The 57671-nt window shown below is 47.6% G+C and carries 54 protein-coding genes and 1 pseudogene (2 of these 55 cut by a window edge); 38 read left to right on the top strand and 17 right to left on the bottom strand.

Annotated features, from left to right (window positions below):
- Positions 1 to 225: the 5' end (the start) of an iron-containing alcohol dehydrogenase gene (locus tag DW642_RS00495; RefSeq protein ID WP_117508955.1), read on the bottom strand. Its footprint begins 978 nt before the window's first position; only the first 225 of its 1203 coding nucleotides appear in the window; the start codon lies at positions 223 to 225; its stop codon lies beyond the left edge, outside the window.
- A 216-nt stretch (positions 226 to 441) separates the two neighbouring features.
- Between DW642_RS00495 and DW642_RS00490 the strand changes: the two genes are divergently transcribed.
- Together DW642_RS00490 and DW642_RS00485 are read left to right on the top strand one after the other, a co-directional pair.
- Positions 442 to 1443: a DnaJ C-terminal domain-containing protein gene (locus DW642_RS00490; RefSeq protein WP_117509153.1), complete on the top strand. Its 1002-nt coding sequence runs from the start codon at positions 442 to 444 to the stop codon at positions 1441 to 1443.
- Positions 1444 to 1673: 230 nt separating this feature from the next.
- Positions 1674 to 2261: a 50S ribosomal protein L25 gene (locus DW642_RS00485; protein WP_117508954.1), complete on the top strand. Its 588-nt coding sequence runs from the start codon at positions 1674 to 1676 to the stop codon at positions 2259 to 2261.
- Positions 2262 to 2341: 80 nt separating this feature from the next.
- Here DW642_RS00485 and DW642_RS00480 read toward each other — a convergent pair whose 3' ends face one another.
- Complete coding sequence (locus DW642_RS00480; RefSeq protein ID WP_117508953.1) at positions 2342 to 3217, bottom strand: YitT family protein; 876 nt, start codon at positions 3215 to 3217, stop codon at positions 2342 to 2344.
- A gap of 294 nt (positions 3218 to 3511) precedes the next feature.
- Between DW642_RS00480 and DW642_RS00475 the strand changes: the two genes are divergently transcribed.
- The 25 genes from DW642_RS00475 to DW642_RS00360 all read left to right on the top strand — a co-directional run bounded on the left by DW642_RS00475 (position 3512) and on the right by DW642_RS00360 (position 31495).
- Entirely contained in the window at positions 3512 to 4558 is a 1047-nt protein-coding gene (locus DW642_RS00475; RefSeq protein ID WP_117509152.1) for a M42 family metallopeptidase, read from the top strand.
- A gap of 25 nt (positions 4559 to 4583) precedes the next feature.
- A complete protein-coding gene (locus DW642_RS00470; RefSeq protein ID WP_117508952.1) occupies positions 4584 to 6449 on the top strand; it encodes a TIGR03960 family B12-binding radical SAM protein in 1866 nt (621 codons plus the stop codon).
- Positions 6433 to 7140 (top strand): TIGR03936 family radical SAM-associated protein, encoded by a 708-nt coding sequence (locus tag DW642_RS00465; RefSeq protein WP_117508951.1) that lies wholly within the window; start codon positions 6433 to 6435, stop codon positions 7138 to 7140. The genes DW642_RS00470 and DW642_RS00465 overlap by 17 nt, the downstream gene beginning before the upstream one ends.
- Positions 7133 to 8332 carry a ribonuclease E/G gene (locus tag DW642_RS00460; RefSeq protein ID WP_117508950.1) on the top strand — a complete coding sequence of 400 codons (1200 nt, stop codon included), beginning with the start codon at positions 7133 to 7135 and terminating at the stop codon, positions 8330 to 8332. Before DW642_RS00465 ends, DW642_RS00460 begins: the two co-directional genes overlap by 8 nt.
- Positions 8333 to 8359: 27 nt before the next feature.
- A complete protein-coding gene (locus DW642_RS00455; RefSeq protein ID WP_158554948.1) occupies positions 8360 to 9370 on the top strand; it encodes a type II CAAX endopeptidase family protein in 1011 nt (336 codons plus the stop codon).
- A 156-nt stretch (positions 9371 to 9526) separates the two neighbouring features.
- Entirely contained in the window at positions 9527 to 10402 is an 876-nt protein-coding gene (locus DW642_RS00450) for a DegV family protein (RefSeq protein WP_055267903.1), read from the top strand.
- 116 nt (positions 10403 to 10518) lie between these two features.
- Positions 10519 to 10824 carry a 50S ribosomal protein L21 gene (gene rplU / locus DW642_RS00445; protein ID WP_022462906.1) on the top strand — a complete coding sequence of 102 codons (306 nt, stop codon included), beginning with the start codon at positions 10519 to 10521 and terminating at the stop codon, positions 10822 to 10824.
- 5 nt (positions 10825 to 10829) lie between these two features.
- A complete protein-coding gene (locus tag DW642_RS00440) occupies positions 10830 to 11150 on the top strand; it encodes a ribosomal-processing cysteine protease Prp (protein ID WP_055228163.1) in 321 nt (106 codons plus the stop codon).
- A gap of 4 nt (positions 11151 to 11154) precedes the next feature.
- Entirely contained in the window at positions 11155 to 11445 is a 291-nt protein-coding gene (gene rpmA, locus DW642_RS00435) for a 50S ribosomal protein L27 (protein ID WP_022462904.1), read from the top strand.
- Positions 11446 to 11555: 110 nt separating this feature from the next.
- A complete protein-coding gene (gene obgE, locus DW642_RS00430) occupies positions 11556 to 12854 on the top strand; it encodes a GTPase ObgE (RefSeq protein WP_022462903.1) in 1299 nt (432 codons plus the stop codon).
- Positions 12855 to 12882: 28 nt separating this feature from the next.
- Positions 12883 to 13176: a ribosome assembly RNA-binding protein YhbY gene (yhbY, locus tag DW642_RS00425; RefSeq protein ID WP_022462902.1), complete on the top strand. Its 294-nt coding sequence runs from the start codon at positions 12883 to 12885 to the stop codon at positions 13174 to 13176.
- Between the two features lie 67 nt (positions 13177 to 13243).
- Positions 13244 to 13864 (top strand): nicotinate-nucleotide adenylyltransferase, encoded by a 621-nt coding sequence (nadD, locus tag DW642_RS00420; protein WP_117508948.1) that lies wholly within the window; start codon positions 13244 to 13246, stop codon positions 13862 to 13864.
- A 12-nt stretch (positions 13865 to 13876) separates the two neighbouring features.
- Positions 13877 to 14479, top strand: coding sequence for a bis(5'-nucleosyl)-tetraphosphatase (symmetrical) YqeK (gene yqeK, locus DW642_RS15925; RefSeq protein WP_055217892.1), 603 nt, complete (start codon positions 13877 to 13879; stop codon positions 14477 to 14479).
- Complete coding sequence (rsfS, locus tag DW642_RS15920) at positions 14480 to 14833, top strand: ribosome silencing factor (RefSeq protein ID WP_022462899.1); 354 nt, start codon at positions 14480 to 14482, stop codon at positions 14831 to 14833. It begins immediately after the preceding gene.
- A 116-nt stretch (positions 14834 to 14949) separates the two neighbouring features.
- A complete protein-coding gene (locus DW642_RS00410) occupies positions 14950 to 16830 on the top strand; it encodes a DUF5696 domain-containing protein (RefSeq protein WP_117509151.1) in 1881 nt (626 codons plus the stop codon).
- A 195-nt stretch (positions 16831 to 17025) separates the two neighbouring features.
- The gene (gene pflB / locus DW642_RS00405) at positions 17026 to 19278 is read left to right on the top strand and encodes a formate C-acetyltransferase (RefSeq protein WP_117508947.1); all 2253 of its coding nucleotides are present in this window, start codon (positions 17026 to 17028) and stop codon (positions 19276 to 19278) included.
- A 246-nt stretch (positions 19279 to 19524) separates the two neighbouring features.
- A complete protein-coding gene (locus tag DW642_RS00400; RefSeq protein WP_117508946.1) occupies positions 19525 to 20688 on the top strand; it encodes an FAD:protein FMN transferase in 1164 nt (387 codons plus the stop codon).
- Between the two features lie 2 nt (positions 20689 to 20690).
- On the top strand, positions 20691 to 22730 hold the full coding sequence (locus tag DW642_RS00395) for an FMN-binding protein (RefSeq protein ID WP_117508945.1): 2040 nt from the start codon (positions 20691 to 20693) through the stop codon (positions 22728 to 22730).
- 12 nt (positions 22731 to 22742) lie between these two features.
- Positions 22743 to 23231 (top strand): FMN-binding protein, encoded by a 489-nt coding sequence (locus tag DW642_RS00390; RefSeq protein ID WP_055228158.1) that lies wholly within the window; start codon positions 22743 to 22745, stop codon positions 23229 to 23231.
- Between the two features lies 1 nt (position 23232).
- Positions 23233 to 24105: a 4Fe-4S binding protein gene (locus DW642_RS00385; protein WP_117508944.1), complete on the top strand. Its 873-nt coding sequence runs from the start codon at positions 23233 to 23235 to the stop codon at positions 24103 to 24105.
- A gap of 20 nt (positions 24106 to 24125) precedes the next feature.
- Positions 24126 to 24509 (top strand): NusG domain II-containing protein, encoded by a 384-nt coding sequence (locus DW642_RS00380; protein ID WP_117508943.1) that lies wholly within the window; start codon positions 24126 to 24128, stop codon positions 24507 to 24509.
- Between the two features lie 30 nt (positions 24510 to 24539).
- Positions 24540 to 25064, top strand: coding sequence for a Gx transporter family protein (locus DW642_RS00375; protein ID WP_117508942.1), 525 nt, complete (start codon positions 24540 to 24542; stop codon positions 25062 to 25064).
- Between the two features lie 307 nt (positions 25065 to 25371).
- On the top strand, positions 25372 to 30183 hold the full coding sequence (locus DW642_RS00370) for a penicillin-binding Tp47 domain C-containing protein (RefSeq protein WP_117508941.1): 4812 nt from the start codon (positions 25372 to 25374) through the stop codon (positions 30181 to 30183).
- A 218-nt stretch (positions 30184 to 30401) separates the two neighbouring features.
- Positions 30402 to 30938, top strand: a complete 537-nt coding sequence (locus tag DW642_RS00365; protein WP_117508940.1) for a DUF3877 family protein — start codon at positions 30402 to 30404, stop codon at positions 30936 to 30938.
- A gap of 20 nt (positions 30939 to 30958) precedes the next feature.
- Positions 30959 to 31495, top strand: a complete 537-nt coding sequence (locus DW642_RS00360) for a nitroreductase family protein (protein WP_117508939.1) — start codon at positions 30959 to 30961, stop codon at positions 31493 to 31495.
- On the opposite strand, the gene DW642_RS00355 is transcribed toward DW642_RS00360, so the two are convergent.
- Positions 31481 to 32350 (bottom strand): AraC family transcriptional regulator, encoded by an 870-nt coding sequence (locus DW642_RS00355; RefSeq protein WP_158554947.1) that lies wholly within the window; start codon positions 32348 to 32350, stop codon positions 31481 to 31483. The two genes, DW642_RS00360 and DW642_RS00355, sit on opposite strands and share 15 nt — an antisense overlap.
- A 226-nt stretch (positions 32351 to 32576) precedes the next feature.
- On the opposite strand from DW642_RS00355, the gene DW642_RS00350 reads away from it, so the two are divergent.
- From DW642_RS00350 to DW642_RS00335, 5 genes and pseudogenes are all read left to right on the top strand, one after another.
- Positions 32577 to 35678, top strand: a complete 3102-nt coding sequence (locus DW642_RS00350) for a glycoside hydrolase family 2 TIM barrel-domain containing protein (protein WP_158554946.1) — start codon at positions 32577 to 32579, stop codon at positions 35676 to 35678.
- A 290-nt stretch (positions 35679 to 35968) separates the two neighbouring features.
- Complete coding sequence (locus tag DW642_RS00345) at positions 35969 to 36844, top strand: phosphoribosylaminoimidazolesuccinocarboxamide synthase (protein WP_055217859.1); 876 nt, start codon at positions 35969 to 35971, stop codon at positions 36842 to 36844.
- Between the two features lie 153 nt (positions 36845 to 36997).
- Positions 36998 to 37492 carry an HD domain-containing protein gene (locus DW642_RS00340; RefSeq protein ID WP_117508936.1) on the top strand — a complete coding sequence of 165 codons (495 nt, stop codon included), beginning with the start codon at positions 36998 to 37000 and terminating at the stop codon, positions 37490 to 37492.
- 46 nt (positions 37493 to 37538) lie between these two features.
- The gene (locus DW642_RS15775) at positions 37539 to 37703 is read left to right on the top strand and encodes a hypothetical protein (RefSeq protein WP_022462877.1); all 165 of its coding nucleotides are present in this window, start codon (positions 37539 to 37541) and stop codon (positions 37701 to 37703) included.
- Positions 37704 to 37847: pseudogene (locus DW642_RS00335) on the top strand (aldo/keto reductase); the annotation flags it as partial. It lies immediately after the preceding gene.
- Between the two features lie 168 nt (positions 37848 to 38015).
- On the opposite strand, the gene DW642_RS00330 reads toward DW642_RS00335, so the two are convergent.
- On the bottom strand, positions 38016 to 39713 hold the full coding sequence (locus DW642_RS00330; protein WP_022462875.1) for a carbon starvation CstA family protein: 1698 nt from the start codon (positions 39711 to 39713) through the stop codon (positions 38016 to 38018).
- 786 nt (positions 39714 to 40499) lie between these two features.
- Here DW642_RS00330 and DW642_RS00320 point away from each other — a divergent pair.
- The 4 genes from DW642_RS00320 to DW642_RS00300 all read left to right on the top strand — a co-directional run bounded on the left by DW642_RS00320 (position 40500) and on the right by DW642_RS00300 (position 44907).
- Positions 40500 to 42047: a glycoside hydrolase family 5 protein gene (locus DW642_RS00320; RefSeq protein ID WP_117508934.1), complete on the top strand. Its 1548-nt coding sequence runs from the start codon at positions 40500 to 40502 to the stop codon at positions 42045 to 42047.
- Positions 42048 to 42241: 194 nt separating this feature from the next.
- Positions 42242 to 42460: a cation transporter gene (locus tag DW642_RS00315; protein WP_055266075.1), complete on the top strand. Its 219-nt coding sequence runs from the start codon at positions 42242 to 42244 to the stop codon at positions 42458 to 42460.
- Positions 42461 to 42646: 186 nt separating this feature from the next.
- Positions 42647 to 44515: a heavy metal translocating P-type ATPase gene (locus DW642_RS00305; protein ID WP_117508933.1), complete on the top strand. Its 1869-nt coding sequence runs from the start codon at positions 42647 to 42649 to the stop codon at positions 44513 to 44515.
- A gap of 17 nt (positions 44516 to 44532) precedes the next feature.
- Positions 44533 to 44907 (top strand): ArsR/SmtB family transcription factor, encoded by a 375-nt coding sequence (locus DW642_RS00300; protein WP_022462871.1) that lies wholly within the window; start codon positions 44533 to 44535, stop codon positions 44905 to 44907.
- A 192-nt stretch (positions 44908 to 45099) separates the two neighbouring features.
- Here the strand turns inward: DW642_RS00300 and DW642_RS00295 are convergent, their stop codons facing one another.
- A complete protein-coding gene (locus DW642_RS00295; RefSeq protein ID WP_022462870.1) occupies positions 45100 to 45474 on the bottom strand; it encodes a LysM peptidoglycan-binding domain-containing protein in 375 nt (124 codons plus the stop codon).
- A gap of 253 nt (positions 45475 to 45727) precedes the next feature.
- Between DW642_RS00295 and lexA the strand changes: the two genes are divergently transcribed.
- Positions 45728 to 46396, top strand: a complete 669-nt coding sequence (lexA, locus tag DW642_RS00290) for a transcriptional repressor LexA (RefSeq protein WP_055217843.1) — start codon at positions 45728 to 45730, stop codon at positions 46394 to 46396.
- Positions 46397 to 46602: 206 nt separating this feature from the next.
- Positions 46603 to 47679 carry a tyrosine-type recombinase/integrase gene (locus DW642_RS00285; RefSeq protein ID WP_022462868.1) on the top strand — a complete coding sequence of 359 codons (1077 nt, stop codon included), beginning with the start codon at positions 46603 to 46605 and terminating at the stop codon, positions 47677 to 47679.
- 97 nt (positions 47680 to 47776) lie between these two features.
- Here DW642_RS00285 and rsmH read toward each other — a convergent pair whose 3' ends face one another.
- The 12 genes from rsmH to DW642_RS00225 form a co-directional block, all read right to left on the bottom strand.
- A complete protein-coding gene (gene rsmH / locus DW642_RS00280; RefSeq protein ID WP_117508932.1) occupies positions 47777 to 48826 on the bottom strand; it encodes a 16S rRNA (cytosine(1402)-N(4))-methyltransferase RsmH in 1050 nt (349 codons plus the stop codon).
- A 29-nt stretch (positions 48827 to 48855) separates the two neighbouring features.
- Complete coding sequence (locus DW642_RS00275) at positions 48856 to 49803, bottom strand: RluA family pseudouridine synthase (protein ID WP_117508931.1); 948 nt, start codon at positions 49801 to 49803, stop codon at positions 48856 to 48858.
- Between the two features lie 166 nt (positions 49804 to 49969).
- On the bottom strand, positions 49970 to 50410 hold the full coding sequence (gene dtd, locus DW642_RS00270) for a D-aminoacyl-tRNA deacylase (RefSeq protein WP_022462865.1): 441 nt from the start codon (positions 50408 to 50410) through the stop codon (positions 49970 to 49972).
- Positions 50411 to 50485: 75 nt separating this feature from the next.
- Positions 50486 to 51124, bottom strand: a complete 639-nt coding sequence (locus DW642_RS00265; protein ID WP_117508930.1) for a cytidylate kinase-like family protein — start codon at positions 51122 to 51124, stop codon at positions 50486 to 50488.
- A gap of 173 nt (positions 51125 to 51297) precedes the next feature.
- Positions 51298 to 52227, bottom strand: a complete 930-nt coding sequence (locus tag DW642_RS00260) for an RluA family pseudouridine synthase (RefSeq protein WP_117508929.1) — start codon at positions 52225 to 52227, stop codon at positions 51298 to 51300.
- Positions 52220 to 52756: a signal peptidase II gene (gene lspA / locus DW642_RS00255; RefSeq protein ID WP_022462862.1), complete on the bottom strand. Its 537-nt coding sequence runs from the start codon at positions 52754 to 52756 to the stop codon at positions 52220 to 52222. The genes DW642_RS00260 and lspA overlap by 8 nt, the downstream gene beginning before the upstream one ends.
- Complete coding sequence (aroB, locus tag DW642_RS00250; RefSeq protein ID WP_117508928.1) at positions 52746 to 53858, bottom strand: 3-dehydroquinate synthase; 1113 nt, start codon at positions 53856 to 53858, stop codon at positions 52746 to 52748. Before aroB ends, lspA begins: the two co-directional genes overlap by 11 nt.
- Before the next feature lie 133 nt (positions 53859 to 53991).
- The gene (locus tag DW642_RS00245; RefSeq protein ID WP_117508927.1) at positions 53992 to 54603 is read right to left on the bottom strand and encodes a cell division protein SepF; all 612 of its coding nucleotides are present in this window, start codon (positions 54601 to 54603) and stop codon (positions 53992 to 53994) included.
- An 89-nt stretch (positions 54604 to 54692) separates the two neighbouring features.
- Positions 54693 to 55388 carry a YggS family pyridoxal phosphate-dependent enzyme gene (locus DW642_RS00240; RefSeq protein WP_022462859.1) on the bottom strand — a complete coding sequence of 232 codons (696 nt, stop codon included), beginning with the start codon at positions 55386 to 55388 and terminating at the stop codon, positions 54693 to 54695.
- Positions 55389 to 55408: 20 nt separating this feature from the next.
- The gene (locus DW642_RS00235; protein ID WP_147326089.1) at positions 55409 to 56692 is read right to left on the bottom strand and encodes an HlyD family efflux transporter periplasmic adaptor subunit; all 1284 of its coding nucleotides are present in this window, start codon (positions 56690 to 56692) and stop codon (positions 55409 to 55411) included.
- 205 nt (positions 56693 to 56897) lie between these two features.
- Positions 56898 to 57317: a hypothetical protein gene (locus DW642_RS00230; protein ID WP_022462857.1), complete on the bottom strand. Its 420-nt coding sequence runs from the start codon at positions 57315 to 57317 to the stop codon at positions 56898 to 56900.
- A 221-nt stretch (positions 57318 to 57538) separates the two neighbouring features.
- Positions 57539 to 57671: the 3' end of a D-alanyl-D-alanine carboxypeptidase family protein gene (locus tag DW642_RS00225; RefSeq protein WP_242991096.1), read on the bottom strand. It continues 953 nt past the right edge of the window; only the last 133 of its 1086 coding nucleotides appear in the window; the start codon falls outside the window, past its right edge; its stop codon occupies positions 57539 to 57541.

Genomic DNA, 57671 nt, shown 5'->3' with positions numbered 1-57671 from the left:
GTTTTCTTTTTTACAGCCGTCCAGCAGAGACGTCAGTGTTCCGCGGCGGACAAAGCCGGGGGTAGTCACCAGGAGAATCCGGGAGATCCGGCGTTTCCGGAATAACGTGGGGAGCAGCAGAACGGCATCCGGTGCTGCAAGGAGTGTCTGTTTCTTATGCTCTGTCAGATGAAGAACGCGGCTCAACACCCACTGCCGGGTGCGGAACCAGAAAATGGAATGCATCAATCAAGTACCTCCATAAAAAATCGTGAGAATCGTATATCTCTTATTGTAACAGTGCACGGCAGGTTTTTCAATTCGTATAGGAATTTTGAATCTTCCGTGAAAAGAATTGACAGTGCGGAAAATGCGTGTTATAGTACAAATAGAACAGACAAAAAGAGCCAGGAATTGTTCGCCTGGGAAATCAGGAAAAGGCTTGACTGGAGGTGCCTGATGATGGAAACAAAAAGAGATTATTATGAAGTATTAGGCGTCAGCCGGAATGCAGACGAGAAAGAAATCAAGCGTGCATACCGGAAACTGGCGAAAAAATATCATCCCGATACGAATGCGGGAAACCCGGATGCGGAAAAGAAATTTAAGGAAGTGACAGAAGCGTATTCTGTCTTAAGCGATCCGGAAAAGAAGAAAATGTACGATCAGTTCGGATTCGCGGCGTTCGACCAGGGAGCCAGCGCGTACAGCCAGCAGGGCGGTGGAAATCCGTACGGCAGTGCGTATGGAAACCCGTTCGGCGGAAGCGGAAACAACGGCGGCTATCACGAATTTCACTTTGAAGGAAACGCGGACGATATGTTCGGCGATTTCTTTGATCAGATGTTTCATGGCAAAAGCCGTGGATTCGGAAGCGAGCGGTATACGCGTTCGGGAAGCAGCAGACATCCGTTTGAGGATGCATTTTCCGGCCGCGGTACGGCAGAGGATCTCGATCTGCACGCTGAGGTTTCGATCCGCCTGGAGGAAGCGGCATCGGGCTGTGAAAAACAGATTACCCTGCGGAACCCGGATGGAACGACCAATACGCTGCTGGTTAAAATCCCGGCCGGTATCGAGAACGGAAAGAGCATCCGTCTGCGCGGCAAAGGCCATACAGGATCAAACGGCCGCCGCGGCGATCTGCTTTTGAAGGTCAATGTAGAAGAAAAGAAAGGTTTTGAACGGCGCGGAATGGACATCTACACGACGATTCAGATTCCATACACAACGGCAGTCTTTGGCGGCGAAGCGCGTGTCTCGACACTGTACGGAGATGTGGTCTGCAAAATCAAGGAAGGAACACAGTCCGGCAGTAAGCTCCGTCTGCGCGGCAAGGGCATGGTATCGATGAAAGATGCGAACGTGCACGGTGATCATTATGCGACGATTGAGATTGCTGTACCGCGCAGTCTGAACCGCACAGCACGCCAGAAACTGATGGAATATAAGGAAGCGTGCTGAAAATGTGAAGAAACTGTGAAATCGGAAAATCCGGGTTGACAAATTGTGTTCGTGGTATTATATTACAACTAGAACAAAGAAAAGGAATCAACAAGAAACCAATTCTTCCTTGCATGTTCCCAAACATCCTGTTCCAAGAAACTTATTCATAGCCACAAGGCAAAGCAAACTTAACACCCTTCACAAGATAAGAAGCCTGCTAAGAATCAGATTTTTGGAGGAAAAGGTAAATGAATACTTTAAAAGCTGAAAAGAGAAGTTTGGATGTAAAAGCAAAAAGACTCAGAAGAGAAGGATACGTTGTCGGCAATGTATTCGGCAGAGAGATGAAAGAATCCATTCCAGTTAAGATGGTAAAAAGAGATGTCGAGAAACTGCTGAAGACAGACCACAAAGGCAGCCAGATTATGCTGGATGTCGACGGAACCGCATACGATGTCCTGATCAAAAATGTTGATTATAACCCGGTAGCCGGACAGATCGATTCGATCGAGTTCCAGGCACTGGTCAGCAACGAGAAAGTTCATTCCGTTGCAGAGATTGTCCTTGTAAACCATGAAAAGATCGCAGAAGGCGTTCTGCAGGAGGATCTGAACGAGGTTGCCTACATGGCATACCCGGCATCCCTGGTCGATCAGGTAATGGTCGATGTCGGAGAGATGAAGATCGGTGATGTCATCCGCGTCAAAGATCTGTCCCTGGCCGCTGACCCGGATATCACCATAAAGACCAATCCGGAATCCATTGTCGTAAGTCTGATGGCTTCCCACAACGTAGAAGCACCGGCAGAAGATACCGAAGCAGCAGAAGAGAAATAAACAGAATAAGCACATACAAAGAAATCCGAAGGCGTCAAAAACCTTCGGATTTTTTGCGTAAAAAATATGGTTTGAATCGATCAGACATAACTCATGAAGCCTTTTCCGATAATTTCGCTGCTCTTTGTGATCGCAATAAACGCGGTCGGCTCGGTATCATGAATAAACCGCTGAAGATAGACGGCCTGCTTGACATCCACAACCGTGAGAATGACTGTCCGCTGCTGGTCGGAGTAAGCGCCGACGGCGTCGTAAAGGGTTGCGCTGTGATTGAGATCCTTTGTGATGAAATCGCAGATCGGCTGCGGATTGTTGGAGATAATCGTAAAAAATTTATTCAGCTTCATCCGCTCAATCGTTTTGTCAATCAGCAGTGTTTTCGCCATCAGACCGAGAACCGAACAAAGTCCGGTTAAGGTATCGAAAATCAGGAAAGCAAGGATGACAACGATGAGGTCGGTCACCAGCAGGGCAGTGGAAATATTCATTGTAGAATATTTTTTAATAATCATGGCGATGATGTCTGTGCCGCCGCCGGAGGCATTCTCAAAAAACAGCAGTGCTGCCGCCAGTGCCGGAAGAATAATGGCAAAGCAGAGCTCCAGCATGATCTCATCGGTAAGCGGATGTGCCATCGGAAACAGCTTTTCAAAAATGTTCAGAAGAACCGAGGAAAGCACGGTCACGTAGGCTGTCTTGACGCCGAAGTTCCGCCCCAGCACAGCAAAACCAACCAGCAGAAGCAGCAGGTTGATAAAAAGGTTGATCTGTGAGGCAGTGAACGGAAGAAACCGGCAGATGACAACGGCCATACCGGATACACCGCCGAAAGAAAAATTATTAGGGAATTTAAAAACATAAATTCCAATGTCCATGATCAGAACAGCTGCGGTAATGACAGCATATTCTTTTAACGTTTGTAATGCAGGCTGCGATGCCTGTTCTTTTGTGTCCATTTTTTTGCTCCTTTATTTGAATTTGAGGCGACCTTTATTTTATTATAGAAGAAACTTTTTTGAATAACAGCTAATAATGTATCCCCCTCTTCAAACATAGCATGGCATATGGTAGTTTGTCCAGTTACATTTTCCTTATTTCCATTTTTCCGTTTTCCGATGGTTGTATCCAATTTATTTCTGTGGTATGATGAAGGGCAGGATCTTTTTTCGGAAAGAAAAAAATCTGCAGTTTCTGTTTCAAAATGTTTCGAAAAAAGAAGAAAAAACAGAAACAAAAATGGAGGAAGAAACATGAAAAATACAAAGGTTTATGTTGATTTTATAACAGAGAAACTGAAAAAACTGCTCTCCATCGACAGCCCGACCGGCTACACGAAAGATGCCATTGCATGGCTGAAAGCAGAGTACGAAGCGATGGGCTATGCGCCGGTGATCACCACAAAGGGCGGCCTTCTGGTGCAGCTTGCCAAAGGCTGTGAAGGAAACGGCGGTGTCCTTGTGGAGACACATACCGATACGCTCGGCGGCATGGTAGCGGAAGTGAAAGGAAACGGCCGTCTTCGTCTCACCGCGCTCGGCGGTATGAATCCGAACAATGCGGAGACGGAAAACTGCGTTGTCATCACAAGAGACGGAAAACGGTACGAGGGCTGCTTCCAGATGAACAACCCGTCGATCCATGTCAACGGTTCCTACGACCAGCAGGACCGCACCTACGACAATATGGAGGTCGTTCTGGATGAGATGGTCTTCTCCAAAGAGGAGACAAAAGCGCTCGGCATCGAGACCGGTGATATCGTCTGCTTTGAGACGAGAACCCGCATCACCGAGAAGGGATACATCAAGAGCCGTTTTCTCGATGATAAACTGAGCGTTGCAATCCTGCTCGGCTATGCGAAGTATTTAAAAGAAGAAAATATCACACCGTCCCGTCCGGTTTATCAGCACATCACCGTGTACGAAGAAGTCGGCCACGGCGGATCTGCTTCCGTGCCGGAGGGTGTGACGGATATCCTTTCTGTTGATATGGGCTGTGTCGGCGACGGACTGGAGTGTAAAGAGCATCAGGTATCCATCTGCGTCAAAGACAGCGGCGGCCCTTACAGCTACGATTTTACCGGCGAGCTGATTGCGGCAGCAAAAGCAAACGGAATCGACTATGCGGCGGATGTTTACCCGCACTACGGCTCTGACGTGGAGGCAACGCTCCGCGGCGGCGCAGACGCACGCCATGCCCTGATCGGCGCCGGTGTGTACGCATCCCATGGATATGAGAGAAGCCATGTGGACGGCGTGAAGAATACGCTGGAACTGCTTGCGGCGTATCTGGACAAATAAAAATAAGAACAAGTGAGAGAATTGCATGAGAAAATTAGCATTGCCAGAAGAAGTGCTGCTCCAGCTTGAGCAGCCTGCGCGATACATTGGAAATGAATTCAACAGTGTCGTAAAAGACAAAGAGAAAGTAGCCCTGCGCGGCGCATTCCTGTTCCCGGATGTGTATGAGATCGGTATGTCCCACCTTGGCATCCAGATCCTGTACGATATGTTTAACAAACGTGAGGACATGTGGTGTGAGCGTGTCTATTCCCCATGGCCGGATCTGGACCGCGTGATGCGGGAACAGAGCATTCCGCTGTTCGGCCTGGAATCCCAGGAGCCGGTGAAAAACGAGGATTTCCTGTTTATCACCCTGCAGTATGAGATGTGTTATACGAACGTTCTGCAGGCGCTCGACCTTGCCGGAATCCCGCTGCATGCGGTGGAGCGTACCGACGAGGACCCGATCGTTATCGGCGGCGGCCCGTGTACGTACAATCCGGAGCCGATCGCTCCGTTCTTCGATCTGTTTTACATCGGAGAGGGCGAGGTTGTGTACGACAAGCTTTTTGACACGTATCTGGAAAATAAAAAGAACGGCGGAACCCGTCAGGATTTCCTGAAAAAGGCATGCCGGATCCCTGGTATTTACGTACCGCAGTTTTATGAAGTAACGTACCACGAGGACGGAACGATCGCGGCCTTTACGCCGTCCATTCCGGAAGCACCGGAAAAGATCAAAAAACAGCTCGTCATGGATATGACCGAGGCAACGTATCCGGAGAAACCGGTCGTGCCGTTTATCAAGGCAACACAGGACCGTGTCGTTCTGGAGATCCAGCGCGGCTGTATCCGCGGCTGCCGTTTTTGCCAGGCGGGTATGGTGTACCGTCCGACAAGAGAGCGCGATGTGGAGAAGTTAAAAGAACTTGCGACCCATATGCTGCGCAATACCGGCCACGATGAGATTTCGTTGAGTTCTTTGAGCTCGAGTGATTACAGCCATCTTCCGGAGCTTGTCAACTATCTGATCGACAGCTGCCCGGAAAAAGGTGTCAATATTTCCCTTCCGTCTCTTCGAATCGACGCATTTTCCCTCGATGTCATGAGCAAGGTACAGGATATCAAAAAGAGCAGCCTGACCTTCGCACCGGAGGCGGGAAGCCAGCGGATGCGGAATGTTATTAATAAAGGTCTGACCGAGGAAGTCATTCTCGACGGAGCCGGAAAAGCGTTTGAGGGCGGCTGGAATAAAGTAAAACTGTATTTCATGCTGGGCCTTCCGACCGAGACCGAGGATGATATCAAAGGAATTGCGCATCTGGCGGAAAAGATCGCAGAGCGTTACTATGAGATTCCGAAAGACCAGAGAAACGGAAAATGCCAGATTACGGCAAGCTCCTCGTTCTTTATCCCGAAGCCGTTCACCCCGTTCCAGTGGGCACCGATGAACACGGAGAGGGAGTTTCTTGACAAAGCGGCGATTGTAAAGGCAGAGGTCCGCGCACAGCTGAATCAGAAGAGCATCCGTTACATTTATCATGAGGCAGATATTTCCCTTCTGGAGGGATTCCTTGCACGCGGTGACCGGAAATGTGCCGAAGTTATTGAAAAAGCGTACAGAAAAGGTGCTATTTTCGATGCCTGGTCCGAGTATTTCCGGAAAGATGCCTGGGAAGAAGCGTTTGCAGAGACCGGCATTGACGTTTCGTTCTATGCCTGCCGTGAGCGCAGCACCGATGAGATCCTTCCGTGGGATTTCCTTGATATCGGCGTGACGAAAAAATTCCTGATCCGCGAATGGGAGCGGGCACAGAAAGAAACCGTTACCCCGAACTGTAAGATGCAGTGTTCCGGCTGCGGAGCAAAATCATTCGGAGGAGGTGTCTGCTATGAAAATCAGAATTAAGTTTGCCAAAACAGGTGTGATGAAATTTGTGGGTCATCTGGATGTGATGCGTTACTTCCAGAAAGCAATCCGCCGTGCAGAACTTCCGATCGCTTATTCCGAGGGCTTCAGCCCGCACATGCTGCTGTCGTTTGCTTCTCCGCTCGGTGTCGGCATCAGCAGCACCGGTGAATATTTCGATATGGTGCTCGCGGAAGATATGAAAACCGACGAGATTGTAAAACGTCTGAATGCGACGATGGTTGAGGGAATGGAAGTGCTTTCCGCCCGCCATGTGCCGGATGGAAAAGCAAGCAAGGCAATGTCTCTCGTAGCAGGAGCCGATTATCTCGTGCAGTTCCGCGAGGGAAAAATGCCGGAGATTGATCTGGAAACGAAAGTACCGGTGTTTTTTGCACTTCCGCAGATTGAGATCATGCGAAAGACAAAACGAAGCGAAAAGCTGACCGATATCCGCCCATGGATTTACGATATGAAAGCAAAGAAAAGTGGTGTCTGGATGCAGCTCTCCACCGGAAGTGTTTCGAACCTGAAACCGGAGCTCGTGATGGAAGCGTTCTGCAAATGGTGCGGGGTTGAACTGCCGCCGTTTGCATACACGATTCTGCGCGAGGAAGTTTACGCAGACATCGGAACGGAAGAAGAGCGAAAGCTGGTTCCGCTGGAAGCATTAGGAGAAGAAGTTGAGTAAACGAGTTGTCATTGCCCATCTGCCGTGGGAGGGAAAAGATTACCTGGTACACACGCTGGTGGAAGGAGAAAAACCGGTCGAACTGACGGCCCTCTGCAGGGAGAAGGAAACGCTGCTTGGCAATATCTATGTCGGCCGGGTGGAAAAACTGGCGCCCGGGATCCGCGGGGCATTTGTCTCGTTTGCGGAGCAGCAGAGCTGTTTTCTTGATCTGTCCCGTGTAAAAGAAGGGTATCTTCTGAAAAAAGCACCGGGAACGGAACTGCATGTCGGAGATGAAATTGTCGTGCAGATCCAGCGGGAAGCGCAGAAAACGAAGCTTCCGTCGGCGACAGCAGAACTTTCTCTTTCGGGAAGTGCCCTGGCGCTCTATTATGGAAAGCCGGAAATCTCATGCTCGGGACGCCTTCTGCCGGAGCAGAAAAAACGGTTAAAAGAACTGGGAAGCCGGATGTTTCCAGAGCTTTCCGGCGGAAGCCTTCCGTTTGGCGTGATCTTCCGCACCGCATCCGCTGATGCTTCGGAAGAAGAGATCCGGCAGGAATATCTCGAGCTGTCCGAAAAACTCGCGCGGATTGTCCAGTATGGAACGATGCGGAGCCTGTACTCCTGCCTGTATCGGGCGTCAGATGCCGTGCCGGAGCTCGTCAAACGGTATGCACCGTCAGTTTCAGAACTTGTGACAGATGACAGAGAAACGTATGAGATCTGCAGAGAATATCTGGAGCGCCATGATTTTCACGACTGCCGCCTGACCTGGTATGAGGATCAGCTTACCACACTGACAAAGAAAGAAAATCTCGAAAATCACGTAAAACAGGCACTCGACAAACGTGTGGATCTGCCTTCCGGCGGATTCCTCGTGATCGAACCGACCGAAGCGCTGACCGCGATCGATGTGAACAGCGGAAAGCAGCTCGGCGGACGGAAAAATACGTTTCTGTACAGCGTAAACCAGGAGGCAGCCCGCGAAATCGCCCGCCAGATCCGCCTGCGCGGGATTTCCGGTCTGATCCTGGTTGACTTTATCAACATGCCGGAAAAAGAGCAGGAGGAGCGCCTTCTCGGCTTCCTGCAGGGTCTTGTGCGGGAAGATCCCGTTCCGACCAAAGTTGTGGATATGACGGCGCTTCATCTCGTGGAACTGACGAGAAAGAAAATCCGCCGGCCGCTGGCAGAACAGATGAAATGACAGTGACCTTACAAAGGAGGAATGAATATGGAACCACAAAAGAAACCGATTCACCTCAATGAAAATGATACCCCATATCTTTACGAACCCTTTCGAAACCAGATGCCGGCAAAACGGCCGCATCCGGCGGAAAAAGAAAAGATACTGAAACCATGGCAGGGCCTGCTGGTGTTTGCCTTTCTGATGGTTCTTTTTAATCTCGCTGGAATCCCGCTGGTTCTTGCAGGAGGGATGTATGGAAATGCGCTGGACGAGATCATTGTATTCCTGATCGGATCCATTCTCGTCGTACGGGCACTTCATATTCCGTTAAAAGAAGTGTTCCCATTAAAAAAGCCGGATGGAGCCGGAATCCTCGGAACCATTCTGATGTGGTATGTGACGTACCGCGGTGTGCTTGCCCTTTTCCTTCTGATGGAATGGATTTTCCCGCAGGAATACGCAAGCCTCTCGGAATCCATGGACAGCAGTATGGCGGGCCTTTCCTGTTTCGGCGAGCTGCTTGTCGTTGCGCTGACACCGGCCATCTGTGAAGAAGCACTGCACCGCGGTCTTCTGCAGTACAGCCTGCGCGGAATCAAAAAGAAATGGGTGATGCTGCTTCTGATGGGCGTTTATTTTGGCGCTTTCCACATGAGCATCGTCCGTTTTCTTCCGATGATGATGATGGGAATCGTTCTCTCGTATGTGCGGATGAAGACCGACAACATGTTTTACAGCTCGCTGTTTCATTTCGTCCATAACGCATCGACGATTGTGGCGAGCATTGCGGCAAGCTTCCTCTATATGTTCTCGCAGGGGAACGCAGCAGCAGGCAGCGGATACGCAACGGAAACGTACATCGGCATGTATCTGATCGAAGCGGCGCTGATGCCGATCGGTCTTTATATGGGAAGCCGTCTTCTGATGTACCAGCAGACAAAAAGCGAAGGATTTTTCCCGAAGGAGAGAAGAAAAAAGACCATTGCAAAAATCGTAATTCCGACCATTCTGCTGATCCTTGGCGGACTGTTTTTCCTTGGTATTGGTATGATGTAAAAAGAATCAAAAGCAGTTTGGGCAATTTTGCAGAAATGTCCAAGCCGGGTAGAAAACAGGTACGATTTATGATAGAATAACAGCAAATCAAGCGTTACACGATATTACAGAAAGGAAAAGCTGTTTCTCTAAAAAGAGACAGCAGGAATAAGAACTATGGCAAGAACAGCTATTGCTACCGACAGCAACAGCGGTATTACACAGAGTCAGGCGAAAGAGCTGGGCGTTTTTGTCCTTCCGATGCCTTTCTTCATGCGCGGAAAAATCCAGTTTGAGGATATCGACCTGACACAGGAACAGTTTTACGAGATTCTGGCAGAGGATGCGGCTGTTTCCACATCTCAGCCGTCTCCGGGAGATCTGATGGATTTCTGGAACAAAATTCTCGAAGAGTACGATGACATTGTTTACATTCCGATGTCAAGCGGCCTTTCCACCTCCTGTGATACAGCGACCGTGCTGTCCGAGGACTACGAAGGAAAAGTGCAGGTTGTCAACAACCAGAGAATCTCCGTTACGCAGCAGCAGTCTGTTCTGGATGCAAAGAAAATGGCAAACCGCGGCGTGGCAGCAAAAGACATCAAAGCAATTCTGGAAGAGGATGCGCTGGATGCAAGTATCTATATTATGGTAGATACGTTAAAATACCTGAAAAAAGGCGGCCGCGTTACGCCGGCAGCAGCCATGATCGGAACCGTTTTAAATATCAAACCGGTGCTGACGATCCAGGGAGAGAAGCTTGACGCGTTTGAAAAAGCGCGCGGTGTGAAACAGGCAAAGAAAGCCATGATCAAGGCTATGAAAAAAGATATGGACAAACGCTTCGCAAAAGAACGTGCAGCCGGCATCATGGGACTTCACATTGCCTATACCGCAAACGACAAAGAAGTAATCGATGGATGGATTGTCGAAGTAAAAGAAGCCTTCCCGGATTTTGAAGTCGATGCGCATCCACTGTCCTTAAGCGTTGCCTGCCACATCGGACCTGGCGCACTGGCAATTGCATGTGAAAAAAAATCTGCAATTTCCTGAAAAATACTATTGACAAACAGCAGACGTGATGATATATTGTAGAAGTATGCCGCACAGAGAGGTAAAAGAGTCGAAAGACCACCGAATCTGGCGAGTAATTGATAGGGAGGTGCCATATGTACGCAATTATTGCAACAGGTGGTAAACAGTACAAGGTAGCTGAAGGCGATGTTATCCGAGTAGAGAAACTTGGCGTTGAAGCTGGAGAAACCGTAACTTTTGATCAGGTACTTGCAGTAAGCAATGACGGACTGAAAGTTGGCGAGGACGTTAAAAATGCATCCGTAACCGCATCTGTAGTTGGAAACGGTAAAGGCAAAAAAGTTATCGTTTACAAGTATAAGAGAAAAACTGGTTATCATAAGAAAAACGGTCACAGACAGCAGTACACTGAAGTGAAGATTGAAAAAATCAACGCTTAAGTCTTATGATTTGTATAACCGTAACAGAGTCTGACGGCGAGTACATCTCCGTGGAGTCAAACGGTCATGCAGGCTATGCAGAGGAAGGGCAGGATATTATCTGTGCCGCTGTCTCCGCACTGATTGTAAACACCGTAAATTCCGTGGAAACATTGACAGAGGATCTGATTATAAGTGAAGCTGGAGATGGATACGTGTATTTTTCATTCCCGAATGGGTATTCTGAAAGTACCGCACTTCTTGTAAAATCACTTTTGCTGGGCCTCGAAAGTATCCGCCGCGATTATGGAGCACAATACTTAGAGATCGCATTCAAGGAGGTGTAATACCATGTTAAATATGAACCTTCAGATTTTCGCTCATAAAAAAGGAGTTGGTTCTACCAAGAACGGTAGAGATTCCGAGTCCAAGAGATTAGGAGCAAAAAGAGCTGACGGACAGGTTGTAAAGGCTGGAAACATTCTTTACAGACAGCGTGGAACCAAGATTCATCCAGGCGTGAACGTAGGAATCGGAAAAGACGATACCTTATTCGCTATGGTTGACGGACGCGTAGCTTTCGAAAGAAAAGGACGTGACAAAAAACAGGTTTCCGTATATCCGGTAGCAACAGAAGAGTAAGACAAAGGTGCGGCTTCAAATCTTAAGAGGTTTGAAGCCGTTTTTGTTAATAATAATTAAAGGTCCAGCAGACCGATTTGGATTTAGATAAAACAAGACAGGAGAATACCATGTTTGCAGACAGAGCAAAAATTCTGATCCGCTCCGGTAAGGGCGGAGACGGACATGTCAGTTTCCGCAGAGAGCTTTTTGTACCGAACGGCGGGCCGGACGGCGGCGATGGCGGCAAAGGCGGAGACGTTATTTTTGAAGTTGACGAAGGACTGAATACACTGGTTGATTACCGCCACAGAAGAAAGTTTTCTGCTACCGACGGCGAGCCGGGCGGAAAACGCAGATGCCATGGCGGAAACGGCGCAGATATTGTCCTGAAAGTACCGGAAGGAACCGTCATTATGGACGCTGCGAGCGGAAAAGTCATCGCAGATATGTCCGGTGAAAACCGCCGTCAGGTTGTATTAAAAGGCGGAAAAGGCGGAAACGGAAATATGCATTACGCAACCGCTACCATGCAGGTTCCGAAATACGCCCAGCCAGGCCAGCCGGCACAGGAGCTGGAAGTAAGAATGGAACTGAAAGTCATCGCGGACGTCGGACTCGTCGGTTTCCCGAACGTTGGAAAATCGACCCTGCTTTCCCGCGTGACAAATGCAGAACCGAAAATTGCAAATTATCACTTTACCACGCTTTCCCCGAACCTCGGTGTCGTAGACCTTGAGGGCTGCAGCGGATTTGTTATCGCAGATATCCCGGGACTGATCGAGGGTGCATCGGAAGGAGTCGGCCTCGGCCATGAATTCCTGCGCCACATCGAGAGAACCCGCGTGATGATCCATGTAGTAGACGTTGCATCGACCGAGGGAAGAGATCCAGTGGATGATATCAACAAGATCAACAAAGAGCTCGAAGCCTATAACCCGGAGATCGCAAAACGCCCGCAGATTATCGCGGCCAATAAGACCGATGCGATCTATGTAGAAGAGGGCGAAGAGGATCCGGTGGAACGTCTGAAAAAAGAGTTCGAGCCGAAAGGCATCCCGGTTTATCCGATTTCTGCCGTCAGCGGAAAAGGCTTAAAAGAGCTTTTATATGCCGTACAGAAAAAACTCGATGAGCTTCCGAAAGAGCGTATGGTCTTCGAGCAGGAATTCTTCCCGGAGGATATGCTTCTTGCCGAGAACCTGCCGTACACCGTCGAGCAGGACCCGGAGGACGAGCACCGCTTCATCATCGAGGGACCGAAGATCGAGAAAATGCTCGGCTACACCAATCTGGATTCCGAGAAAGGTTTTGCTTTCTTCCAGCGGTTCTTAAAAGATACCGGTATCTTAGACGAACTCGAACAGGCCGGCATCCAGGAAGGCGATACCGTCAAGATGTATGGATTTGAATTTGATTATTATAAATAGAACGAATAAATAACGAAGGAGGAGACGTATGACCAGCAAGCAGAGAGCATACCTGAAAGGCCTTGCCATGACCATGGAACCGATCCTGCAGGTAGGAAAAAGCAGCATCACGCCGGAGCATACCGCTGCTGTAGCAGAGGCACTTGAGGCGAGAGAACTGATTAAAATCAATGTACTGCAGAACTGCCTCGATGATCCAAGAGAGATCGCAGAAGTTCTGGCAGAACGCACCAATTCCCAGGTCGTACAGGTGATCGGCAAAAAGATCGTGCTGTACAAAGAGGGCAAAAAAGAGAAAAAGAAAATTCAGCTTCCGAAATAATCCGCAGGAAAGAACCGCCGGGACCGGAGCATACCGCTGCAGTTCCGGCGCTTTTTGAGGAAAACGTATGGAAAAGAAAAACAGAAAAATTGGCATTATGGGAGGCACATTCGATCCCATTCATATCGGTCATCTGATCCTTGGCGAGGCGGCGTACGAGCAGTTCGGGCTTGATGAAGTCTGGTTTCTTCCGGCCGGAAATCCGCCACATAAGCGGAACCGGGCGGGACAGGCAAAGGATGCACAGCGTGTCGAGATGGTGCGCCGTGCCATCGCATCCAATCCGCATTTTGTGCTCTGCACCAAAGAGATGAAAGATGAGGGCTATACCTACAGTTATCGGACGCTTGAGGCGATGCGGAAGGAACATCCGGGCACGGAGTTTTACTTTATCATTGGAGCGGATTCCCTGTTCTATTTTGATGAGTGGAAAAATCCAGAGCGGATCTGCGCCGCGGCAAAGATCCTTGTGGCGACCAGGGATCGGGCAAAAGAGAAAGAGCTTCTGGCCTGTATGGAACGAAATGCAAAAAAACTTCACGGTACCTTTCTGAAACTCGACACACCGAATCTGGATGTTTCTTCCCACGAACTGCGGGAATGGATCCGGGAAGGAAAATCCGTGAAATACTATCTGCCGGATTCTGTGATTTCCTACATTCAGGAGCAGAAAATCTATCAGGATTAGAGGAAGAGCAGGATGGAACAGTACGATTTATGGAAACTGGACAAAAAACTCCAGAAGGAAGTCGATGAAGACCGCTATCATCACACGCTCGGTGTGATGTTTACCGCAGCATCCATGGCGATGGTATGGGGCGAGGATCTCGAAAAGGCCCGTGTCGCGGGACTGCTTCACGACTGTGCAAAATGCATTCCGAATAAGAAAAAAATCACCATGTGTGAGAAAAATAAGATTGAAATCACTGAGTTTGAGCGGAACAATCCGTTTTTGATCCATGCCAAGCTCGGTGCATTTCTGGCGAAGGACAAGTATAAGGTGGAAGATCCGGAGATCTTAAGTGCCATCACCTGGCATACGACAGGAAAAGAAGATATGACATTGCTGGAGAAGATCATCTATATCGCAGATTATATCGAGCCGGCACGAAACAAGGCACCGCACCTTACCCGCCTTCGGAAGCTGGCATTCACCGATATCGACGAATGCATGTATGAAATTTTAAAAGACAGTATGGCGTATCTGTCGGAAAACCCGAAGACGATGGACCCGATGACGGAGCAGGCATATCAGTTCTATGAGGCACTGCACCGGGAACGGACGGCAAAGGAGGAAGCATAAATGAGCGAAGCAAAACAGACTGCAAAACTTGCACTGGAAGCACTGGAAGATAAAAAAGCAATGGATGTCCGCATTCTGGACATTACCCATGTTTCGACTCTGGCAGATTATTTCATGATCGCCAGCGGAAGCAACCGCAACCAGGTACAGGCGATGGCAGACAACGTAGAGGAGGTACTCGGAAAAGCCGGCGTACATCCAAAACAGATCGAAGGCTATCAGACCGCAAACTGGATTCTGATGGACTACGGCGATGTTGTCATCCACATCTTTGATGAGGAGAACCGCCTGTTCTACGATCTGGAGAGAATCTGGAGAGACGGTAAAGTCGTAGAAAAAGAAGAGATTATGTAAGTTAGGTGGAAAAAGGCGCAGAAAATCCGGAACCGTGCAGAGAAAGGCGGACGGGTTCTCTGCGCCTTTCTGGTGTTTGGAACGCATATGATAAAGAAAAAGGGGAATATCACACGATGAAAAAAATAGAAAGCGGATCGCTTGCTGTGATGCTCGATGAAGAGATGCTGGGACTTAGGATCGAAAAAGACGGCGTTGTCTGGAATACGGATCCGAAAAAGACACCGGAACTGATTTTTGCAGAGGGAACATACCGTTTCCTGGATGCAGAGGAGATTTCCCATGAGGTCTATTCCTTCGGCGTCGGATGCGGCATCCGGAGCCGTTATGCGGGATTTGCGGGAACACCGTATGCCTTCGAGACGATTATCTGGATCGAAGCTGTGGATGAAACATTCTGGATGGAGTGGATTCCGCTCTGCGAGGAGGGACTGCATCCGGTAAAGGTGCTGTGGCCGACGGCAATGGAGTTTACAAACGGGCGCGATGACTGGTATACACTCCTTACCGAGGGACAGGGACTTCTGATTCCGAATACCTGGAAGACGGAACTTGGAAAGCTTTCGTTTGACGGCAGATTTGAGACCTCCGGCGGCTATATGCCGTGGTTTGGCCAGGTGAAGGAAAGATGCGGCTATACAGCGATCTGTACAACACCGTGGAACGTCGGTTATCAGGCAGAGCACCCGGCAGGCGGCCCGTATACCAGCGTGGGGGCATGGCTGGAGCCGAGCCTTGGAACAATGAATTACCGCCGCGTATTCCGTTATACGTTTTTAAATGACTGCGATTATAACGACCTCTGCAAAACATACCGTCAGTATGTACGGGAACAGGGCCATCTGCGCACTTTGAAAGAAAAGGCAGTACAGAATCCGTCCATTCACGATCTTGTGGGAACGTGTTTTGTTCATACGGGAATCAAGACGGTTGTGCAGCCGGAGTCCGGCTTTTTCGATCCGCAGAATCCGGAGAAAAATAACCGCGTAGTGCCGTTTTCCGTGCGCGAACAGCAGATCCGCGAAATTCATGATCTCGGCGTAGAGAAAGTCTATCTTCATCTGGACGGCTGGGCAGAACCGGGGTATGACAACCAGCATCCGGACTACACACCGGCATGCCAAGCGGCCGGCGGATGGGAAGACATGAAATCGCTTGTCGATACGATGCATGATTTCGGCTACAAATTCGGTATTCACGACCAGTACCGCGATTATTACCATGCAGCGCCGAGCTACGATGAAAATTATGCCTGCCGCCTTCCGGATAGAACGATACCGGGACACAGTTACTGGGCGGGCGGACCGCAGAGCTATCTCTGTGCAACGCAGGCACCGTTCTATGTGAAACGGAATTTTGCCGAGCTGAAGAAAAACGGAATCCGGCTTGACGGTGCATACCTCGATGTGTTTACGTGCAACGAGGGCGACGAGTGCGCAAATCCGGAGCATGTGATGACGAGAAGAGACTGCTATACGTACCGCGGAAACTGCTTCTCCTGGCTGCTCTCACAGGGGATTCTCTCAAGCTCCGAGGAGGTCAGCGACTGGGCCGTTCCGTATCTGGTATTCTGCCATTATGCGCCGTACGACTTTATGCTGCGCCCGGCAGAGACACCGAAAAAAGGAATCCCGGTGCCGCTCTTTAATCTTGTGTATCATGACTGCGTAATCGAGCCGTGGATGATGGACCGTGTTTCAAAAGACGAGGACTATATGCTGTATGCGCTTCTTGCAGGCGGTGCACCGTATCTTGTACGGGACGGCGCATATCCGAATACAGATGGTGCATTTGACGGGGAGAAAATCAGTCTGGAAGAGATGACAGAAAGATGCCGCGTTGTAACGGAGCTGCATGAAAAAACGGCACTCCTGGAACTGGTACGCCACGAGTGTATGACGGCGGACGGAAGCGTACAGAAGAGTGAATTTTCCGATGGAACATATGTTATTTGTGACTTTGCAGAGCAGATATATGAAATCGGATACGGGGCATAAAAGAAAAGCGCCACATGTAGATTTTGTTCTTATAAAAATACAAGATTTTGTGGTTTTCCTTGTATTTTTTCAAGTGCATATCTTGCGCGGAAAGCAGAGATTTGTTATATTATGCATGCGGAGGTGTTCATGCCCGGTGCAAAGAAGATGCCGGAGCGTGACGAAACAAAATAACACCAGAAAGGAACAAAGCAAATGAGAGAATTTGAACAGTGGGATGGCTTTACCGGAAGACTCTGGAAAGAAGGCATCGACGTACGTGACTTTATTCAGAACAACTATACTCCATATGACGGAGATGAGAAATTCCTGGAGGGACCAACAGAGGCTACAGACCGTCTGTGGGGCAAATTACAGGAACTCCAGAAAGAAGAGCGTGCAAAAGGCGGCGTTCTGGATATGGAGACAGACGTTGTAAGCGGAATCACAGCTTACGGCGCAGCATATATCGATGACAGCATGAAAGATCTGGAGCAGGTAGTTGGTCTTCAGACAGACAAACCGCTGAAACGTGCATTTATGCCGTATGGTGGAATTAAAATGGCTGAGCAGTCCTGCGAGACTTACGGCTACAAACCAAGCGAGAAGCTTCATGAAATTTTCACTAAATATCACAAAACACATAACCAGGGTGTATTCGACATCTACACACCAGAGATGATGAAAGCCCGTCATAATAAAATCCTGACCGGTCTGCCGGATACCTATGGCCGTGGCCGTATCGTAGGCGACTACCGTCGTGTTGCTCTGTACGGTATTGATTACCTGATCGAGCGCAAAAAAGCAGACTTCGCTGCAACCAATCGTCAGGGAATGCGTCGTGGTGACTTCCAGTTAAGAGAAGAGATCGCTGACCAGGTCAGAGCACTGCAGGATATGAAAGTTATGGCACAGTCCTATGGCTATGACATTTCCGAGCCGGCTAAGAACGCAAGAGAAGCTGTTCAGTGGCTGTACTTCGGATACCTTGCAGCTATCAAAACTCAGAACGGTGCTGCAATGAGCGTTGGCCGTGTATCTACTTTCCTTGACATCTACATCGAAAGAGATATCGAAAAAGGAATCCTGACCGAGAAAGAGGCTCAGGAGCTGATCGACCATCTGGTAATGAAATTCCGTATGGTTAAATTCGCAAGAATTCCGTCTTACAATCAGCTGTTCTCCGGTGACCCGGTATGGGCTACTCTGGAAGTTGCCGGTATGGGAATCGACGGACGTTCTATCGTTACAAAGAACGATTTCCGTTTCCTGCATACACTGGAAAACATGGGACCGTCCCCAGAGCCGAACCTTACTGTTCTGTACTCTGAGAATCTTCCGGAAGCTTTCAAGAAATATGCAGCTCATATTTCTGTACAGACAAGCTCCATCCAGTATGAGAACGATGATGTAATGCGTCCGGTATGGGGCGATGATTACTCCATCTGCTGCTGTGTATCTGCTACCGAGACCGGTAAGGAGATCCAGTTCTTCGGCGCTCGTGCAAACCTTGCAAAATGCCTTCTGTACGCGATCAACGGCGGTAAAGACGAGAAGACAAAACAGCAGGTTGCTCCGGAATATCAGCCGATCACTGCTGAGTATCTGGACTATGATGAGGTTATGAAGAAATACGACGTTATGATGGACTGGCTGGCTCATCTGTACGTTGGAACTCTGAACATGATCCACTACATGCATGACAAATACTACTATGAGGCAGCAGAGATGGCTCTGATCGACACCGATGTAAGACGTACCTTTGCAACCGGTATCGCAGGATTCTCTCACGTAGTAGACTCCTTAAGCGCAATCAAATACGCTAAAGTTAAAGTTATCCGTGACGAAGAAGGAATGGCTGTTGACTTCGAGACAACCGGCGACTTCCCAAGATACGGCAACGACGATGACAGAGCAGACGAGATCGCTGTATGGCTGCTTCGTACCTTCATGGACAAACTGAAATACTGCCATACCTATCGTGATTCCGAGCCGACAACCTCTATCCTTACCATTACTTCCAACGTTGTATATGGTAAAGCAACAGGTTCTCTGCCGGATGGAAGAAAAGCTGGTGAGCCTCTGTCTCCAGGAGCTAACCCGTCTTACGGCGCAGAGAAGAGCGGACTTCTTGCTTCCCTGAACTCTGTAGCAAAACTGCCGTATGAGGACGCTCTGGACGGAATCTCCAACACCCAGACCATCAACCCAGGCGCACTTGGCCACAACGACGAAGAGCGTACCGAGAACCTGGTACACGTTCTGGACGGATACTTCGAGCAGGGTGCACATCACCTGAACGTAAACGTATTCGGAACCGAAAAACTGATCGACGCAATGGAGCACCCGGAGAAACCGGAGTACGCAAACTTCACGATCCGTGTATCCGGCTATGCAGTTAAATTCATCGACCTGACAAAAGAGCAGCAGATGGACGTAATTGCACGTACCTGCCACGATCATATGTAATTTCTGAAAATGTTATTTCTAAAGCCCCCGCGGCCGCAGCAATGCGGCTGTGGGGGCTTTTTGTATATCGGTGCTTGAATTCCAGTAAAATCCACTTGATTTAGAGTACATAAAATGAGAAAATTTATCAGATACAGAACGCTAATTGAAAAACTTTTATCAAGTAATTCATAGCGTAAGTTACAAGTTAATGTTATAATACCAAAGTTAGAATTTCCTAACATAAGAAAAAATGGAGTTTTATTTATGAAAAAGAAAATTGTTGCAGCATTTTGTCTTGCCATGGTGATGACGGTCGGCGGATGTTCCGGTGCGGGGACAGCAGCGCAGCCGGAGAGCAGTGAAAGTCAGACACAGCCGGCGTCTGTTTCGGAGTCTTCGAGCAGTTCTGACGCTTCGGAAGAGAATTCCACGCAGAAATCCGCATCATCCACAGCTTCTTCCGATGCCGCAGATGCATCGAGCAGCCGGGATATTTTTGCGATGGATACGTACATGACGGTCACTGCCTATGGTCCGAATGCAGAAACGGCGGTGGATCAGGCGCAGCAGGAGATTGAGCGGCTGGATGCACTTCTGTCGACCGGAGAGGAGACGAGTGAAGTAGCGCAGATCAATGCAAACGGCAGCGGAACCTTATCGGAGGATACCACCTATCTGCTGGAACGCTCGCTGGATCTGTATGACAGCACAAACGGCGTTTTCGACATCGCAATTTATCCGATCATGGACGCCTGGGGTTTTACAACCGGAAATTATACGATTCCTTCGGATGAGACGATCGAAAGCCTCCTTCCGCTGACCGATGCCAATGATATCCTTTACGACAAGGACAGCGCATCCATCAGCTTTGCCAAGGACGGCATGAAAATCGACTTCGGCGGAATCGCAAAGGGTTATACATCCGGCAGAATTGCGGATATTTACCGGGAATGCGGTGTGACGAGCGGGCTCATCAACCTCGGTGGAAACGTTCAGGTTGTCGGCACGAAAACGGATGGCAGCAAATGGCGTGTTGCCGTGCAGAGTCCGGAAGCGGAGGATGATTATCTCGGCATTCTCTCGACGGCCGACCGGGCGGTTATTACTTCTGGCGGCTATGAGCGGTATTTCGAACAGGACGGCATGAAATATCATCACATCATCGACCCATCGACCGGTCATCCGGCAAATAACGGTCTGGTGTCGGTGACGATCGTAAGTGCTGACGGAACACTGGCAGATGGTCTTTCAACTTCTCTTTTCATCATGGGAAAGGACAAGGCGGCCGAATACTGGCGTGCACACAGCGATGAATTTGACACCATTCTGGAGGATGAGGACGGCGTTCTGCATGTAACCGAAGGAATTGCTGACGATTTCACATCCGATCACGAGACAAACATTATCAGGAAAGACGGTGATACATAACCATGGGAAAATGGAAAAAACTGACAGCATTTGCACCGGCTCTCGCGGCAGTTATCGTAGCAGCCTGCGCCGGTATTTCGCTGAACGGCTACACTGCACCGGTTTACGCCGTAGAGCAGCCGGAGGCACTGGTGACACCGGAGCCGGAACAGGATACCGATGCAGCGGAAAAGAAAGATGATACAAAAAAGAAGGACGATACCAAAAAGACAACCGATACCGAAGCAGAACTTGTCGCAGCCGTCGGTTCCGGCAGCTTTGAGCTGGCGGACGGAACGTACGAAGGAAGCGGAACAGGTTTTGGCGGTACGATTACAGTCTCTGTCGTATTGAAAGACAAAACGATTCAGTCGATCTCGATTGTAAGCGCTCCCGGCGAGGACGCAGCTTTCCTGAACCGTGCGAAGGGAGTTATCGACCGTATCATCGCATCCCAGAGTGTGGATGTGGACACGGTTTCCGGTGCAACTTTCAGTTCAAAAGGTATCCTTGCAGCCGTGAAAAATGCACTGACCGGTCAGGAGGACACTTCAGAACCGGCATCCGCATCAGGAGCGGCAGGCGGCGGAGCCTCTGCCGGCGGAACAGTTACGGTATCTAAAATTGAAGAGCCGGCTGCCTACCGGGATGGAACGTATTACGGAACCGGAACGGGATTTGGCGGCACAATGAAAGTCTGTGTTGTTGTCAGCGGCGGAAAAATTGCTTCGATTGATATTGTGGAAAACAGCGATACGCCAAGCTACCTTTCCAGTGCTTCCTTTCTGATTTCGACGATTATCTCAACACAAAGTACGAATGTGGATACGGTCTCCGGCGCGACATACAGCTCCCGCGGTATTATTGAAGCTGTGCGGAGTGCCTTAAGTCAGGCGGCAGTGAACGGGTCTTCCAGTACAAACGGAGGAAGCCAGGGCAATACAAACAACGGAAACAACAGTCAGAATAACGGCCAGAACAATAACAACTCGTCTGCATCCAAGGGAAGTTTTCCTTATCAGGACGGAATTTATTACGGAACGGCCGCCGGTTTCCAGGGAGACATCAAAGTGGCGGTAGCCCTGCAGGATCAGACGATCAAAGCGGTACTGATTCTGGAAAACGAAGATGACGAGACATTCTTCAACCGTGCCAAAGTCGTAGCGGACCGCATCGTAGACGGACAGAAAACCGATGTGGATCTCGTATCCGGCGCAACGTACAGCTCCCGCGGCATCCAGAACGCAGTAAAACAGGCGCTGGAAAATGCGAAGAAGGCAACAAACGGCGAGACCGTTCCGGATAACGGAACGAGCAGCGGCGGAACCACAACGATTCCGGAAGGAAAATTCCCATACGAGGAAGGCATTTACTACGGAACCGGCGAGGGCTATCTGGGAGACATTACAACGGCAGTTGTCATTCAGGATGAGACGATCAAGGCAATTCTCGTGACCGAGAGTGAAGATGACGAAGCATTCTTAAAACGCGCAAAACAGACAGCAAAGGACGTTGTGAAAAACCAGACACTGGAAGTTGACACCGTTTCCGGCGCAACCTACAGCTCCAGGGGAATTCTTGCGGCAATCGAGGAAGCTTTAAAAGAGGCAGAACGCGTAACTGAGGAAAAGAAAAATCCAACCCCGACACCGACGGAAACACCAACCCCGACCGAAATCCCGGAGCCAACTGAGACGCCAACACCAACCCCGACGGAAACTCCGGAACAAAAGATCTATCAGGACGGCGAATACACAGCGATTGCCGTCTGCGAGCCGGATGAAGATGAAGATTTTACCGCTTATCAGCTTTCTGTGACGGTAACAATTGAAAACGATAAAATCGTAGCGTTAAGCAACATCACCGGTGACGGAGACAGTCAGAATGCCTCCTACATCCGCCGCGCATCCGAAGGAACCTCCAAAATCAAAGGCGTTTCCGCTCAGATTCTGGAAACCGGAACGCTTGAAAACATCGACACCGTTTCCCGTGCAACCTGCTCCTCAAAAGCCATTCTTGAGGCATGCCGGAATGCGCTGGATGCTGCGAAAGTAACGCAATAAAGGGGAAAACAGATGAGACAATTGATTGTTCGTTTTTTGAATGTCGCTGTCATTGCTGCTGTTCTGATCGGCTACAATACCGTACTCGATAAAAGAGACAAAGAGGATCAGATCGCGCGGCTCTCGGCAGAGCTTGAGACGACCCAGCTTCAGAAGGAAAATCTGCAGGCCGCAGCAGCTGCATCCAACACGGCGGATACGGCCGCAAGTGAAGCAGCAGAAGCAGAAGGGCAGTACGTGGACGGTACGTATGACGGTGAAGCTGACGGCTTCGGCGGCACCATTGCAGTTGAAGTAACCGTAGAGGGCGGCCAGATTACCGATCTTGCCATCACATCCGCCGACGGCGAGGACAGTGCGTATCTGTCAAACGCGGAGGCGATCATTCCAAAGATTATTGAGGCACAGTCCGCCGATGTTGATACGATCAGCGGAGCAACATTCAGCTCCACCGGTATCAGAAATGCGGCGCAGGAAGCAATAGAAAAGGCGGAGAAATAACATGAAAAATTTAGATCTATCCACATTACCGGCAAAGAAGAGAAAACAGATCGTTTCCTGCCTGCGTGCCGGAATCCAGCTTTTATATTTCCTGTTTCTTCCGTCAGTATTTACCGCTGCATTTAACGGAGTGAAATACATTTTTACGCAGCTTGGACAGGGTGAAAAAATTGAGATGACCGCGTTTGTGTCGGCTCTGCTCCTTGTCTGTGCATTTACGATCGTATTCGGAAGATTTTTCTGCGGTTTTGCATGCGCTTTTGGAAGTCTGGGGGATGCAATGCACGCAATTTATGGTATAATCTGTAAGAAACGTAAAAAGAAGCCCAGACGCATCAAACCGGAACTGGCAAAAAAACTGGCGCTGGTCAAATACGGCATTCTGCTTCTGATTGCTCTTTGCTGCTTTGCAGGAGTTTATCAGAAAGCAAGAGGAACAAGCCCGTGGGATGTCTTTTCCATGCTGCATGCGGGAAATTTCCGACTTTCCTCTTATATTCCAGGCATTGTTCTTCTGGTGCTGATCCTGGTCGGCATGTTCTTTGAGGAGCGCTTTTTCTGCCGTTTCCTGTGCCCAATGGGAGCTGTCTTTTCTCTGCTTCCGATCCTGCCGTTCTTTACTCTGCACCGGAAACGCGAAAACTGCATCCGCGGCTGCAGCGCCTGCACGAGACAGTGCCCGTCAGCGGTGGAACTGCCATCCGATGGATACGTGGAGATCTCCGGCGACTGTTTCCAGTGCCAGAAATGTATTGATACGTGTCCGAAAGGTAATATCCGCTGCGGGGTAAAGGAATTTCACGGAAATGAAATCCTCTTTACGCTGTTCCGTGCTGTATTCCTGCTGACACTGCTGTTATGGGCTGGCATCTGATTCAGAATAAGGAAAACTATATGAAGAAAAAAGATCTGATTCTGGCAGGCGCCGTTCTGCTCCTGGCTGGAATCCTTTCCCTGGCGCTTCGGCTGCCGAAAACGGAAAATGGAAATACCATGAAAGTCACGGTGGACGGCGAAGTCTACGGAACGTATTCACTCGCAGAAAATCAGACCGTGAAAATTCAGACGGGTCACGGAACGAATGTCCTGGTGATCGAAAACGGAAGTGTCCATATGGAAGAAGCTGACTGCCCGGACGGCTACTGCAAAAGACAGGGTACGATTTCCCGGGTAAATGAGACGATCGTGTGCCTGCCGCATAAGCTGGTTGCGGAGGTAGAAAGTGACGGATCCACAACGGACGACGCCGACGATGCGCCGGATGTGATTGTAAAATAATACCAGCTTAGAAGAAAGGAATTGGAATTTATGAGAGACAGCCGCACTGCAAGCAGAAAAATTGCCTTATGCGCCATGCTGATGGCACTTGCCATGATCTTCAGTTATGTGGAGGTACTGATCCCGATCAACCTCGGTGTTCCTGGAATCAAACTCGGCATTGCCAATCTGGTTGTAGTCGTCGGCCTCTTTTTCCTTCCGGCAGGGGAAGTCCTGATGATTTCCGTCGCCCGCATTCTTCTGATGGGGTATCTGTTCGGAAATGGAATGTCCATCCTTTACAGCCTTGCCGGCGGGCTTTTGAGCTTTCTTGTGATGCTTCTGCTGAAACACATCAAGGGCTTTAGTATCACCGGCGTAAGTATTGCAGGAGGCGTGACGCACAATGTCGCGCAGATCTGCGTGGCGGCTCTCGTGGTGCAGAACCGCAAACTGTTCTATTATCTGCCGGCGCTTCTCGTGGCCGGAGTCATCACCGGAATGCTGATCGGAATCCTTTCGGACCGCATTCTTTCTGCGGTAAAACGCGAGGGACGAAAGAGTTCTTCGCGGTGAAAACTCCATAAGTTCTTCGCGGTGAAAACTCCATATCTACGGAATTTTTTCTGTGTGGGAACGAAAATCATCCCACAAACTTCACAGTATCGGATCATTAAATAGTAAAAATACTCAATAAGCAGAATCTGTGCCTCTTTTGAGAAAAAATAATCAGTTAAGAGTTAGACAAAACGATCAAAAATTAGTAGAATAATCTACGGTTAGTTAAAACAATTATTGATTAGTGAAAACTAATATAATAATGAAGGACAGTTTTGCCCCTGTTTTTCCTGCAAAACTGTGGAAAAGGAAAAAGGAGGAAGTTATGATCAAAAGAAAAGAACTTCAGAAAAAATCATTAGCAGCCGTAATGGCAGCTTCCATGACCATGAGCCTGCTCCCGGGAACCGCACTGGCGGATGCTACAAGTGGCGTGCTGGCAGATGGCACTTATGAGTCTACGGCTCATGTTACCAGAACTGCAGAAGACGATGAGGATGAGAATGCATGGGATGAATATGACGTTAATGTCAAAATCACAGTTGCAGACGGTAAGTTTTCTGATATTGCAGTAACACCTGGTTCTGGATACAATACAGAAAATGCTACATATTTTAAAAAAGCAGCTACAAACAGCAAAGGATTCAAAACGAAACTTCTTGGAAAAGATGCAACGATTGAAAACATTGAAGGATGGGATATTGTATCGGGTGCAACCAGAACTTCGAATGCAGTAAAAACCGCGGCTCTTGCAGCAACCCAAAAAGCAACCCCGACTCCAGAAGCAGTAGACACCACAGCACTTGAAAAAGCAATCGCAGATGCCGAAGCATTAAAGGAAGCTGACTACACCGCAGACTCCTGGAAAGCTGTCCAGACTGCTCTTACCGCAGCAAAATCTGCTCTTTCTGCAAAAGAATCCCAGAGCGCTGTTGATACCGCGAAAGATGCGCTGAATACTGCAGTAAAAGGCCTTGTTAAAGCACCGACTCCGACGGCGACCCCGACAGCAACGCCAACCGCAACCCCAACGGCGACCCCGACCGAGACTCCAACTGAGCAGGTGGCTTACGTTCTGATGAACATTCCGTATGATGAATTTTATGCTGCAGATGTAAACAACTCTGTTCCAGTGGATGTATTTTCTTCCGCAACGAAGAGCAAAACAAGAACAGCCACTCTTGCCGGTGGTTCTTATCATACCAATGCAGATGGAAGTGCAATCAATGGAATTACCTTCCCGGTTAAAGTAACAGGAGTGGATCTTTCCAAATTTAAGAAAGTAACAGATTCTGACTCTGTAAGTATTACAGTAACAAACCGTGGTCAGACATCTACACAGACATACACTGGAAAAGACGCCTTATTTGAAAACTCAGACTATGCATATTATGTATTAAGCGAAGTACCTTCTTACTACAAAGAAGCAACGGTAAATGCAGATGGCTCTCTTTCTTTTGGAAAAACAGTTGGAACTGCAATTGAACTGACCAATGTATCTCCGGAATTTATGACTGAATCAAAATATGGAGATTATCAGCTGGATCTCGACGGACTGGAGAACACGATTGATGTTGGAACCGATCAGATCTATGGTGTTATTGTCAGCACGAAAGAAGGCAATGACTATGGTATGCGTCATGTGGAAAATATCTGGCGCGGAACAGAGCTGGCATGGTCAACTGGATTTACAACACAGGTACATGGATGCCTGACTTCTTCTGCACATTACAAGAGCATGATGGGACAGCATATCAATAAGGTTACTTATTATACCAGCAAAGGAATCTACACGATTCCAGTGAATGATATTTTTGTTCCAACAAAATTTGAGGCAAGTGTATCCGTAGAAGACGCTTCTCTTTCCGCTGGAAAGACAACGATGACCGTAACCGGACTTCCGGCTGATTATGATGCAGAATATTCCGTAGATGGTCTGGATGGATTTGCAGTAGACGGAAATACCATTTCTTATTCCGCAAATGCGAAAAAAGGAATGTATACTCTGACGATTCATGATAAAAAAGGTGTTTATGCAGATCTGACACAGAGCTTTACTCTGTATACAGATGCAATGCCGGCTGCTTACAACGAAAAAGGAAGTGCTCCGGCGCTTGTAAAAGCAGAGAATGCATCAGAAGATGACTTTGCTGATTATATCAAGAACATCACTTCGGTAAAAGTAAATGGAAAAGAATATGCAGCAACTGGAAAACGGAAAACAATTCTGATCAAAGAAGACGGTACGCTTGATCTGACAGCTGCCGCTTTTGCAGAAGGAAATAAATTTGAAATCGAAGTAACTGCAACAGGTTACAAGACGCTTTCCTTTACTTATGAGAAGAAAGAAACAACATATAAATATGTATATGCAGGTCTTACCTGGGCTGAATATTGGGCAGCAGAAGGAGTTCAGGCGGCAGGAAGCGACGCTGGTTCGGATGAAACTGACAGTCGCGAAGAAAGTGATAAAGGCGCTTTTGATGTTGTAACCCGTGCGACTACAAACCATGGACTGCACAGAGGAAGCTTCCAGTGCGCAGCGACTATCTACATGAAAGATGGCACAACCTATGATGTAGCATATTATACCGCAGCAACCACGGCAGTTCTGACGAACGGCGAGACCGTAACTTACGATAAGAGCCAGATTGATCATTATGAAGTAAAAGGTCTGAAATATGTGCCTGTAAAAGTTTCGGAAGATGATTACGAAGATTTCTGCAAAAAGTATGTTGTGGTAGAAAACGGCGGAACACTTTCCGGTGGATTTTCTGAAAATAAACTGCAGAGCTATACAGGCCTGGTTGCAGATGTAACAGAAAACACAAACGGTCTGAAGATAGCAGTGAAAAATGCAGATGGAAGCTTCTCCTTCTCTGCAGGAACAACAGGAAGTGAATCCGGAATCAAAGATCAGGCGCTGAAGACAGCTCCGGATGCTGAGACCGTAGGACTGACCGTGAAAGAAGCCAATGGTTCTTATGGAGAATTCCTTCGCGTAGATTTAACGGGAGATTACGGCGATCTGGCTGCTAATCTGCAGACCGTAACCTGGACTTATTACGGTGATGATTCCACTTATACGAATGCAAAAGCAACGTATGGAACAAAATTCGCAGCAGATAACTGGATGCATAAAGTAATGGGAATCCAGCTTGGCCTTACCGATTCCCTGCGCTGCACTTTACCGGAGGGAACGGATGGAACCGGTTATTGGAAGATTACGATTCATGCACTTGGCTATGCAGATGCTTCCTACACTTTTGAAGCAACCAAAGCGAATATTGTAGGAGCTGATCCGGTAGAGAGCACAGCAGCACTGGAAGAGGCAATTGCAAAGGCAGATGCACTGAATAAAGATCTTTACACGGAAACTTCCTGGAATAATATGCAGACAGAACTGGCAGAAGCAAAAGAAGCATTGGAGAAAAAACAGAGCCAGGGAACCGTAGACGAAGCAACAGAGCATCTGAATGCAGCAATCGAAGCACTTCAGTCCCAGTATGTATTAATGAACATTCCGTATGCTGAGTTCTATCAGGCAGAGGTTCATAACGATATTCCAGTAGATGCATTTACTTCCGCAACCAAGAACAAAACAAGAACAGCCTCCCTTTCTGGCGGATCTTACCATGTGAATGCAGACGGAAGCGATATTACAGGTATCACCTTCCCAGTAAAAGTAACAGAGGGTATGGATCTGAGCAAATACACGAAAGTGACAGATGAGGATTCTGTAGAAATCACCGTTACCAACCGTGGACAGACATCCACCACAACGTATACCGGAAAAGATGCACTGTATGAGAATGCAAGCTATGCATATTACACTTTACATGAGGTTCCGTCTTATTACAAAGAAGCATCTGTAGATGCAGACGGCAATGTAACCTTTGGTGCTGTTCAGGGAACCGAGACAGCAAAGCTGGAAAATGTAACGGCAGAGCTCTCCACTAACAGCAAATACGGTGATTATCAGCTGGATCTGGATGGTCTTACTGATACCATCAAAGCAGGCGAAGATACCGTATATGGTGTTGTTGTCAGCACAAAAGAGGGCAACGATTACGGAATGCGTCATCTGGAGAATATCTGGAGAGTGTCTAAGCTGGCATGGAGCACTGGATTTACCACAAGCGTTCATAATTGCCCGACTTCTTCTGAACATTACAAGAGTATGATGGGACAGACCATCAACAAAATTACCTATTACACCAGCAAGGGAATTTACGAAGTCGACGCAGATGTATATGTACCGGTTAAGTTTGCATATGAATTTTCTGTAGAGAATGCGTCTGTCACATCTGGAAATGCTTCTGTTAAACTGGAAGGCCTGCCGGATGATTACGATGCTGTCTATACAGTAGAAGGTCTGACGGGAACCGTGTCCGGTGATACTCTGTACTTCAAGAATGCAGAGAAAGGTTCTTATACATTGACTGTCAGCGATAAGAATGGTAAATATGCAGATCTTTCCGCAGACTTTATCCTTTACACGGAAGAGATGCCGGCAGCATTTAACGAAGATACGACAACACCGGGTCTGCTTAAGAACGGGGATGCAACAGATGAAGAGTTTGCAGATTATCTGAAGAACATTACCTCTGTTACTGTAAATGGAAAAGCATATGCAGCAAGCGGAAGAGGAGCTGTTGTACTGTTCAATGAGGATGGTTCCTTAAAGACAGATGCAGCACCGTTCGCAGAGGGCGATTCCTTTGAAATTACAGTTTCTTCACTGGGATATCAGGATCTTAGCTTCACCTGGAAGAAATCAGCAGAAGAGCCGACTCCTACTCCTACAGAGACCCCAACCGTAACCCCGACCGTAACCCCAACTGAGACTCCGACGGTTACACCTACAACAGCACCAACCACAACCCCGACGACTGCTCCTACCACAATACCTACAACGCAGCCGACGAAGACCCCGACAAGCACCCCGAAAGCAACATCTACTCCGCTTGCAAGTAATAAAGTATCCAATACCTCTACTTCCAAGAAGAGCGATAATGCAAAGACCGGTGATGCTACCAACATCTGGGGATGGGTAAGCATGGCAGTTGCATCTCTTGGCGCTGGCGGACTTGGATTCAAACTCCGCGGCAGAAAGAAAAAAGACGACGAAGAGTAATTCAGAACGAAATGACTGAGAAATTCTTCTGACATAAGAAATCACAGAAACCTCTGTTCCAGCTTTTCTGGCGGAGGTTTCTGCCGTTTCGAGAAGTAAAAAAAGTGATTCTTTTTTTGTAAAAAACAAAAAATTAAGTGTTCACACAACTCCCAATTCATGCGATAATAATACTGTATTTTTTGCACATGCAGCATAATGGAGGTGACTGAAAAAATATGACAGCAAAACTGTTGGAAAAACATATTACCGATACGATTCGGGAATGGCAGGTGAAGATCGGCTATGAGGGCGGTACGATGAAGCTCTACTACCCGGCGGAGTCCCTGCGCCGTTCCCTCTCTTTAGACGAAACAGAAGACCTGGATGCGGCACTTGCCGCGTTCTGTAAGGAAGTACAGCTGCGTTTTGGAACACTTGCGATTTCAGCGGTCAAGGACCGCTACTGCATGGAAATCCCGGAGGAGGGATGTTCTTATATCGAGCGGAAAATTCCTGTTCCGGAGCTCCTGCAGAACCTTCTGCAGGTGATCACAACGCCTGGAAACACAATGGAACAGGTTCGAAACTGCTTTTCTTCCTATGCAGAGAAAATGCATACTACCGTGGAAGAAAACGCATCCGAGGAGCATGAGATGGGCCATGTATTTTCTTTTTCAGACCCGTCTGTAGATGAATACTGTTACTGTGTCGAAGAAAATGAATTCGGCCTGACGTATCACCGTTTTTCACGGGAAGATTACGAGGCTTTATAAATAAAAGGAGGATATACACCATGGAATTTACAAAACTGCTGGAAGAAAGAAGAAGCATCCGCGCGTTTGATCCGGAGAAACACGTAACGGCAGAGCAGATCCAGGAGATCGTACAGGCAGCGATTCAGGCACCATCCTGGAAAAACTCACAGACAACACGGTACTATGCCCTTGTAACACCGGAGAAAGTCGAAGAATTTTCCGCAAAATGCCTTCCAGAATTCAATCAGAAGAGTTCAAAGGGAGCCGCACTTGTCGTAACAGCATTCGTAAAAGACCGCTCCGGCTTCACGCAGGACGGAACACCGGACAATGAAGTCGGAAACGGCTGGGGCTATTACGATCTCGGCCTGCACGACGAAAACCTGATCCTGCGCGCAAGAGAACTTGGCCTTGATACTCTGATTATGGGAATCCGTGATGAGAAAGCTATCCGTGAAGCCCTCTCCATTCCGGAGAATGAGCTCCTTGGTGCTGTCATTGCTGTCGGCTACCGTGCCATTAACCCGGACAAGCCGAAACGTAAAACCGTGGACGATATCTTAAAACTGTTCTAAATCCGGCGCATCCGTGTGAAGACGTGCGCGGTACTTTCCAGGCGGGAATCCAAAGAACCGGGAAAACTGCTTGCTGAACGCATAGACATCGCCATATCCGACAAGACCGGCAATTTCCTTCATCGGTACGCCGCCCTCGAGAAGAATACGGGCCTGCTCCATTCTCTTCCTGGTGCGGTACCGTGCAGGAGAGACGCCGGTCTGTTTTTTAAATACTTTTCGAAACGTCTCATAACCGATCTGGAGTGACCGGGCAAGCTCTTCGAGAGAAATTTCTTCATCAAGATTCTGCGAGAGCATATCGCAGGCGGCCTCGATCGGATCCCGCTGCAGATTCACCCGGTGCGCATGGTAGCCGTACATTCGCAGAATCTCTTTTTCCATCTCCGGAATCCGCAAAGGCAGCAGACTGTCCGGTGTGGCCTTTAACGACTGCAGAAGCTTCTGATACCGCTCGAGATCGCCGGGAAGCAGCTCTGCCTTTAACATCGGCTCCCGGTTCAGAACCGAAAGCGAGCAGAAAAAATCAAAAAACGGTTTCCCAATCGAGATAAAAAATTCCAGCCATTTCCCATCGGGGTCTACGCGTGTGGAATGCGGCACACCCGGCAGACGCTGGACCAGACTTCCCGCCTGCAGCGGATAGGAGGTGCCGTCCTCGGCAATATATTCCCCGCTCCCGCGCAGCAGCACGAAACAGCTGTAATACTCGTTCGAAAAATGATACTGCGAGCGGTCCGCTGTCTCTTTCCGCATAAAACCGCACGCCAGAATCCCGTTCTTCATTTCATTTCCAATACAGCGATAGATAACATCGCTCTTTTCTATTTTTGCAAGCAGATATTCCGGTATCATACGACTTCTCCTTTGCTTTCCCATTTTGGATAAAAGAAACACCAGATCAACTATTTCTCATCCGCGTGCAGTGTTTTATACTGAATCATAAGATAACTGCATGAATCTTTTGAAAATCCACAGATGTATTATATCACAGGAAAGCAAAAAAGGAACACCAATCTGGATAAAAAGAAGAGAGGCAGTCGGAAAATGCGAAAGCAAAGACAAGGAGGGTTTCAAGAACATGAGACAGACAAGAGACTGGGAAAATCAGTATATAACGCAGAAAAATCGTTATCCGATGCATACGCCGTACGGTGCGTATGAGACGGTAGAGCAGGCGCTCGCCGGAAATCGGAACGCGTCCCGCTTTGTAATGGATCTGAACGGAGACTGGAAATTCAAAATGTATCCGTCACCGGAAGCGGTGGAAGCATTTTATGAAGAGAATTTCGATCACGCAGCATGGGATACGATTCCGGTGCCGTCCAACTGGGAATTGCAGGGATATGGAAAGCCGGTTTACACCAATATGCTGTATCCGTTCAAACGGGAGGCAAACGGCGAAGCATTTGAGATCGAGATTATCGAAGGCACCTACGAGCTGAATGCGCCGTACGTACCGGAGAAAAATCTGACTGGCTGCTATTTCAGAACCTTTGAGGTTCCAACAGACTATATCGGCCGACAGCTTCTCATCGATTTCGGCGGTGTGGAGTCCTGCTTCTATCTCTGGGTCAACGGAAAACAGGTGGGGTATTCCCAAGACAGCAAAGTGAACGCGGAATTTGACATCACCGAATATGTGCAGGAGGGAACGAACACCCTCGCCGTACAGGTAATGCGCTACTGTGACGGTACTTACCTGGAAGATCAGGATTACTGGCATCTGTCCGGTATCTACCGCGATGTCCGCCTCGTATCGAAACCGGTGCAGCACATCCTGGACTATAAGGCAGAGACACTGTTCACACACCCGGATTACACGAAAGCTACTCTCTCTGTCACGATCTGGCCGGACAACTCCAAACCGCTGTACGGCGAGTATCATGCCAAAGTGACGCTGTATGACGAAGAACAGAACAAAGTAACCGAGATGGCTTCGAGAACGTTTGCTGAGTGCGGCTTCTATCTGATGCCGAAATTCATCGCAACCGTTACTGCTCCGGTAGAGAACCCGGCACTCTGGACTGCAGAGACTCCGACACTTTACACCCTCGTTGTCGAGCTGCAGAACAAAGAGAATGAGACGGTTGATATCGAGAGCTGCAAGGTCGGCTTCCGTCAGGTGGAAATCAACAGCCGCGGTGTTCTGACCCTGAATGGCAAACGCCTTGTGATCCGAGGTGTTGACCGCCACGATTTTTGCGCCGAGACGGGACGTACCGTTTCTGAGGAGCAGATGCGAAAAGAAATTGCTGTGATGAAACGCCTGAATTTCAACGCTGTTCGTACCAGCCATTATCCGAATTCCGTGAAATGGTATGATCTGTGTGACGAGCTCGGCATTTACCTTGTCGATGAGACAAATCTTGAGACGCACGGTTACGGCGGACAGCTCAGTGCATCCGCTGAGTGGACAGCCGCTTATCTGGAGCGTGCAACCCGTATGGTACTGCGTGATAAAAACCATCCTTCCATCGTCTTGTGGTCCCTTGGAAATGAATCCGGTGCCGGGGCGAATCATGCCGCGATGCACGGCTGGATCCGCGAATACGACAAGACAAGATACGTTCAGTATGAGTCCGGCAACCCAAAGAGTAATATTTCCGACGTTATCTGCCCAATGTATCCGACGATGAGCTGGCTTGAGGATGTGATGGCAGACGATTCCGATCTCCGCCCGTTCATCATGTGCGAATATGCGTATGCAAAGAGCAACAGCAACGGAAACTTCAGGGAGTTCTGGGACTATGTCAATAAATACCCGCGTTTCCAGGGCGGCTTTATCTGGGATTTCGCGGACAAGGCGATTGCGATCCACGAGGAGGACGGAAATATCAAATACGGCTACGGCGGAGCGTTCGGAGAGGATGTGACCGATCCGGTTCCGGATATGTGTCTGAATGGTGTTGTCTTTGCCGATCTTTCCTATAAACCGGGCGCCTATGAGGTGAGAAACGGCCAGTCCCCGGTTACGATTGAGCAGGTGAAAAATCCATATACCGGCGAAACTATATGGGTGCTGGCAAACCGCTACCATACCCTCGATCTTTCTCATCTGCAGGTGCGTTATGAAATTGTGCAGAACGGCGAAACGCTTGCCAAAGGCAGCTATCCGACATTTTACACGGCAGCCGGAACAACAGAGACGCTTCCGGAGCTTCCGGCGAAACTGCATGGCGAGGCGTATGTAAATTATTACGTTGAGCTTGCCCAAGATACCTTCTATGCACCGGCGGGAACAGAACTATACCGCCGTCAGATTCCGGTTACTACAGGTGTTTATCTGGCAGACGAGAAAACGATTGTGGAGAAACCACTGACCGTAGCGGAGGATGAAAATCATGTTCGCATCACCGGCGAAGAGACCGAAATTATCTTTGATAAAAAGACAGGTGAATTTACCAGATATCAGGCAAAGAGCGTTTCTTTTATGACCGGCGGAAAAGATGAATTTTATCGTGCCCCAACCGGTATTGATGAGGGAACCCATGAAAGTGATTACGATGATATCTGGCGCGCGGAAGGTCTGGATCGTCTGAAAAAGAAAGTACAGTCAGTATCGGCTGTCAGTGCCGGAAATCAGGTGCTTCTTGAAGTGCAGGCTTCCTATACCGCGGAGCCGGACAACGCAGTACTCTTTACCGCTCATACTCTGTATCGCATCGGCAGTGAGGGAATGGAGCTGAAAAACGAAGTAACAAACAACAGCGGCCTTGAGACCATCGCAAGAGTCGGACAGTCGTTCTGCCTTCCTGCAGCGTTTGATACGCTCAGCTGGTATGGAAAAGGACCATGGGAGACGTATGCAGACCGAAAGGACGCAGCTTTTACCGGATTTTACACATCTTCTGTAGCAGAACAGCACGTTCCGTTTGTAGTACCTTGCGAATGCGGTGGCCATGAGGATACGCGATTTGCCGTTCTTTCAGATGGAACACATACCGTTCAGATTGTAGGCAGTGATGATTTCCATTTCAGTGCGCTTCCATATTCTATGGCAGAATATCGAAAAGCCGCATATGAGGAAGAACTTCCGGAGCATACGACAGGAACCTGGCTGATCCTGGATGCAGCACACGCAGGCCTTGGCGGAGATACCGGCTGGACGAAAAACATCCATCCGGAATATCGCGTATGCAAGGGAAGATATAGCTATACGTTCCGTTTCCATTTCGCATAAAAGAAAGAAATCGGCCAACTGTTTATTTTTCGGAAGGCAGACGGCCGATTTTATTTGCTCATTCGCAGCCATCATGAAAAGTTTTGCTTCGCAAAAGGAGAACTGCACACGCCTGAAGCACTTTTTTGCGCACCGGAGCAGCAATCATTTTGCCTGTTTTATTTAGTAGCGTTAATAATAAATACTTGACAATTTATAAGGAGTGGTGTAGGGTAAAGGTGTCAAAGGAATTTCACCGGATCGGGTGTAATTCCGTTCACTATCCTATACGAAAAGAAGAGGTATTCATGATGAAAGAATTAAAGCCAATCAAAGAGGGTAAGGTACGCGAGATTTATGATAACGGCGACAGCCTGATCATGGTAGCAACCGACCGTATTAGCTGTTTTGATGTCATTCTGAACAATGTGGTAACAAAAAAAGGTACCGTTCTGACCCAGATGTCCAAATTCTGGTTCGATCTGACAGAAGACATCCTTCCGAATCATATGATCTCTGTAGACGTAAAAGACATGCCGGAATTTTTCCAGCAGGAGAAATTTGACGGAAACAGCATGATGTGCCGTAAGCTGGAAATGCTTCCTATCGAGTGCATTGTCCGCGGCTACATTACCGGAAGCGGCTGGGCAAGCTATCAGAAAACAGGAAAAGTATGTGGCATCGAGCTTCCGGAAGGATTAAAAGAATCTGACAAGCTTCCTGAGCCAATCTACACTCCGTCCACAAAGGCTGAAATCGGAGATCATGACGAAAATATCTCTTATGAGCAGAGCATCGCCCATCTGGAAAAATACTTCCCGGGAAAAGGAGCCGAGTATGCAGAGAAGCTTCGCGACTACACCATCGCTCTGTATAAAAAATGTGCTGATTATGCTTTAAGCAAAGGCATTATCATTGCAGACACAAAATTTGAGTTTGGTCTTGATGAAAACGGAAATATCGTAATCGGCGACGAGATGCTGACTCCGGACAGCTCCCGCTTCTGGCCTGCAGACGGTTATGAACCAGGCCATGGTCAGCCATCTTTTGACAAACAGTTCGCGCGCGACTGGCTCAAAGCCAACGATGGAAACCACGACTGGACTCTGCCGCAGGAAATCGTAGACAAGACGATCGAGAAATATCTTCAGGCATATGAGATGCTGACAGGAAAACCGCTGGCATAAAGAACATCATAGTGTTAAAAAGCTACAGGAGGCAGGTTCTGCCTCCTGTTTTTGCATATTTTGTGATAAGATCAGATGATAATCTGATACTCAAATGCGTGAAACATGTGATATAATGGGAAGAAAGACAGGATGCGAAGGAGGAAACACGATATGAAAATTGCTGCTGCAATTGAAAAAATGACAGATTTTTATAAGGGAAATATTCATGATATTTATCATTTTCTGAAGGTATGGGCCTTTGCAAAGAACATCGGCGAGGCGGAAGGACTGGATCCAAAAACACAGGAAACGCTGGAGATGGCAGCTGTTGTCCATGATATTGCCTGCCCGCTGTGTCGGGAAAAATACGGAAATACCAGCGGAAAGCATCAGGAAGAGGAAAGTGCGCCGCTCGTTGCAGAATTTTTCAAAGATGTACCGGCAGGAGAACTGGATGTCGAACGCATCACATGGCTGGTTACGCATCATCATACCTATACAAATGTAGAGGGAATGGATTACCAGATCCTGCTGGAAGCCGATTTTCTGGTCAATGCCGGCGAGAGCGAATATTCAAAACAGGCGATTGAAAATTTCTGCAGAAAAGTATTTCGGACGGAAGCGGGAACGCATCTGTTGAAGAGTATGTTTCCGGAGAAGGAATAAGGTCATGAAGTGTGACATCCTCCCCCACCTCTACAGGTGGTGGAGGATGTCACTTTTACAGCAGGACAGCCGGGGTCATTTAACCTTTATGGCGGTCAACCGGGAGATCCCGAAGTATCTGGATGCTACCTTATGGAACAGGGGATTTGTGGATACAAACGGCAAATACTATGAGCTTTGGAATGCGCAGGCACAGTATTATACGGAGTAAAATTTTGGCAATCTGTCGGCAGAAGCCATTCACAGAGAGATTGACGGTACACTGAAACGGCTGGGAACAGATTATCTGGATCTGTATATCATTCACCGTTTTGACTACGAAACTCCGATTGAGGAAACAATGGAAGCCCTGAATGTATGACCGCACTGGCATGGCAATGGGCGAAGGGAGTCAGCTCCCCGATTATCGGTGCGACCAAGGCGGCAATTGTTTCGTAAAAAATTATGGCATGTAAAACGCCGTCAGACTTGTTGTAGTCTGACGGCGTTTTGCGTTAGGAAGCTCTTTGAAGAAACATCTATATTATTTCGTTTCCTGTCCCGCTTTCTTCCGGAACAGTTCTTTTCCACAGCTGATGACAATGATGACACCAAGAACCATCAGCAGAATGGCGATGATGAGCTGCAGTCCCTCAACGAGGAAGACAGCGGTTCCTGCTCCATACGCTTTTACAAGTGCGATGACACGCTCTACCAGTGCGGTAAAGGTGACGCAGAGCATGATGATAAGCGGCGGGAACAGGGTTCTGTTTTCACGGCCGGTGACTTTCAGGAAGACACAGAGCGTGATCAGAACGAGTGCACTCAGCATCTGGTTTGCACTTCCGAACAGCGGCCAGATATTGGCATATCCGATCTGAGTCAGGATGTAGCCGCAGAGCAGAGTAACAATGGTAGAGAAATATTTATTGCAGAGCAGCTTTCTCCATCCGGCAGCATGTTCCATATCATCGACAGTGAACAGTTCCTGGAAGGACATACGGCCGATTCGTGCAACGGAGTCAAGACTGGTAAGTGCCAGCGCCGATACACACATAGTCATGAAGCACTGTGCTCCGTATACCGGGATGCCGAACATTTCCAGAAATCCGGCAACACCGGAAGAAAAGATCGCAAATGGCGTTCCGACAGCAGCCGTACCGTCTGCAGAAGCAGCAGCACCGGCAACGCAGAGGGCGAGGACGGCAAGCAGGCTCTCCAGAACCATAGCTCCGTATCCGACTTTCTGCATATCTTTTTCATTCGCAATGGTTTTCGAAGAGGTTCCAGACGATACCAGGCTGTGGAATCCGGAAACAGCACCACAGGCAACGGTGACAAACAGGATCGGGAACAGATCTCCGGATGCCGCATTGTGGAAACCGGTGTACATTGGAAGATTCATTTTCGGGTGTGCAACAACAAGTCCGACAACAGCGCCAAGGATCATGCCGGCAAACATAAAGGTTGTCATAAAGTCACGCGGCTGCATCAGAAGCCACATCGGAAGGACAGCGGCAAGAAAGATGTAGGCAAATACCAGATAAGTCCAGGTTGCTTTGCTTGTTACAAGCGGTACATTCATGCCGATTGCAAAGGCTGCAACAGTGCAGGCAAGGCCGAGTACCATTTCTTTCCAGCCTTTCCACTGCAGTTTTTTCTGGAGCAGTCCGAAGACAACAGCAAAAGCGATAAATAGCAGGGAGATGCTTCCGGCAGCGCCGTTTACAGTTGCCTGGGCAGAAAGCTTTGTGACGCCGTCAACCGTTTCGTAAGCATTAAATGTTCCGGCAACCATATCTGCAAAGGCGGCGATAACGATCAGTGTAAAGAGCCAGCAGAAGAGAAGAAACAGTTTTTTTCCTGTTTTGCCGATGTATTTCTCAATGAGAAGTCCCATGGATTTTCCTTCGTTTTTGACACTCGCATACAGCGCACCGAAATCGGTAACAGCACCAAAGAAGATACCGCCGATCAGGATCCATAAAAGGACGGGAACCCATCCAAAGACAGCGGCCTGAATGGCACCGGTGACAGGGCCTGCACCTGCGATTGAAGAAAACTGATGGGCGAATACGGTCCATCCATCGGTAGGGACGTAATCCTGACCGTCATTTTTTGCAACGGCAGGTGTTTTTGCTTTAGGATCGATGCCCCATTTCTTTGCCAGCCAGCTTCCGTAGAAGGTATAACCTGCTATCAGACATACGGCGGCGATCAGTACAATAACCAACGTGTTCATAATAAAATTCCTCCTCGTTCAAAAATGATATTTCCAGTTTACATGGATTCCAAATGGAAAAAGAAAAGGGAAAAGGCAATTGTGTTGGTATGCTTGGAAACAAAAAAAGCTTCGTCTCCCTGACTTATGCAAGAAGACGAAGCTTTCAAAAACGCTCCGCGTTACCACTTCTAATTATCGGCTGTTTCTTTTGGTCGATCACTCAGACAAGATCCCCGATGATACACTTTCCGGTGAATCTCTTCTCTGCTAACGGTGAGAGGCCGGTCCGGACTACTTTCCATTTCTGGTTTCGTCTGTACAGCTCACAGGGGATTGTTCTTTGGGATACCTGCCATCTCGCACCAGCCGATGGTTCTCTGAAAAGGCTCACCCGAAAAATGTTGTCCTGCTCATTGCTTTTTTCTGATCCCTTTTTTCTTTTGAACACTTTGCATTATAGTCTCATTTTTCGGTTTGTCAAGCAATTTTAAAAAAAATATCATGTTTTTTCCCTGAAAATAGTAAAAATCTATTTCTTGACACAGAAAACCAAAATTTTTATAATAGAAGAAAAAGCGCAGAACCAGAAGGCTTCTGCGGAAAGGTGGTATTTTTGTATGGGGTATTATGACAAAGAACGTGTAAGGGGATTTTTGCACAATCAGGACGGTATTATTGTGAATGATTTCGGAGAAGAGGTGATTCTCCGCGGCTGGGGCATGGGAAACTGGGATAATCCGGAAGGATTTATGCTCGGCACCCAAGAGCGGCTTTGGACTGTTCGAGCCTGGAAAATATGCGCCGATGGGACGCATGGACCGTGGAAGAAGTATGGACCAGATTCTACGGGAGACCTGCGGAACGAAATATGCGGAGGAGTTCTGGAAACGCTGGAGACGGCTGTATCTGACGGAGGAGGATATTGCACTTCTCTCCAGACGCGGTTACAATTCCGTGCGTCTGCCGATCCGCGCAGGAAGCTTTCTGTATGAGGAGCCGGGGATTACGTATAATGAAGATTCCTTTGCCATGCTGAATGATGTTCTCGACTGGTGTGAGACGTATCAGGTTTATGCTGTCGTAGATTTCCATGCGGCAACGGCAGGCCAGTCCGGAATTCCGTGTGATGACGGCGTGGACAATGGACAGCATCTGTATGACGATGAAGAATCGATGGAGCGGATGTTTCTTCTGATGGAAGAGTTTATGAGAAGATACAAAGACTGCTGGATCATCGGCGCATATGACTGTATCAACGAGCCGATCTCCATGACGCCGCGCCGCGAGGAGCTGACACCGAAGCTGGTCTATTTTTACGAGGAAATGATCCGCCGCTGCAGAAAGATCGACCAGAAACACTTATTTTTGCTGAATGGTACACAGTTTTCCTCTCTTACATATTTCTTTGATCATGAGTTTGACCCGGAATACCACAACTGGGGCATCAGTCTTCATGCGTATGAGATGGTTGTTCCGGAGGTAGCTTCTCTTGCCAGCGTTCTCCGTACCTGCCGGGAACAGAAGATCTGCCTGTGGATGGGCGAGACAGGAGGAAGAAATGAGCACGCATGGCAGACAACGATGTATGAGATTCTTGCCGAGTACCACGCCGGTTATAATCTGTGGTGCTGGAAAACGGTAGAGGGAGCAGGATGTGCTTCGATTCTGAACTTTAATGTTCCGGATGAATGGCATCTGATTACCGATTATGCAATTAATGGAGCTGCAAAACCGTCCTACGAGCATGCGCAGGCCATCTGGGACAGCTACCTGGAATGCCTGGCGGTCGATAAATGCAAAGAAAATACGCAGTATCATCCTTATCTGCTTCGAGAGGGCAATTTTGAGATCCCGGCGATCGGCTACAACGCGCTGCCGATGGATTCACACCGTGGTCTTAGTGATCTTCCGAATGCTGCAGGATATCGTCTGTATGACCGGTTTGAATTGATTTATGAAAAAGGATATCATCCTGAACCGGCCGGGTTTGCCGCACCGGGTCCGATCAAACATCCGAGAGATCATGTACAGCTTCAGCTGGGAGCAGGAGAGTATGCTTCCTATACAATCCGTGAAAAAGAAACCTATACCGTTTCTGTAACTTACTGTGCAGACAAAGAGGTGAAGGTACAGGCAGCTATTCAGGGAGAGACTCTTTTTGAAGGGGTAATGCCTCCTGCCGGTGAGAAAGTAACTTCGGATGTTCATCCATATTTTGCATATGAAACAGCACCGAACACACTCGAACAGTTCACACTCGGTACCGTTACAGGAGAAGGCATTCTGAAAATAGAGGTTCTGGACGGATGTGCACGGTTCGGACAGATTGTGATTCGGAAAAGTGAAAAATAGCAGAACATAACGTTTCTTTATGAGAAATAAATAACAGATCTATCTGCCCGCAGGAATCAAAAAAATCCGACGGGCAGATTTTTTGATTTTTTTCAGTTTTCCATTGACAATTGCATCACTGGTGCTATAATAAAAACAAACATATGAATAAATGTTCATATGAACAGTGAAAATGAAAAAGGAGATCAAAAGCGATGAAGAAAACGTATAAGATCGATGTTGACTGCGCAAACTGTGCAAACAAAATGGAAGAGGCTGCAAAAAACACAGCAGGTGTAAAGGATGCTACCGTAAACTTTATGATGCTCAAAATGATCGTTGAGTTCGAAGACGGACAGGATCCAAAGAGCGTTATGCAGGATGTTCTGAAAAACTGCAAAAAAGTTGAGGATGACTGCGAGATCTTCCTCTAAAATAAAAAACTTTCATCGGCGGATGGAAGAAAAAGCTGGAGCAGAATAGATTCTAAAACCTGTCTGCGGTTCAGCTCGAGAAAAATCCAGTATTTTCTCTCTGGAGCAGCGGATTTGGATCTGTAAATCTCTGGGATGAAATGCTGGATTTTTTCATCCGGCGGTAAGAACAAAGGAGGCATATGTATGAATAAGAAACAGAAAAAGGTTCTCATCCGCGTCATCGTTGCATCGGTTCTTCTGATTCTCTGCGCGGTACTGCCGACAACCGGCTATGTGCGATTTGCAACCTTTATGGTTCCTTATCTGGTCATCGGATACGATATCCTGAAAAAGGCCTGGAAGGGAATCCTGAACAAACAGGTATTTGATGAAAACTTTCTGATGGCTGTTGCAACGGTCGGTGCCATTCTGCTTGGCGAGTATCCGGAGGGCGTAGCTGTTATGCTGTTTTATCAGATCGGCGAACTGTTCCAGAGCTATGCTGTCGGAAAGAGCCGCCGGAACATCAGCGAACTGATGGATATCCGCCCGGATTATGCAAATATCGAGGTAGACGGAAAACTCGAGCAGGTTGATCCGGATGAAGTTGAGGTTGGCACAATCATCGTTGTACAGCCTGGTGAAAAGATTCCGATCGATGGTGTGATCAAAGAAGGAAACACCACACTGAATACCAGTGCCCTGACCGGAGAGAGTGTTCCGCGTGACGCCCGGGATGGAGACGAAGTCATCAGCGGATGTATCAATATGTCCGGTCTGATTAAAGTAAAAACAACGAAAGAGTTTGGAGAGTCCACCGTATCCAAAATTCTGGACCTTGTGGAAAACTCCAGCTCCAAGAAATCAAGATCCGAGAACTTTATTTCCAAATTTGCGAAATACTATACACCGGCCGTCTGCTACGGTGCGCTGGCGCTGGCAATCCTGCCGCCGCTGGCACGGATGCTGTTTTTAAGTGCCGCTCCTGAGTGGAGCGTATGGATTTACCGTGCGCTGACCTTCCTGGTTATCAGCTGCCCTTGTGCACTGGTCATCAGTATTCCGCTCAGCTTCTTCGCCGGTATCGGCGGCGCAAGCCATGAAGGTGTCCTGGTGAAAGGTTCCAACTATCTGGAAACACTTTCCCAGACCAAATACGTTGTATTCGATAAAACCGGTACCATGACACAGGGTGTCTTTGAAGTAGCCGGTATTCACCACAATACGATCAGTCAGGAAGATGTTCTGGAATACGCAGCACTTGCTGAGTGTGCTTCGAGCCATCCGATCAGCAAGAGTCTGCAGAGAGCATATGGAAAACTGATCGACCGAAGCCGTGTCACGGACATCGAAGAGATCAGCGGAAACGGTGTAACAGCAAAGGTAGACGGTAAAAATGTCGCTGCCGGAAATGCAAAACTGATGGAGCGCCTTGGCGTTGATTATATCGACTGCCACAGCGTCGGCACCATCGTCCATGTTGCTGTAGACGGCAAGTATGCCGGACATATCCTGATCTGTGATATGATCAAACCGCATGCGAAAGAGGCGATTCAGGCGCTGCGGAAATCCGGTATTAAAAAGACGATTATGCTGACCGGAGACTCCAAGCGGATAGCCGATCAGGTAGCTGCAGATCTTGGAATTGATGAAGTTTACAGCGAACTGCTTCCTGGTGACAAAGTAAGTAAAGTGGAAGAGCTGCTTGCCGCAAAGACAGAAAAAGAAAAACTTGCCTTCGTAGGTGACGGCATCAACGATGCACCGGTACTGTCCCGTGCCGATATCGGTATTGCGATGGGAGCACTTGGTTCCGACGCAGCAATTGAAGCAGCTGATATCGTTCTGATGGACGACGATCCGCTCAAGATTTCCAAAGCAATTCACATTTCCAGAAAATGTATTCACATTGTTTATGAGAATATTTATTTTGCAATTGGTATCAAAGTATTGTTCCTGCTTCTGGGAGCCATCGGTATCGCTAACATGTGGATGGCAATTTTCGCAGATGTCGGAGTTATGATTCTGGCGGTTCTGAATGCAATTCGTGCTCTGTTTGTGAAAAATCTATAGAAAGACGAGGACACAAAATGGCAAAAATCAATCCGGATGAAGCTGATCTGTGCTGTGACTCCTGTGAGGTTCATGAAAATCTGGTAAAGATTGTCAATGAGACCATGCCGGATGAAACAGAGCTTTACGATCTGGCAGAGCTTTTCAAGGTATTTGGTGATTCCACGCGGATCCAGATCCTGTTTGTCCTGTTTGAGGCAGAGGTATGCGTCTGCGACCTGGCAGAAGCACTGCACATGACACAGTCCGCAATTTCCCACCAGCTTCGCATTCTGAAGCAGAATAAGCTGGTAAAGAGCAGACGAGAAGGAAAATCGGTGTTCTACTCTCTTGCAGATGGTCATGTACGGACAATCATCGCACAGGGACAGGAGCATATTGAAGAGGATTAAAAAAGCATAAGATAGCAGAAACGTCCCGCAAATGAAATTTCTCATCTGCGGGACGTTTCTGCTTTTCATATTCATTCTTTATTTGGTAAACCATGCTTCCCGAACATGCTGTTTTAGAAGGTTCCGTGCATTTTGGAAGCTGTTTTTTTACTTTATTTACATAACCAAATTATGTAAAGCATTTCTTGAATTTCATGATTTATACTCCTCGGAGTAATACGGAATGCAGAGATACATACCGTCCGTGATCTGGTTGGAACTCAGGTGATTGATCTCACGGACCTCAGCAATGTAACTGGAAATATCGGAGTATTCTTCTGTACGGTATTCTTTGGCGATATCCCACAGTGTATCGCCGGAAGAAACGCGGATACTGGTGTAGTATTTGTAGGTTGGAGCTTTCGGCTCACTGTCTGCCTGCGTATTCTGCGGCGTGAAGTGGAAGATTAAAAGAAATGTGACGGCAACCAGAGACAGGAGAGCGGCGGCTGCGCGGATCTGCAGTTTTCTTCTCTGGATTTTTCGTCTTTCTCTCAGTGATTTTCTTTTCTTTGCATTGGTACTCATGTAAAATTCCCCCTTGATTTGTGATAGAAGAGTAGTTGTGCTACGTGAACATTTGTTCTTTCGAATATATGTTCATTATAATAAAAGAACGTATGTTTGTCAATACGAAATACGAACAAATTTTCGAAACTTTTGTTTGCGTTCCGGTTGGATTTATGGTAAAATTTATTTGGTATATTTTAAGCAAATATCGTATAGAAAGAGGGGACTACCCTAATTCATATAAAAAACGAAACGACAGGAGGAACATACGATGGCTGGAGACAAAAATAAACTGACAGAGAAACAGAGACAGATTCTCGAATATTTAAAACAGGAAATTTTGCAGAGAGGATTCCCGCCGTCTGTGCGTGAGATCTGCGAAGCGGTTTCCCTTCGTTCTACATCCTCGGTACATGCACATCTGGAAACACTGGAGCGGAAAGGCTATATCAAACGAGATGCAACAAAACCGAGAGCCATTGAAATCTGCGATGAAGGATTCCATACCGGCCGCCTTGGTGCAATCCAGGGAATTGCATCGGAAGACACCGCATCCCAGAGCGAGGTTGCACAGATTCCGCTGATCGGCAAAGTAGCTGCCGGAGAACCGATTCTTGCGGTAGAGAATATTGAAGGATATTTTCCGATGCCGGTAGACCGTCTGCCAAACGCAGAAACGTTCCTTTTAAAGGTACAGGGCGAAAGCATGGTAAATGCAGGTATTTTAGACGGTGACCTTGTTCTTGTGGAACAACAGGCAACTGCGGAAAATGGAGAAAAAATTGTCGCTCTGGTCAATGATTCCGCTACAGTAAAAACATTCTACAAGGAAGACGGTTATTTCCGCCTGCAGCCGGAAAACGATGAGATGGATCCGATCCTTGTGAATGATCTGCAGATCGTAGGAAAGGTAATCGGAGTATTAAGATTTTTATCCTGAAAAATAAAAGAAGAAAATAAAAAATGTTGTGAAAAAACGAACAAGAAATCGGCCTGTAAAATTCGGCGGTTTCAGAGGAAAAACCGGTGATTTCTGAAAGTAACTCTTCAACTATTCGAAAAACCTGCGTTTCCCGAATAGTTATATAGAAGAAATACTTCTTTCATTTTCCCGGTTTTTCTGTTTAGAAAGGCTCATTTGCGGTTATGAAATCAAAAATTACGTATCACGAACAAACCGATATGGAAAATACACTGAAGCTCCGCGAGGTTCTGAAGACGCTTCCCTCTTTTACTTCCGAATTTTTCCGCGGCATCAGCACAACGACATCGACCAGCACACGGATCAAATATGCATATGACCTTCGGATCTTTTTTCAGTATCTGCAGAAAGAAAATCCGGAACTTGCCAAAATTCCCATGGATCAGATGTCCGTTGATGTGCTTGACCAGGTCACTGCACTTGATCTTGAGGAATACACAGAATATTTAAAGGCTTATATCGGTTCCCAGGAATCTTATACCACCAACGGGGAAAAAGGACTGAAACGAAAATTGTCGGCACTTCGGACGTTCTATTCCTATTATTTCAAAAAGGAACTGATTGAGACAAATCCTACGCTGCTTATCGATATGCCGAAGCTCCATGAAAAAGAAATTATCCGTCTGGAGCCAAATGAGGTTGCGGAGCTTCTCGATTTTATTGAATCCTGCGGCGACGGGCTGAGCAATCATCAGCGGGCCTACTATGAAAAAACAAAGGAACGTGATTTTGCAATCATTACTCTTCTGCTTGGCACGGGAATCCGTGTGTCGGAATGTGTCGGGTTAGATATTGAGGATGTCGATTTTAAAAACAATGGCATCAAAGTGCTTCGAAAAGGTGGAAATGAAATGTTTGTCTACTTTGGAGATGAAGTTGCCGAGGCACTGAAAAAGTATATCGAAGTCCGCGCAGGTATTACGCCTGTGGCAGGACACGAACACGCACTCTTCTATTCGGCGCAGAGAAAACGGATCAACGTCAAGACGGTGGAAAATCTGGTGAAGAAATATGCGTCCCAGGTGACGACAACGAAGAAAATTACGCCGCATAAACTGCGTAGTACGTACGGTACGACGCTGTATCAGGAAACAGGCGATATTTATCTTGTTGCGGATGTTCTCGGCCATAAGGATGTCAATACGACGAAGAAGCATTATGCTGCCATGGACGATGCAAGGCGCCGTCAGGCTGCCACAGCGGTACGGCTGCGGGAGTCCATGCCGGAGCATGAGGAATAAAAACATATCAGAAACCAAAAGAGGAATCAACAGGGATTATATCCCATTCGTTGATTCCTCTTTTTTATGGAGACGACTTCTCTCCTGCTTTTTTTAGTTACTCCGCCTTAATTGCCCAGCGCATTTTCGTTGAACTTGCACGGCTGTTGCGGATGCATTCTTCTTTGGAAGGACGAATGACTTCTTTTGAATATTCGGAATAAATACCGATCTGATACAGTCCCTTCATGGACTTTTTCACAAGCCGGTCTTCGCCGGAATGGAACGTCAGAATTGCCGCTCTGCCGCCCGGAGCAAGAGCATCCGGAAGTTTTTCCATGAATGCTTCCAGAACCTCATATTCGTTGTTTACATCGATCCGCAGTGCCTGGAAGGTGCGGGCGCAGGATTTTTTGATGGCTTCTTTTTTCTCGTCTTTCGGAAGAAAATCCAGTGCTTCAGCGATCAGATCACGCAGTGCAAACGTAGTGTCAATTTTCTTTCCTTTCCGAAGTGCCCGCGTAACAGCCTGGGAAATTTCTTTTGCATACGGTTCATCGGCGTTTTCAATGAGCATGCCTTCCAGTTCATCGCGTGCAACCGTGCGCAGACGCTCGGCCGCGGAAATTCCTGCCTCCGGATTCAGGCGAAGATCCAGCGGTCCATCATATTTGTAGGAAAAGCCGCGCTCCGGATTATCAATCTGCATGGAGGAAACACCAAGATCCGCCAGAATGAAGTCAAAGGGGCCGTATTTGGCAGCAACCTGATCAATATTGGCAAAATTCTGATGAAGAATCGTTAAAATCTCAGGGCCGTACCCCTGCGCGGCCAGTCGTTCTTTTGTTTTTGCCATCTCGATCGGATCGACATCCAGCGCACAGAGATGCCCTTTTCCCTGCAGGCATGCAAGCATACGGGAGCTGTGGCCGCCGTATCCGAGTGTTGCATCAAGTCCGTTCTGTCCCGGCTCGATCTTGAGAAAATCGAGGATTTCATCTACGAGAATCGGGATATGCATGCCGGCCGGTGTGCTTCCCTTTTGGATCACATGCTCAATGGTCCCCTGATATTTCTCCGGATTCAGTTCTTTGTATTTCTCATTGTAATTCCGCGGATGTGTGCCTTTGTAGCGGACGCGGCGTTTGTGTTCTTTCTGTTCTTCCATAAAATGTTCTCCTTATACTTCAAATATATTTAATCGAACATGTGCGTTCGAATATTTTCCAGATCAATTGGTTCTCCTGTCATCGGCTGCAGAAAGTGCAGTTTCCAGGCATGGAGCGCGGCACGGGTACCGCCGTCGCGGACTCCGTAGAGCGGATCTCCGAAAAGTGGATGTCCAATAGATGCCATGTGAAGGCGGATCTGATGCGTGCGGCCGGTTTCCAGACGGCAGCACACGACGGCCCAGAAAGGATCCTGAAGGACAGCCTCGTAGTGTGTAATAGCCCACAGGCCGTTCCCTTCTTTACAGATACGCATTTTAGTGATACGTTTCCCAGACGGATCGAAAGAATCAGGGTCATCTCCTGGAATTTGCTCCATGGAAAGACGAATGGTTTCTTTTTGCGTTTCTTCGGAAAAGGGATGGTGTACCAGAGCCAGGTATTCTTTTTTCAGCGCGCCGCTCTCCCGCTGCCGGGACAGTCTGGCAGCAGCCAGCTGATTCTTTGCAAATAGTACCAGACCCGATGTATCTTTGTCAAGACGGCCGATGCAGCGGAGTTCAGAAGGCGCTGTCGGTGTTTTTAACAGGGATGCGGCAGCATGTGTCAGGGAATCGGAATAATGGCCGTGGGAAGCGTGGCAGACCATACCGGATGGCTTGTCTGCGACACAGAGATCACTGTCCTCATAGAGAATCCGTACGCCGGCAGAATCACCTGATACCGGCAGAACCTGATCTTCGGAAAGGTGGGGACACTTCTGCTCATATCGAAAAGTGATTGTATCTCCAGTCTGAACGACTGCATTCGTGCGGCAGGAAACACCGTTTTTCTGAATTCCATCCGGAATATATTTGGCATGGCGGATTTCACGTGGTGTCAGGTGCAGAAAACGTTTTAGAATTGTTTCCACCGACAGTCCCCCCTGTTCCGGAAGGACAAAGTGACACAGCTGCTGATAGTCAAATTGCGGCATAAAAGATTTTCTCCTCTTCACAAGTTCACATAATCATTTTATGTAAACTATATAAATACAAACAATTCAGTACGATGATGGTACACTATCTCTAGACAAAAACAGGTTTCACAGATCTCGCAAACCACGTTCTGTTTTACCGATTCGGCAAACAAAAAAATTTTATTTACAGATCCTCTAAGATCACCGTAAACGGCCCATCATTCACCAGTGATACTTCCATCTCAGCCCCGAACACTCCCGTTTCGACAACAGGAACCTGTTCCCGTGCTTTCGCGACCATATATTCATACAGTTCTTCTGCTCTGTGCGGCTCGCCTGCTTCCGTGAAGCTTGGACGGTTTCCTTTTTTACAGTTGGCATACAGGGTAAACTGTGAAACCATCAGAAGCTGTCCATCCACATCTGCCAGGGACTTGTTCGTCTTTCCATTTTCATCTTCAAAAATACGCAGTCCCAGCAGTTTTTTCATATACTTGTCTGCTGTTGCTTCATCGTCCCCCTGGCCGACACCGATCAGAACCAGAAAACCTTTCTGAATCGATCCGACAACCTTCTCTTCCACCGAAACACTTGCTCTTTTTACACGTTGTATAACAATTCTCATCTTTAAAATCCTTTCATAAAATGACCCTCCTCTTATTTTTAAGAGGAGGGTCGTTTCTCCTATGTTCTGTTTTGATCAGGTGCTGAAAATCTTGCGGATTCCCGCTTCTTTAACTTCAATTGCCTGTTTGATCATATCTACGGTTCCATCGATACCGAATACACTGCTGTTCAGGCACAGGTCGTAGCTGTCTACCTCGCCCCAGCGTTTGCTGGTGTAGTAATTGTAGTAGCTTGCACGCTGTTTGTCGATCTTTGTGATCTTGTCTTTTGCTTTTGCATCGGAAAGATCATACAGCTTTGCGATACGGCGGATGCGATCCTGCATATCAGCTTTAATAAAGATGCTCAGCACGTTCGGATTTTCCTCCAGTGCATAATCTGCACAGCGGCCTACGATGACACACGGACCGTCCTGCGAAATCTTCTTGATGGCATCAAACTGTGCCAGAAATACCTTCTGGTTCAGCGGCATATCCATCATGGTAGATCCATAGCCGAAGGAGTAACTGTCCATAACCAGAGAGTATAAAAAGCTGTTGGTTGGTTTTTCATCGTGGTTTTCGAACAATTCCTGGCATAATCCGCTGTCCTTTGCTGCTCTCTCCAGCAGCTCTTTGTCATAGTACTTGATTCCCAGGTCATCCGCTAAAATCTTACCAATGGAATGTCCGGCGCTTCCGTACTGACGTCCAATCGTTATGATAGTTTTCATATAATCCGCTCCTTTCCATTCCGTCACAATAATCTGCTTTCACAGATGTAGTAACTCGCGTTTTTTCGTTACATCCAGTATACTACAGAATTCACAGAAAGTACAGAACATTTTGATAAAACTTATACAAATTAACTATATACTTTTTGAAATATCATTCTTTTTAAGCAGTTTCAGACATTTTTTCGAAACTGCAGCAACAGATTGGAAAAATATTCCGGAATCGGCGCCTCAAACTCCATATAGGCACCGGTCCGTGGATGGATAAATCCAAGTACCATCGCATGCAGCGTCTGTCCCTGCAGGTTTTTCACCGGGCATTTCTTCGGGCCATAAACCGCATCGCCAAGCAGCGGATGCCCGATACTTGCCATATGGACACGGATCTGATGCGTCCGGCCGGTTTCCAGCTGGCATTCAATATACGTATAATTTCCAAAGCGTTCCAGCACACGGTAATGTGTGACCGCCGGTTTTCCGTTCCGTTCATTAATCGCCATCTTTTTCCGGTCTGTCGGATGGCGGCCGATTGCACCGCGCACGGTTCCCTCGTCCTCTTTCAGATTCCCATGGATAATTGCCCGGTACTTTCGGGTAATGGAATGTACAGAGAGCTGTTCTGCGAGGCTCTGGTGGGCGAAATCGCTCTTACAGATAACCAGGGCACCCGTTGTGTCCATATCGATTCTGTGGACGATTCCGGGGCGCAGAACGCCGTTGATGCCGGAGAGATTTCCGCGGCAGTGATACAGAACCGCATTGACCAGTGTTCCGTTGCTGTGGCCTGCCGCCGGATGTACGACCATCCCCTTGGGCTTATTGACGACCAGAAGATCATCATCCTCGTACAGAATATCAAGCGGAATGTTTTCTGGCTCCACGTTCAGTTTTTCCGGTTCCGGCAGAAGCACCAGAACGGCATCACCGGCGGCAACCTTACTGCTTGCTTTCTGCGTTTTTCCGTTGATCGAAACCTTTCCGTCTTTTAAAAGCTTCTGCAGAAAAGAACGGGAACAGTCCGAAAAAGATGCGGCCAGGCACTGATCAATCCGTTTTCCGTCAAAATCCGGTGTAACTTCCAAAATCCGTTCTTCTTCAGCCATCGGACTCCTCCTTTTTGGCGTTTTTATGCAGAAATGCGAAGTCTTCGTCCTTGTAGTACAACAGATACAGCAGTAAAAAGACAGCGACCGATACGGTGACATAAATATCAGCTACGTTAAAAACCGGAAAGTTGATCAGCGAAACGTAGATGAAATCAACGACATAGTGATTCAGAAAACGATCGTAAAAATTTCCGACCGCACCAGCCGTCAGAACAGTCAGCACGGCAAAAAGCGGTAAAAAGCGGCGTGTCTTTGGAAGCTTGTAAAAGACAATCACCATGACGATCAGAAACAATACCGTCATCATAGCAAACAGCCAGTACTGATCCTGCAGAAGTCCGAATGCCATACCGCGGTTTTCCAGATAAAACAGCTCCAAAACCCCTGGAATGAGCTCGATCGACGGCTGGTCCTTCAGATACTGCACTGCCAGTGATTTTGTATACTGATCTGCTGCAAGCAGAAGGACAATCGCTGCCGCGCAAACCAGATAAACGGCCAGCGGAGAAAGTTTTTTACTCTTCATCGATCAGATCTCCATTAATAGAATTGATAGCTTCCAGCATTTCTTCATCTGTAACCGTGCGGTCCACCACAGCATGGCCGACAGACTCCAGAAGGATGAATTTGATCGTACCCTGTTCCATTTTCTTGTCCGATTTTGTTGCAGCCAGAATATCTTCCGATTTCAGGCCGTCCACAGTGATTGGCAGATAGAAACCGACGTTCATATCACGAATCTCGTAAAACTCTTCATCGGAGAGATAACTTCTCTTGTAGGAAATATAGGCAGCAGCAACGGTTCCAAGTGCAACGCACTGGCCATGGAGCAGTTCGAAGTTTTTGAGTTTTTCAATGGCATGGCCGATCGTATGGCCAAGATTTAAAACGGCACGCTCTCCCTGTTCTGTTGGGTCATTTTCTACAACCTGGCGTTTGATATCGCAGCATTTCTGAATCATTTTCGTTAATACCGGCTCAATCCGCTCTTCGATCTCAGACATGTGATTGATGGTCCAGATGTAGAATTTTTCATCGCGGATCAGACCTGTTTTCAGGACTTCTCCCATACCGCAGGCAAACTGATCGCCGTTCAGGGATTTTAAGGTTGCCATATTCATATAGACAAGACGTGGATGATGGAATGCACCGACCATATTTTTGTACTGGTCGAAATCGACGCCCGTTTTTCCTCCAACGCTGGAATCTACCTGTGCAAGCAGTGTCGTCGGAAGCTGGATGAAATCAATGCCGCGCAGATACGTTGCCGCCGCATAGCCGGTCAGATCCCCAACGACACCGCCGCCGAGTGCGAATAAAATGTCTTTTCTCTCAAAGTGGTTTTCAATCAGATGCGTGTACAGATCTTTGACAGTATCCAGATTTTTGCTTGCTTCACCAGCCGGGAAAACAAATGCGGTTACGGTCTCAAACAGCGGGGACAGTACATTTTTTACCTCTTCCAGATACAGTTCTGAAACCGTGCTGTCTGTGACAATGCAGGCCTTTTTTGCAGGGAGTTTTAAGTTCTCCACACAGCCGGCGAGGCGTTCGTAGCTGCCGTCCCAGACAATTTCATAAGAAAATTCAGTAGATGTGCCTTCTCTTTTAACGGTAAGTGTTTTCATAAATTATGCCTCCTGTATGTTCTTTCATGAAAAAAGCATCAGAATCCTGCATCTGATGCTTTTCCTTTGTTACTAAGTAAATCAATAATTGATCCAGTGGATCCATTTTAATTTACTGCAAAGATAATTTTCTTTAATAATCGGTACGGATATTTGGAAGATCAAAAGCTCCGCTTAAGATATCCTGGATGTCGCCGGAAATTTCTACACTGGACGGTGTCAGGATGAAAATATAGCTGGAAACTTTCTGCAGACTTCCGCTCATGCAGTAGCATGCACCACAGCAGAAATCAATGATTCTCTGGGCAATATCCACATCAATGCCTTCTAAGTTAAGGACAACGGTACATCCGGCCAGAAGCGTATCCGCGATTTCACGGGTATCCTCCATGGAAGCCGGTTTGATGACGCATACTTCCATATTTAATGCACCTGCTTTCTTTCTCATTGGAGTAACTTTCGAGGAAACCGGGGCAGCTGGCTTTGGAGCTCGTGCAGCAGCAGCCTGGCTTGAAGCGGTGGTCTTTGGCGCCGGCTGTTTACGCGGTGCAGTGTGAACCGGTTTCGCCTGCAGCTCTTCCTCTTCGTCCTCATCCTCGTTCTCCAGTTTACGGAAGAAACGTTTCTTTGGTTTTTCTTCTATATCATCGTCTTCTTCATCGAAGAAGCTATCCGAATCAGCATCCTCTTCCTCGTAATCGTCGTTCAGCCGGATGGCATCCAGAAATTTGTCTAAAACACTCATTCTTATACTCTCCTATTTTTAGTCCTGTGGCATTTGGCCAGACAGCCGTGCAGAATGCGCGGGGTCACTCTTCTTGGAAAGGCTTCCTGTTATCTTTTACTGTAATCCCGTTCGCCAAAGACTCCGGTTCCAACCCGTACTAAAGTGGCGCCTTCTTCTACTGCTACTTCGTAATCGCCGGTCATGCCCATGCTCAAAATGGCCATACGTACATTATTAATGTTTTTGGCGGCAATGTCAACACTTAATTCCTTTAATTTGCGAAAAACCGGACGATTTTCTTCTGGATCTTCCACATACGGTGCAATGGTCATAAGTCCCTCCACATGAATTGCCGGAAGTTTTGCGATTTCTTCAATCAATGGAAGGGTTTCCTCTACGGAGACACCAAACTTGCTTTCCTCGCCGGCAACGTTTACCTCGATCAGGATCGGGATTTCGCAGTTGTGCTTTACCGCTTCCTCACTGATCGTTTTTGCCAGACGAAGAGAATCGACAGAATGAATCAGGGCAACTTTTCCTGCAATGTATTTTACTTTATTCCGCTGCAGATGACCGATCATGTGCCAGTGGATATCCTTTGGCAGCACTTCCTCTTTTTCTGTCAGCTCCTGCACTTTGTTTTCACCGAAATTGCGTTCGCCAAGATCATAGATTTCGGAAAGCATTTCGACCGGTTTTGTCTTGCTGACCGCAATCAGGGTAACTTCCTCCCGGTTCCGTCCGGCTCTTTTGCAGGCTTCTGTAATTTTCTTCTGGACTTCTTCATAGTTCTCTTTCAGCATATCTTTCTAACCTCCAGTATTTAATGCACAATATCTTCTTCACTGACGGTGGATGCATTTTCCACAATATAATCATACTGCGAAATGCCGTATTGCGTTTGTTTTTTTATGATAGAATACTCCGCATTCTGATCGACGATCTGAATTTTGCGGAATACAGCATATCCTTTGTTGATGCAGTAAACACCCTGCAGCGGAACCGTTTCTCCAATCTGATACGTTGTGGCGGAATCCTGTGCACGAAGTATATCTCCATCATTAAAAGCGGCCATGTCGACGTAATATTCGACCGGATTATCATTTTCATCATTGACCTGCTCATAGATCGTGGCGTTTACAAATTCTGTCACCGGCTGTCCGTTATCATCCAGCATGACATTTCCTTTTTTATCGGTCTTTTCCCGCAGGAAACCGGAAGAATTGCTGTCTCCGCCCTGTACGAGCATCTGCGCCGGGATTTTATAGAAATCTTTTTCCGTGATGGCAGTATTTGGAATTTTCAGTCCGCTTCCATTGTTTGTGACCAGCTCTATTGAAAGAAAACGGTCTTCCGCATAACGGATCATCCCGCTTGTAAACGAAATGACAGCATAGTTCTGATCGTTAATGGACTTTAGGTTCAGTGTTCCCGTCTGTGTTTTTCCGTCTTTCAGAAATTTAACTTTTATCGTACTGAAATTGGAAAGTGTAACGACCTGCTTATTCGTCACCGGAACGGCAATTTCCCACTGCTCATCTGTCACCAGACGGTATACTGCATTTCCAGGCTCCGTCTGCGCGCCGGAATCAAAGGAAACCACAGAGGCTTTCGTAGAGAAAAGCTCCGGCGTAAGGCTGTCCTCCGTATAGCTTTCATATCCATCACTGCCGTAGACGACAACACCGTCCTGATCTGCATAAAATATCGTCTGTAATGAGGAATCTCCGTTTTCAGCGGCAGCGGCAAGCAGCTTTGCGGAAAGTTCTGTTTTCAGCTGATAAATGCCGGAAAAGGAACTGGAATCATAATCAGAAGAAAAACGTGCGAGCGAGGAACGAAGCGACGTTCTCGTTGCCGCATCTGCCGAAATACCAGAGGTATCGGCATTTTCTGTTGCGGAAATCCCATAAACAGCGCTTCCGCGGCTGATTTTCGATGCATTTGGGGTATAGAACTGAACATATCCGCTGCCGGAGGAAAGCTGCACACTCTCTGTCCGCATGGCGAATGCGGTATAGGTATCATTCCGGGATAAAGTTCCCTGCACAACCTGAAAAGATTTGATATGATCGGCGGTCAGGTAAAAGAAAAGTGAAACTGCCATATAGAAAAAAAGGGCTCCAAAGATGATATTTCCAATATTCAACGCCGGAAAAGGGAAACGGATTCTCGAATGCCGGCGGCTGTTCTTTTTCTGCTTAGACAAAATGTATGCTCCTTTTATTGTTTAATCCATGCGCTAAAAGGACGGTGCCGTAAGCGCCGTCCTTTGGTTTTGTCGCTATGCAATTATTATAATACAGTTTCGGTTACAGTGCAACGATAATCTTATCCTGCATGCCTTCCGGAAGCTCTTCCTTATCCATGGAGACACTTAATACGAAGGTAATGTTATACTGCTTGCCAATGCCTTCCAGCTGTTCAACACAATCTGTGATGTCCTCTCCTTCCAGTTTTGCTACTTTCAGGAAGCTGTCGAGATAAACGCTTGCGAGATCGTGGTCCTGAGAAACGATACCGCAGATAAATCCGATAAATTCATCACTGTTTTTCAGAGGATAGTCGGTTGCGGAAATCAGACGTACTTTGTTGTTTAATTCAAACATGTGCTTTGTGCTCTTGTCAATATACACGATATTTCCGTTTGCGGTTTTTACCTCTGCATTTACTTTGTCTAACAGCTGTTTTGTTTTGCCTTTTCCCTTCTTGCCTACAATTAATTGAACCATAGCAGTTTCCTCCTTAGATTAGAATAAGATATTTTCACCAAAAACCTTTAAGTTCATGGTTTAATTATAGTACAATTCACCAACGTTTTCAATGGTAAAATGAAAAAATTCTGAAAAATCTTCTAATTCGCAGGGAAAGGAGCTCTGTTTTTCTAAACGGATACGACAATCTCCCGGATAGGCAGAAAAAACGCCGTCCGGGGGATTGCAAAAAGATTACGTCAGGAGTTGATATTGGAAAGAAGAGTGTTCATGTCCTCGTACAGTTCCACTTTTGTTGATGCATGAAGAATGACAGAGATAAACGGTTCTCCGTATGCATTCTGGGATACCAGTGCCAGGCAGGAACCGGCC

It is taken from the genome of Blautia sp. AM23-13AC (assembly GCF_003435675.1).
Taxonomy (GTDB): domain Bacteria; phylum Bacillota; class Clostridia; order Lachnospirales; family Lachnospiraceae; genus Fusicatenibacter; species Fusicatenibacter saccharivorans.
This window is presented reverse-complemented; position numbering and strand designations above follow the sequence as displayed.

Bases quoted from the DNA above. Each gene is read 5' to 3' on its own strand.
- DW642_RS00380 (WP_117508943.1), top strand. From the start codon at position 24,126: ATGAAGAAAAAAGATCTGATTCTGGCAGGCGCCGTTCTGCTCCTGGCT.
- DW642_RS00455 (WP_158554948.1), top strand. From the start codon at position 8,360: ATGGAACCACAAAAGAAACCGATTCACCTCAATGAAAATGATACCCCA.
- DW642_RS00245 (WP_117508927.1), bottom strand. From the start codon at position 54,603: ATGAGTGTTTTAGACAAATTTCTGGATGCCATCCGGCTGAACGACGAT.
- obgE (WP_022462903.1), top strand. From the start codon at position 11,556: ATGTTTGCAGACAGAGCAAAAATTCTGATCCGCTCCGGTAAGGGCGGA.
- DW642_RS00330 (WP_022462875.1), bottom strand. From the start codon at position 39,713: ATGAACACGTTGGTTATTGTACTGATCGCCGCCGTATGTCTGATAGCA.
- DW642_RS00390 (WP_055228158.1), top strand. From the start codon at position 22,743: ATGAGACAATTGATTGTTCGTTTTTTGAATGTCGCTGTCATTGCTGCT.
- DW642_RS00350 (WP_158554946.1), top strand. From the start codon at position 32,577: ATGAGACAGACAAGAGACTGGGAAAATCAGTATATAACGCAGAAAAAT.
- rpmA (WP_022462904.1), top strand. From the start codon at position 11,155: ATGTTAAATATGAACCTTCAGATTTTCGCTCATAAAAAAGGAGTTGGT.
- DW642_RS00470 (WP_117508952.1), top strand. From the start codon at position 4,584: ATGAGAAAATTAGCATTGCCAGAAGAAGTGCTGCTCCAGCTTGAGCAG.
- DW642_RS00360 (WP_117508939.1), top strand. From the start codon at position 30,959: ATGGAATTTACAAAACTGCTGGAAGAAAGAAGAAGCATCCGCGCGTTT.
- DW642_RS00385 (WP_117508944.1), top strand. From the start codon at position 23,233: ATGAAAAATTTAGATCTATCCACATTACCGGCAAAGAAGAGAAAACAG.
- DW642_RS00235 (WP_147326089.1), bottom strand. From the start codon at position 56,692: ATGGCAGTTTCACTTTTCTTTTACCTGACCGCCGATCATATCAAATCT.
- rsfS (WP_022462899.1), top strand. From the start codon at position 14,480: ATGAGCGAAGCAAAACAGACTGCAAAACTTGCACTGGAAGCACTGGAA.
- rplU (WP_022462906.1), top strand. From the start codon at position 10,519: ATGTACGCAATTATTGCAACAGGTGGTAAACAGTACAAGGTAGCTGAA.
- DW642_RS00440 (WP_055228163.1), top strand. From the start codon at position 10,830: ATGATTTGTATAACCGTAACAGAGTCTGACGGCGAGTACATCTCCGTG.
- DW642_RS00485 (WP_117508954.1), top strand. From the start codon at position 1,674: ATGAATACTTTAAAAGCTGAAAAGAGAAGTTTGGATGTAAAAGCAAAA.
- DW642_RS00300 (WP_022462871.1), top strand. From the start codon at position 44,533: ATGGCAAAAATCAATCCGGATGAAGCTGATCTGTGCTGTGACTCCTGT.
- lexA (WP_055217843.1), top strand. From the start codon at position 45,728: ATGGCTGGAGACAAAAATAAACTGACAGAGAAACAGAGACAGATTCTC.
- rsmH (WP_117508932.1), bottom strand. From the start codon at position 48,826: ATGGAAGAACAGAAAGAACACAAACGCCGCGTCCGCTACAAAGGCACA.
- DW642_RS00285 (WP_022462868.1), top strand. From the start codon at position 46,603: ATGAAATCAAAAATTACGTATCACGAACAAACCGATATGGAAAATACA.
- DW642_RS00395 (WP_117508945.1), top strand. From the start codon at position 20,691: ATGGGAAAATGGAAAAAACTGACAGCATTTGCACCGGCTCTCGCGGCA.
- DW642_RS00295 (WP_022462870.1), bottom strand. From the start codon at position 45,474: ATGAGTACCAATGCAAAGAAAAGAAAATCACTGAGAGAAAGACGAAAA.
- DW642_RS00315 (WP_055266075.1), top strand. From the start codon at position 42,242: ATGAAGAAAACGTATAAGATCGATGTTGACTGCGCAAACTGTGCAAAC.
- DW642_RS00345 (WP_055217859.1), top strand. From the start codon at position 35,969: ATGAAAGAATTAAAGCCAATCAAAGAGGGTAAGGTACGCGAGATTTAT.
- aroB (WP_117508928.1), bottom strand. From the start codon at position 53,858: ATGAAAACACTTACCGTTAAAAGAGAAGGCACATCTACTGAATTTTCT.
- DW642_RS15775 (WP_022462877.1), top strand. From the start codon at position 37,539: ATGTCACTTTTACAGCAGGACAGCCGGGGTCATTTAACCTTTATGGCG.
- DW642_RS00370 (WP_117508941.1), top strand. From the start codon at position 25,372: ATGATCAAAAGAAAAGAACTTCAGAAAAAATCATTAGCAGCCGTAATG.
- DW642_RS00265 (WP_117508930.1), bottom strand. From the start codon at position 51,124: ATGAAAACTATCATAACGATTGGACGTCAGTACGGAAGCGCCGGACAT.
- lspA (WP_022462862.1), bottom strand. From the start codon at position 52,756: ATGAAGAGTAAAAAACTTTCTCCGCTGGCCGTTTATCTGGTTTGCGCG.
- DW642_RS00490 (WP_117509153.1), top strand. From the start codon at position 442: ATGGAAACAAAAAGAGATTATTATGAAGTATTAGGCGTCAGCCGGAAT.
- DW642_RS00450 (WP_055267903.1), top strand. From the start codon at position 9,527: ATGGCAAGAACAGCTATTGCTACCGACAGCAACAGCGGTATTACACAG.
- DW642_RS00230 (WP_022462857.1), bottom strand. From the start codon at position 57,317: ATGGTTCAATTAATTGTAGGCAAGAAGGGAAAAGGCAAAACAAAACAG.
- DW642_RS00465 (WP_117508951.1), top strand. From the start codon at position 6,433: ATGAAAATCAGAATTAAGTTTGCCAAAACAGGTGTGATGAAATTTGTG.
- DW642_RS00355 (WP_158554947.1), bottom strand. From the start codon at position 32,350: ATGATACCGGAATATCTGCTTGCAAAAATAGAAAAGAGCGATGTTATC.
- DW642_RS00340 (WP_117508936.1), top strand. From the start codon at position 36,998: ATGAAAATTGCTGCTGCAATTGAAAAAATGACAGATTTTTATAAGGGA.
- pflB (WP_117508947.1), top strand. From the start codon at position 17,026: ATGAGAGAATTTGAACAGTGGGATGGCTTTACCGGAAGACTCTGGAAA.
- DW642_RS00305 (WP_117508933.1), top strand. From the start codon at position 42,647: ATGAATAAGAAACAGAAAAAGGTTCTCATCCGCGTCATCGTTGCATCG.
- DW642_RS00365 (WP_117508940.1), top strand. From the start codon at position 30,402: ATGACAGCAAAACTGTTGGAAAAACATATTACCGATACGATTCGGGAA.
- DW642_RS00480 (WP_117508953.1), bottom strand. From the start codon at position 3,217: ATGGACACAAAAGAACAGGCATCGCAGCCTGCATTACAAACGTTAAAA.
- DW642_RS00375 (WP_117508942.1), top strand. From the start codon at position 24,540: ATGAGAGACAGCCGCACTGCAAGCAGAAAAATTGCCTTATGCGCCATG.
- DW642_RS00475 (WP_117509152.1), top strand. From the start codon at position 3,512: ATGAAAAATACAAAGGTTTATGTTGATTTTATAACAGAGAAACTGAAA.
- dtd (WP_022462865.1), bottom strand. From the start codon at position 50,410: ATGAGAATTGTTATACAACGTGTAAAAAGAGCAAGTGTTTCGGTGGAA.
- DW642_RS00320 (WP_117508934.1), top strand. From the start codon at position 40,500: ATGGGACGCATGGACCGTGGAAGAAGTATGGACCAGATTCTACGGGAG.
- DW642_RS00240 (WP_022462859.1), bottom strand. From the start codon at position 55,388: ATGCTGAAAGAGAACTATGAAGAAGTCCAGAAGAAAATTACAGAAGCC.
- DW642_RS00400 (WP_117508946.1), top strand. From the start codon at position 19,525: ATGAAAAAGAAAATTGTTGCAGCATTTTGTCTTGCCATGGTGATGACG.
- nadD (WP_117508948.1), top strand. From the start codon at position 13,244: ATGGAAAAGAAAAACAGAAAAATTGGCATTATGGGAGGCACATTCGAT.
- yqeK (WP_055217892.1), top strand. From the start codon at position 13,877: ATGGAACAGTACGATTTATGGAAACTGGACAAAAAACTCCAGAAGGAA.
- yhbY (WP_022462902.1), top strand. From the start codon at position 12,883: ATGACCAGCAAGCAGAGAGCATACCTGAAAGGCCTTGCCATGACCATG.
- DW642_RS00260 (WP_117508929.1), bottom strand. From the start codon at position 52,227: ATGGCTGAAGAAGAACGGATTTTGGAAGTTACACCGGATTTTGACGGA.
- DW642_RS00410 (WP_117509151.1), top strand. From the start codon at position 14,950: ATGAAAAAAATAGAAAGCGGATCGCTTGCTGTGATGCTCGATGAAGAG.
- DW642_RS00275 (WP_117508931.1), bottom strand. From the start codon at position 49,803: ATGCCGCAATTTGACTATCAGCAGCTGTGTCACTTTGTCCTTCCGGAA.